Below are 57,671 nucleotides of genomic sequence, written 5' to 3'. Positions count from 1 at the left end.
CTGGTCGGTTCGACGGTATTCCTGTTTGCGTTGGGGGCGTTGTACGGCGCGTTGGGGACGTTGAATATTGCGGATATGGCGGCGAAAGTGGCGGCATTACCGGCGGAGCGTGAAGGGCTGGTGATGGCGGCGGGTTTGTTGCTATTGCTGGTGTTCGGGCTGAAGGCGGCAATGTTCCCGCTGTATTTGTGGTTGCCTGCGGCGTATGCACGGACTTCTGCGCCGGTGGCGGCTTTGTTTGCGGTTATGACCAAGGTGGGGGTGTACGCAATTATTCGGGTGCATGGCACGGTGTTTGGGGCGGATGCCGGAAATCTGGCGTATTTCTATGCGCCGTGGTTGCTGGGGCTGGGACTGATTACCTTGGTGTTGGCGGCGTTGGGCGTGTTGGCTGCGTTTCGCTTGCGCTTTCAGGTGGCGTATCTGGTGTTGGCTTCGGTGGCGATGTTGCTGATTGCGGTGGGTTTGCATTCTGAAACGGGGCTGGCGGCGGCTTTGTATTATCTGGTGCATTCCACCTTGCTGGCGGGCGGTTTGTTTCTGCTGGCGGATGTGATTGTGCGTGGGCGCGGGACGTATGCTGACCGTTTTGACCCCGGACTGCGTTTGCCGCACCATGCCTTGCTGGGTGGTTTGTTTATGTTGGCGGCGGTGGCAGCGTTGGGTTTGCCGCCGTTGTCGGGGTTTTTGGGCAAGTTGTGGATTTTGCAGGCGGCATTGGAACATCCGTGGCGTTGGGCGGTGTTGGCAACGGTCTTGATGAGCAGTGCTTTGTTGCTGATTGCCTTGGCGCGTAGTGGTTCGGTGTTGTTTTACAAAGTGAAAGATCATGCTGATGCGGCAGACCCGGAATTGCCGACACAGATTCCGGCATTTGGGATGAGTCTGGTGGCGGTGGTGTGGTTACTGGCTGCGGTGCCGTTGTTGGTCGTGTTGGCGCAGCCGGTTGCAGAGATAATGCAGCAAATCGCCGCGCAAACCTTGGATACGGCAGGGTATCGGGCGGCAGTGTTTGACCCTGCGGTGGGAGGTAAATGAGCATGTTGAAACGATTGTTGCCGCATCCGCTGTTGAGCGTGTTTTTGTTGCTGATTTGGTTGTTGTTGAACAATACCGTGGCAATGGGGCATGTGGTGCTGGGCGCGGGTTTGGCGTTGTTGATTCCGTTTTTGACGGTGGGATTTTGGCCGGAACGGGTGTGTGTGCAGCGTCCGTGGGTATTGCTGAAGTTTGTGGCGGTGGTGCTGTGGGATATTGTGGTGGCAAACTTGAATGTGGCGGCGTTGATTCTGGGTTCTACTCGCAAGCTCCAGCCTGCATTTATGGTGTTGGAATTGGATATTCGTTCGCCGTTAGGGGTGAGTTTGCTGGCGAATACGATTTCGCTGACACCGGGGACGGTTTCGTGTGAGGTGTCGGCTGACCGGCGGCAATTGCTGATCCACGCGCTGCATGTGACGGATGTGGAGGCGAGCATTCGGGAGATGAAGCAGCGTTACGAGCAACCATTGATAGAGGTGTTACGCGAATGTTGAATATGGTGTTGCCTTGGGCATTCGGTATGGTGTCGTTGGCCTTGTTATTGAGTTTGTACCGCTTGCTGGTGGGGCCAGATGTGCCTGACCGGATTCTGGCGTTGGATACCTTGTACCTGAACACGATTGCCTTGCTGGTGTTGTTTGGCTTGTTGCAAGGCAGTGCCTTGTATTTCGAGGCGGCTTTGCTGATTGCGGTCATGGGGTTTGTGGGCACGATTGCGCTGAGCAAGTATTTGCTGCGCGGCGATATTATGGAGTAGGGCGATGTTGGATGTAATCTTGGCAGTATTGGTGTTGGTGGGGGCGTTTTTTACGCTGGTGGGTTCGTGGGGTTTGGCAAAAATGCCGGATTTTTTCATGCGTCTGCACGGGCCGACCAAGGCGACGACCATTGGCGTGGGGTCAGTGTTGGTGGCTTCGGCCTTGTACTTTTCGTTCAATACCGATGGTGTAAGCTTGCATGAAGTGCTGGTGACGTTGTTTTTATTCATGACAGCACCGGTGAGTGCGCACATGATGGCGAAGGCAGCGCTGCATTTGCGGGTGAAGCAGGTGGAGCGCACACGCCAACCGTAGTTGAATCAGGGATGACAGACTCGTATGATGAAAATCCATTAAGGAGGAAATGATAATTATGCAATCAATCAGCACCGAACAGCCGTTCACTGAATACCCCGTGCGTCAGGTCGAATTTGCCAATATTCCCAAGTGGTTACGCCAAGGTGCGGAGGATATTAGAGCGAACCCTTGGTCTAGCTTGTTGTATGGCATTGTTTTCGCACTGGTGGGGATGGGTATGAGCCTGTTGTCTGCGAATAATCCCGGTTTTTTTATGGCAGAAGCGGCGGGATTTATGTTGTGGGGGCCGTTTCTTGCGCTGGGTTTGTATGATTTAAGCTTGCGGCGTGAACACGGTGATCCGGTCAATTTTTTGCGCTCTACGTTGGCCTTAAAGCGTAACCCGGTTAATTTGATCCTGTACTCGGTGATGTTGGGGGTACTGGTGTTGCTGTGGCTGCGGATGTCTTCCATTGTGCTGGATATTTTTCTGCAAGATACGGCGGTAGCGGAGCAGTACAGTTACATTGGCTTTATGGCGGCATTGCTGGGGTCAAAAATGGGTTGGCTGTTCACGTTGTCGTTTATGTCAGTGGGGCTGTTGTTTGCGGTAGTGTCCTTCGTGACGGGCGTGGCGACGGTGCCGATGTTGCTGGAACGCAAGGTGAGTTTGGTGACGGCATTGAATACCAGCATTCGCGCTATTCTCATCAACTGGAAAGTGATGTTGGCGTGGGCGGCGACCATTGCGGTGATTATTAGCGCGGGCTTATTGCCGTTTAGCCTTGGGTTGATCATTGCGATGCCGCTGATTTCGTATGCCAGTTGGCACGCTTACCGCGATATGGTTGAGGCGGTATGACGCTTGAGGAACTCAACACCCAGATTGCCCTCGGTGAAGACAGTCGCCGTCAGTTTAAGCAAGACATCAGCAATACCGATGCGTTAGCGGCTGAAATGGCAGCTTTCGCCAATACGGATGGGGGCGTGATTTTCTTAGGCGTCACGGATGACGGCACATTGCTGGGTTTGACCTTGGCGGATGTGGCGCGTTTAAACCAGATGATTAGCAATGCGGCTTCTCAGCATATCCGCAGCCCGCTGGCGGTGCAGACTGAAAATATTGCACTGGTTGACGGACGTTTGTTGATAGCGCTGACGATTCCCAAAGGTTTAGATAAGCCTTATTTTGATCGTAATGGCGTGATTTGGCTGAAAAGTGGCGCGGATAAACGCCGAGTCAATTCCAAAGAGGAATTGCGCCGCCTGTTCCAAAGCGTGGATTCGTTACACGCTGATGAAGTGCCGTGCAAAGTAGGCGTTGAGGCGATTGATGGTCGCAGTTTGGCGGATTTCTTACAGGCAACTTACGGCTTGGATATTCCTGAGAAAGGTGCTGATTTGTTACGTTTGTTGCAAAACATGAACCTTGCGACAGGTGAGGGTTTCTTAAACCTCGCGGGGGTATTGTTGTTTGGCAAACACCCTGAATGGGTGAAGCCCGCTTTTATCGTCAAAGCGGTGGCGTTTCCCGGCAATGTGATTGAATCCAGCAGCTACGTGGATAGCGAAGACATTGGTGGCAGGCTGCGCGACGTGTTCGATGATACCTTGCGTTTTATTATGCGTAACCTGCATAAGCGCCAAGGGCAGCAAAGTTTTAATTCGGTGGGTGAGCCTGAAGTACCGCGTTTGGTGTTTGAAGAGTTGCTGGTTAATGCACTGATTCATCGCGATTATTTTATCAGTGCGCCGATTCGGGTGTTGGTTTACGCCAACCGTATTGAAATTATCAGCCCCGGTCATTTGCCTAATAATCTTACGGTTGAAAAAGTGAAAGCGGGTAACTCGAATTTGCGCAATCCTATCTTGGCCTCGTTCATTGCCAAGAAACTATTGCCCTACCGTGGCTTAGGTTCAGGGATTCTACGTGCGTTGGAAGCGTGGTCGCAGATTGATTTTAAGGATGATCGTGAGGGGTGTTTGTTTACCGTTACGGTGTGGCGGCCTGCGGATTAAAGCTTGTCACTTCTATAGATTCATTTTGCTTATTGATTGATAATAATTCATCACTCGATAAGGGCTTATAGCTGATGGCATTCAACGAAGACACGCGGGTAAAAATCCCCACACTCCTGCACTTGACTCGGCTAGGTTACACCTACCTGTCTTTGAAAACGGCGCAATGGGATGAGGAAACCAATATTTTCCCGCGCTTATTTCGTGAAGCCATCAGCCGTATTAACCCGGAACTTGAGCCGGGAGAAGTTGAGCGTCTGCGCGAAGATGTCAGCCTACTGCTAAACAATGAGGATTTGGGAAAAGCGTTTTATGAGCAATTGACGCAGCGTTCCGGCACACGCTTGATTGATTTCGAGAATTTCGACAATAACAGCTTCCACGTCGTCACTGAGCTGACCTGCAAAAATGGCGATGATGAATTTCGCCCCGACATTACCTTGTTGATTAATGGGATGCCGTTGGTGTTCATTGAGGTCAAAAAGCCGCATAACCGCGATGGAGTGTTGGCGGAACGTAGCCGCATCAATGCGCGTTTTCAGAACAAGAAATTCCGACGCTTTATCAACATCACCCAGTTGATGCTGTTTTCCAATAATATGGAATACGACAATGATTCGCCTGAGCCGCTGGAGGGTGCGTTTTACGCTTCAACGTCTTATCAGCAGGCGATGTTCAACTATTTCCGTGAAGAAGAGCCGCTGAATATTGCCGCTTTGCTACGCCCCGAAAATGACGATGTGGAAACGGCAGTACTCAGGGACAATAACTGCCTGATCATTAAAAACAGCCCGGAATTCATTACCAACAAAGACGCGGATACGCCAACCAACCGTTTGTGTACGTCGCTACTGAACCGTGAACGCCTGCGCTTTGTCCTGCGTTACGCCATTGCCTATGTGAAAGAAAAAAACGGCTGGGAACAGCAGGTGATGCGCTACCCGCAATTGTTCGCCACCAAAGCGATTGAGCAAAAACTTAATGCAGGCAAACGCAAAGGTATCATCTGGCACACGCAAGGCAGTGGTAAAACCGCGTTGGCGTATTACAGCACCCGCTATCTGGTGGACTATTTTCAGCAGCAAAAGATCATTCCGAAGTTCTATTTCATCGTGGATCGGCTCGATTTGCTCAAGCAGGCTTCCCGCGAATTTATCAGCCGGGGTTTAACGGTTCATGCGATCAACTCCCGCGAAGCCTTCGCGCAGGACATCAAACAAACCACCGCGATTCACAATGACACGGGTAAGCTGGAAATCACCGTGGTCAATATCCAGAAATTCAAGGATGACCCGGAGGTGATGCGCGTGAAGGATTACGCGGTCAGTATCCAGCGGATTTACTTTCTGGATGAGGTTCACCGCAGCTACAATCCTGAGGGTAGCTTTCTGGCAAATCTTGAGCAATCGGACAAAAACGCCATCAAAATTGGGCTGACGGGTACGCCTTTACTGGGCAAGGACTCCAATTCCAAAGCCCTGTTTGGCGATTACATCCACAAGTATTATTACAACAAGTCCATTGCCGATGGTTACACCTTGCGCCTGATCCGAGAGGCGATTGAAACCAATTATCAGCTTGCTTTGAAAGAAGCACTGGCAAAAATTGAGGTGGAAAAGGGCAAGCTGCCGATGAAGGATATTGTTGCCCACCATGCCTTTGTCAAACCCATGCTCGCTTACATCGTGCGTGACTTTGAAAAAAGCCGCACCACGCTGAATGATCTGAGCATCGGCGGCATGGTGATTTGCGACAGCTCCGAACAAGCCAAGGAAATGTTTGCGCAGTTTCAAGCTAATTATGCATTTAAGTCCGTCGCGGAAATACCGGGTGGCTATGATGCAGGCATATTAATGGCAAACAAGGCGAAAAACGCCGCGCTGATTCTGCATGACATTGGCTCGAAGGAAGAACGCGATACGTGGGTAGAAGATTTCAAGGCGGGCAATATCGACCTGCTGTTTGTTTACAATATGTTGCTGACCGGCTTTGACGCCAAACGCCTGAAAAAACTCTATCTGGGGCGGGTGATCCGTGACCATAACCTGTTGCAAGCCCTGACCCGCGTGAACCGCACCTACAAACAGCACCGCTACGGTTATGTGGTAGATTTTGCTGATATTCGCAGCGAATTTGACAAGACCAATAAAGCCTATTTCGATGAGCTACAAAGCGAATTGGGCGATGAAATGGAACACTATTCCAAGCTCTTCAAATCCGCCGAGGAAATTGCAGCAGAGTTGGAGGCGGTCAAGGATGTGCTGTTTCAGTACGATACCTTGAACAAGGAACTGTTTTCGCGCCAAATCACCGAAATCCAAGATCGGGCGCAAGTGTTGGCACTCAAAAAAGCCTTGGCGGATGCCCGCAGCCTGTACAATTTGTGCCGCTTGTTTGGCTTCAACGAATTATTGCAACGCTTGCCGTTCGCGCAAATCAACGCGCTGTACAACGAAGTTGATAATCATCTGGCGATGCTCAACCTCAAAGACCGTCTTGAAAACCAGTCTGACAACAGCGGCTTGCTGAACATGGCACTGGAAGAAGTGCTGTTCAAATTCGTCAAAATCGGCGAGGAAGAACTCAAGCTGGCGGATGAGTTGAAAGATGCCTTGCGCCGCGCCCGCGAAACGATGACCAGCAATTTCGACCCCAAAGACCCCGCTTTCGTGGAACTCAAAGAGGAACTGGAACGCCTGTTCAAAGACCGCAACCTCAAGGAAGTCAGTCAGGAAGAGATGAAGCACAATATGCTCACTCTCAACAAAATTCAGGACAAGGTACGCGAAATCAACCGCAAAAACCGTTTGCTGCAAACCAAGTACGAGGGTGACATCAAATTTGTGCGCGTCCACAAACGGCTGGTAGAGAACGGCGCAATCTCTGATAATGAGCGGCGCATCTTCGAGGCACTGCGGCTGGTGAAGCAACAAGCCGATGACAGCGTGATGCAAAACAGGAACATCCTCGACAACGACAGCTATTTTGAGCGCATGATGCAACGCAGCGTGGTGCAACAATTCCACCAAGCACAAAACATCAAGCTAACCCCCGATAGCACCCGCTACATCAATCAGCTTGTCGTGAAAGAGTATCTGGATGAATTTAACGGAGTAACCCCTTGGTAGCCCTCGATTTCAAGAAAAGCACCACCGAACTGATCGACAACCTGAAAAACATCTGCGCCGCTTACGGGCTGGGTAATGACGGCAATGAATTCAAGATCATCACGCAGGTTTTCCTGTACAAATTCCTGTGCGATAAGCTGGCGTATGAGCTGAAAAAAGCCGATAAAGCCACCGCCAACGCGCCAAATTGGGAACAGCACATCGCCAGCCTCGACATTGACGATTATGAAATGTTGACCATGCTGCTGCCCGAAGGCACGGCGTATTTGCGCCCGGAACACCTGATTTCCAGTTTGTTTGCACGGCAAAATGAGGATAATTTCGCCAAGCTGTTTGATGATACCTTGCGTGAAATTGCCATCCTCAACAGTGATATATTCTCGGTGAAAACCGGCGGCGGGGCGCAAATTCGCCTGTTTGATGCACTCAGCCAGTTCATTTCAGACCCCGGTGAGCGCGACAATTTTTGCAAGGCGATTATCAATAAGCTGGTGAATTTCAGCTTTGAACATATTTTTACGCAGGGCTTTGATTTCTTTGCCGACATTTTTGAGTACCTGATTAAGGACTACAACAAGGACAGCGGCGGCAAATACGCGGAATATTACACCCCGCACGCGGTTGCTAAGATTATGGCGGCGATTCTGGTGCCCACCGAGGTGCGCGGTAAGGTGATGAACGTCAAGTGCTACGACCCGTCGGCGGGTTCGGGGACGTTGCTGATGAACCTTGCCCATGCGATTGGGGAAAGCCGTTGCAGCATTTATTCGCAGGATATTTCGCAGAAATCGTCTGGGCTGTTGCGGCTTAATTTGATCCTGAACAATCTGGTGCATTCCATCCCGAATATTATTCAGGGCAATACCATTTCGTTGCCGTATCACAAGGATGGGGCGGAACTGGCGCAGTTTAATTACATTGTTTCCAATCCGCCGTTCAAGATGGATTTCAGCGATTTCCGCGACGATTTGGATAGCAAGGAAAACAAAGCGCGTTTCTTTGCGGGGATTCCGAATGTGCCGAATAAAGCCAAGGATAAAATGGCGATTTATTTGCTGTTTATCCAGCACATTATGTATTCGCTGAAAGATAAGGGTAAGGCGGCGATTGTTGTCCCGACCGGGTTTATTACGGCGCAATCGGGCATTGATAAGAGCATCCGTGAGCGTTTGGTGGAACAGAACATGCTGGCGGGCGTGGTGTCGATGCCGAGCAATATTTTTGCGACCACGGGCACGAATGTTTCGATTTTGTTCATCGACAAGGGCAACCAAGACAAGGTGGTGCTGATTGATGCTTCCAACCTTGGCGAAACCGTCAAGGATGGCAAAAACCAGAAAACGGTTCTCACGCTGGCGGAAGAGCAGCGCATTATCGACACCTTCAACGCCAAAACAGCGGTGGATGATTTCTCAGTCGTGGTCAGTTACGAGCAAATTAAAGCCAAAAACTACTCTTTCAGCGCGGGGCAATACTTCGACGTAAAGATCGAATACACCGACATCACCGCCGCCGAATTCACCAGCAAAATGAAAGGCTTCACCGACAACCTCGATGCGCTGTTTGCCGAATCCCGCAAGCTCGAAACCGAGATCAAAACCCAGTTAGCGAGCCTGAAGTATGAGTGAATTAACGTCTGCTGATTATCAAGTGTGGTTAAAAAACCTTAAAACACAAATTCAATCCGCTCAACAGCGGGCTGTACTGGCGGTTAATCAAGAGTTGCTCAAGCTGTATTGGCAAATTGGCAATGACATCCTGCAACGCCAGCAACAACAAGGCTGGGGCAGTAAAATCATTGACCAGCTTGCACAGGATTTACGCCAAGCCTTCCCTGAGTTGAAGGGGTTTTCAGCACGAAATTTAAAGTATATGCGCCGTTTTGCTGAAACGTGGCAGGATTCTGAAATTGTGCAGCAGCCTGCTGCACAATTGCCGTGGTTCCATATTTGTACGGTCATGGATAAATTAAAAACTGGGAGTGAGCGTCAATGGTATATGCAGAAAGCTGTTGAATATGGCTGGTCGCGCAATGTGTTGGTTCACCAGATCGAGAGTCGCTTGCTGGAACGACAAGGCAACGCCGCCACCAATTTTGCTCAAACGTTGCCATCCCCACAGTCAGAGCTGGCACAACAAACGCTTAAAGATCCGTACATTTTTGACTTTCTTTCTATCGGTGCTGATGCGCATGAGCGTGATATTGAACAGGCATTGACGCAACATATCAGCCAGTTTTTACTAGAGTTGGGTGCTGGGTTTGCTTTTGTGGGTAAGCAGGTGCATCTGGAGGTGGGGGAGCAGGATTTCTACCTTGACCTGCTGTTTTATCATTTGAAACTACGCTGCTATCTGGTGATTGAACTCAAAGCGGGTGATTTCACTCCATCGCATGTTGGGCAGTTGAGCTTTTACTTGTCGGCAGTCGATGAGCATTTCAAAACCGAACATGATGCGCCCACCATTGGTTTGCTGTTGTGTAAAAACCGTAATAAGGTTATCGCCGAATATGCCTTGCGCGATAACAGCAAACCTATTGGCGTTGCCGAATACCAAATTGCCCAATCCTTACCCCCAAATTTTGAAGATAAACTCCCCAGCATCGAGCGCATCGAACAAGAACTTCAGGCTAACTGGAGTGATGAAGAATGAGTAAATGGACGGTCAAAAGGCTAGGCGACATATCAGATATGTGTCTAGGAAAAATGCTGGATAAAGAAAAGAATCAAGGAGATTATCAGCCATACCTTGCAAATATTAATGTCCGCTGGGGTGGTTTTGATTTAAAAAATCTCTCAAAAATGCGCTTTGAAGAAAAGGAAGATGAGCGTTACGGCTTAAAATACGGTGATTTGATAATTTGTGAAGGAGGAGAGCCGGGACGCTGTGCTATCTGGAAAGATGAAGTGCCAGAAATGAAAATCCAAAAGGCATTACATCGAGTTAGGATGCACGATAATTATAATCCATTTTTCGTATACTACCGTTTCCTATTGGCTGGTCGTTCAGGTGAATTAAGCAAACACTTTATCGGTTCTACAATAAAACACCTAACAGGAATTGGTCTAAAGCAAGTTGAATTTGAGTACCCGTCATTAGCTATACAAAACCAAATCGCCGCCGTTCTTTCCTCCATCGACCAAAAAATCGAAATCAACAACCGCATTAACGCCGAACTCGAAGCAATGGCGAAAACCCTCTACGACTACTGGTTTGTGCAATTCGACTTCCCTGATGAAAACGGCAAACCGTATAAGTCATCGGGCGGAAAGATGTTCTACAGCAAAGAGTTGAAGCGGGAGATCCCGGCAGGATGGGAAGCAACTGTTTTAGGTGATTTTTGTTCAGCTATCCGTGGTGTCACATATTCTAAGACAGATGTAAAAGCAACAGGTTCTAAAAACTCCGCTGGTATTCTGAGAGCAACAAATATTTCTGAGAATAAACTAGATATTAATAATCTTGTTTATGTGAATGACTCACTAATTGATAAGCAACAGTATATGAATCAAGGAGATATTCTGATTGTGATGTCCAGTGGTAGCAAAAATCATATTGGAAAAAATGGAGTCTATTACTTTAAAGAAAAGGTGGCATTTGGTGCGTTTTGCTCGAAATTATCACTAAAAGGTAATTTTTCATCTTATATTAATAATTTCCTTGGATCAGGTGGTTTTAAAACGCATATTGCAAATTCTTGCTTAGGAACAAATATAAATAATTTAACAAATCAACATATTGCAGGTTGTATGCTTATCAAGCCAGAACAGTCAATCTTGACTGAATTTGAAAAACACACATCTGAATTTTATAAGAAAATTGCAATATCTACCCAAGAAAATCAGCGGTTGGCGGCGTTGCGGGATTGGTTGTTGCCGATGTTGATGAATGGGCAGGTGCGGGTGGATAGCGCGGCGGATGACCTATACTCACCAGAGCAAGGCGCAGGAACGAGGCAACCATGAAACTGAAACTCCCCTACGGCATCAGCCACTACAAAACGGTCATCGAAGAAGGTTACACCTACGTCGACAAAACCGGCTGGATTCAAACCCTTGAAGATGCCAGCCGTTACAACCTGATCATGCGCCCACGCCGCTTCGGGAAAAGCCTGTTCGTCTCGATGCTCGCGTACTACTACGACATCAAAGCCAAGGACGATTTCAACCGCCTGTTCGGTCATCTCGCCGCCGGTCAGAACCCAACCGGCAATCAGAACCGCTACCAAATCCTGTTTCTGGAATTCAGCGGCATCAGTACGGATGACCCGCAAAGCATTTATTCGGCATTTAATAATAAAATCACACTGGCAATAGCCACGTTCCTGAAAAAATACCACTATCCAGCAGAAAGTTTAGATCGTTTGTATCAGCTTGATTCTCCGACTCCCGCTGATAAGCTGAATTATCTGCTTAGCCTACTGGATGATCAAAAGATTTACCTGATTATTGACGAATATGACCATTTCGCCAATGCGCTGTTAGCGGAAGACTTGCACTACTTCTGCAAAATCATGGGGAAGGGCGGCTTCGTGCGGGCGTTTTATGAAAGCATCAAAGCCGCAACACAGCAAGGAAGCATCGACCGCCTGATCATTACTGGCGTTACCCCCATCATGCTCGATAGCCTGACATCCGGTTTCAATATGGTTGAAAACCTCTCGCTCTTGCCCGCATTTAATGAAGCGATTGGTTTAACACAAGCAGAAACGACCTCGCTGATTTATCCGTTGACTGAGCAGTGTGCCATCAATGCCGATACCCTGATGGCAACCTTGAAAGATTGGTATAACGGCTACGTCTTCGCCAGTAAAGGGCAGCCGATGTACAACGCTAATATGGTGTTGTATTTCCTGAAACACGTTGATGCCAAAAATTGTGCCTTTCCTGAAGAAATGTTGGATGAAAACATTGCTTCCGATTACCGCAATATCATGCGTATGTTTTCCATCGGCGACCGTGATACCAATTATGCCGTGCTGGAAGAATTGATCAGTGAAGGGGAAGTCACCGCGCAACAGCGGCGCAAATTCGATTTTGACAAAGGTTTTGATCGCGAAGACTTTATCAGCCTGCTGTGCTACATGGGTTTCGTTTCACTGGCGGGTTCTGAGTTTGGCGTGCAGCGTTTTCGTATTCCTAACCATGTTATCAAGCGACTGTATTTTGCCTATTTTAAGGTCGAAATCGAGCGTAAAAACCAGTTCAGCATTCCGCCCCAAAAGCTGCAACAAGCGGTGACTGCACTGGCCTTACACAATGACATCGAACCCTTGCGGCATGAAATTCAGTCGATATTAATGGTGCTGTCCAATCGCGATTTCATGCAGATGGATGAAAAGCACCTCAAGGTATTGTTGGTGACGTTGTTGTATCAATCTTCCATCTATTTCATCAAAAGTGAGCCGGAGGTCAATCACAAATACCCGGATATTCTGTTGCTGGAGCGCAGCCCGTATCCGGTTAAACACCAGCATTTGATCGAGCTGAAATACTGCAAGAAATCCGAGCGGAAAAAACACCCGCACCTGTGGGATGACAAACGCACCGAAGGCATCCAGCAAGTACAGGGCTATCAACAATTACCGGATATTCAAATACTCGAAAAGCTTTCCTGCTGGGTCATCGTCACTGACGGTGAAGACGTTGCGGCAGAAAATGTCGCATTCGCTAGTCAGCGGTAGGGGATTCTGGCAGACCTTGTTTAGAAATGGCATAAATCATCCTGTCTCATCAAACGCAAAGGATGCCAGTATGTTGTTATCACTAGCTGCTATTGTTGTCGGCCTTGCTGTATTGGTATGGAGCGCCGATAAATTTGTCGAAGGCGCTGCTGCCACCGCAAAACATTTAGGAATGCCCTCACTGCTGATCGGGATGGTGGTTGTCGGTTTTGGTACATCCGCCCCGGAAATGACTGTATCCGCCTTTGCCGCATGGGAAGGCAATCCCGCTTTGGCATTAGGTAATGCTTATGGCTCCAATATACTGAATATCGCCTTGATATTAGGGATAACCGCCGTGATTGCGGTGATTGCGGTGCATTCGGATATTGTCCGCAAAGAAATGCCGATTTTGCTGGCGGTGACGCTGTTGTCGGGTTTGTTGTTATGGGACAAGGAAATCAGCCGTTGGGATGCGGTTATTTTGCTGGTGGTGTTTTTCGGAATCGTGGGTTGGTCTATTTACGCGGCGCTGCGTGGGCGGAATGATGCGCTGTCTGCGGAGGTAGAAGAAGAATTGGCAAGCCACCCGATGACGTTGAAAACCGCCTTGGTATGGTTGGCGGTCGGCTTGGTGTTGTTGATCATTAGTTCGCGGATTCTGGTGTGGGGTGCGGTGGATATTGCGAATGCCTTAGGGGTCAGCGATTTGATTATTGGGCTGACGATTGTCGCGCTGGGTACTTCATTGCCGGAATTGGCGTCTTCCATTGCGGCGGCTCGCAAAGGCGAATCCGATTTGGCACTGGGCAATATTGTCGGCTCGAATTTGTTTAATACCTTGGCAGTGGTCGGGATTGCCGGGGCAATTGCCCCGATTGCGGTTGCCGATGAAGTACTGACCCGTGATTTCCCGGTCATGTTGGCAGTCACCTTCGGCCTGTTTGTGATGGCGTATGGTTTCCGTAAACCGGGACACCTAACCCATTGGGAAGGCATTTTGATGTTAAGCGTCTACTTCGTGTATACCGGCTGGCTGATTTACACCGTGGTCGCATAAGTAACGGGTAGAGCAGGGCATGGTTAAACGGTTTCCATGAGATTAAATCGCGTCCAGTTCGGTCAATGGCCAACGCGGACGCGCATTAATCACTGCCGCTTCACTCGCGCCAGCCTGCAAGCGCAACGCACCCGCATACGCAATCATTGCGCCATTATCGGTGCAAAACGCCAAACGCGGGAAATACACCTCCGCCTTCAACTCCGCCAGCCGCGTCCGCAAGCGTCGATTCGCGCCCACGCCGCCCGCCACTACCAGCCGCTTACGCCCCGCCTGTTCCAATGCCCGCCGACATTTGATAAACAGCGTATCCACCACGGCTTCTTCAAACGCCCGCGCAATATCCGCCTTATCCTGCTCCGTCTGCCCAGACTTCTGCCAGGTCGTCAGTGAAAACGTCTTCAAGCCGCTGAAACTAAAATCACAGCCCGGTCGATCCACCATCGGGCGCGGAAATTTGTAAATCCCCTCACGTCCTTGTTCCGCGAGTTTCGCCAGCAACGGCCCCCCCGGATACTCCAACCCCATCAGTTTAGCCGTCTTATCAAACGCCTCACCCGCCGCATCATCCACGCTTTCGCCCAGAATGTGGTATTCGCCAATGCGCGGCACATCCACCAGCATGGTATGCCCACCCGACACCAGCAACGCCACAAACGGCAATTCCGGCGGGTTTTCTTCCAACATCGGCGCGAGCAAATGGCCTTCCATGTGATGCACGCCCACGGCAGGGACATTCAGCCCCCACGCCATCGACCGCGCAATCGAAGCCCCCGTCAGCAATGCCCCGATCAGCCCTGGCCCTGCGGTGTAGGCAATGCCGTCAATATCCTTCATCGTCATCCCCGCATCCACCAACGCCTCGCGCAACAACGGCAACACGCGGCGGATATGATCCCGCGATGCCAATTCCGGCACAACGCCACCGTATTCGGCGTGCATCGCAATCTGGCTGAACAAGCGATGCGCCAACAAGCCTTTGTCGGTGTCGTACAACGCCACGCCGGTTTCATCACAAGAGCTTTCAATTCCAAGTACGCGCATGAGGGTCTTCTAGGGTTAAACAAGAGGTGAAACAGTATATAGCTTAACGTCATGGCATGAAATAATGGTATTCACGCGCATTTTCGCCTACGATTGTGCGCCACAACAAAAACAGTCTCCGCCCGCAGTTGATCAACCACCAAGGGAATAGAGCCATGACCATTATTAAGCAAGACCACGTAATCGCCAGTGTCGCGGATGCGCTGCAATTCATCTCATACTACCACCCGCTCGACTTCATCGAAGCGATGCACCAAGCGTGGGAGCGTGAAGAATCCCCTGCCGCGAAGGATTCCATCGCGCAAATCCTCGTCAATTCGCGCATGTGTGCCGAAGGGCATCGCCCGATTTGCCAAGATACAGGCATCGTTACCGTGTTCGTCAAAGTCGGCATGAACGTGCAGTGGGAAGGCGACATGAGCCTCACTGACATGATCAACGAAGGCGTGCGCCGTGCGTACCTGAACCCCGATAACGTGTTGCGTGCGTCCATCCTCGCCGACCCAGCGGGGGCGCGGAAAAATACCAAGGACAATACGCCTGCGGTCATTCATTACGAAATCGTCCCTGGTGACACCGTGTCGTTTGACGTGGCGGCAAAAGGCGGCGGCTCTGAAAACAAATCCAAAATGGTCATGCTCAATCCTTCCGACAGCATTGTGGATTGGGTGTTAAAAACCGTGCCAACGATGGGGGCAGGTTGGTGTCCACCGGGAATGCTCGGCATTGGCATCGGCGGCACGGCGGAAAAAGCGGCCGTATTGGCGAAAGAGGTGCTGATGGAACACATCGACATTCAAGAACTGCAAGCCCGTGGCGCACAAAACCGCGTCGAAGAATTGCGTCTGGAACTCTACGAAAAGGTCAATAACCTCGGCGTAGGCGCACAAGGTTTGGGCGGTTTAACCACGGTGCTGGATGTCAAAATCAAAGACTTTCCCACCCATGCCGCCTCTTTGCCCGTGTGCATGATCCCCAACTGTGCAGCGACGCGCCATACGCATTTTGTGCTGGACGGTTCGGGTGCTGCGCTGCAAACCCCGCCAGATTTATCCAACTGGCCGCAAATCTCGCTGGACGGCGGTGCGTCAGCCACCCGTGTCAACCTAGACACCATCACCCCCGAACAAGTACGTAACTTGAAACCGGGCGAAACCGTTTTGCTGTCTGGCAAAATGCTCACCGGGCGTGACGCGGCACACAAGCGCATGATCGACATGCTCAATAAAGGCGAAACACTGCCCGTTGATTTGAAAGGACGTTTCATTTACTACGTCGGCCCGGTTGACCCGGTGCGTGATGAAGTGGTCGGCCCTGCTGGTCCTACCACGTCCACCCGTATGGATAAATTCACTCGTCAAATCCTGCAACAAACCGGCTTGCTGGGGATGATTGGTAAATCCGAACGCGGCCCGATTGCGATTGAAGCGATCAAGGAATTCGGCGCGGTGTACCTCATGGCAGTCGGTGGGGCGGCGTATTTGGTGTCCAAAGCGATTACCGGTGCGAAAGTGCTGGCGTTTCCCGAACTGGGCATGGAGGCGATTTACGAATTCGAGGTCAAGGATATGCCGGTCACGGTGGCGGTGGATAGCAATGGCGAATCGGTGCATAACACCGGCCCTGCGACGTGGAAGGCGATCATTGATGCGCGAATGTTAGCGGGAAAGTGACTTCCCAGCGGTTTTCTGCTACAACTAGCCCCATTTTCCCCACTATTATTCCTTGAGGCACAACCGTTGAGCAGCGACCGCAGCATCTACCGCATTTCTTTCGTCAACCAAGACAAGATTTACGAAATCTTTGCTAAACAAGTCTATGAATCAGACTTGTATGGCTTTGTTGTGGTTGAAGAAATCGTTTTCGGTACGCAAAGCACGGTGGTCATTGACCCCGGTGAAGAGCGCCTCAAAACGGAGTTTGAAGCTGTCAAGCGCAGTTTCATTCCCATCCACTCGGTGATTCGCATCGACGAGGTGGAGCACACGGGTGTCAGTAAAATCCATGCGCTCGAATCCGGCAGTGTGGCGGGCAATGTCAGCCCGTTTGCACGTCCTGCGGGCAAGAAAAAAGACTAAAGTTTGGTCTCTCGCAAGCGTTTTTACCGAACTCTGCTATTATACCCCGATGATTTGTCGAGTGTGCGGAACGGCTGAATGAACCAGAAGTGGTTACATGGGTTGCCGGTAGTGTTATTGCTGGTTGTGGTGTTGTTTGGATACAGCACCACCGTTGACAGTGCGTTTGATGCATGGAAGCAGCAATTTCGTCAGGTTGCCATTAAAGAAGGCATTCACGCCGAAACCGTGGATAGGGCTTTGCGCGGTCTAGTGCCTGACAAAAAAGTCCTACGTCTGGAAGCGCATCAGCCTGAATTCACCAAAACCGTTTGGGAATACCTCGAAACCGCCGCGTCAACCGAACGCATTGCCAATGGGCAAAAGCTCTTGCGTGATTATGCCCCACTGCTACAGCGTATCCACGCACAATACGGTGTACAGCCTGAATACCTCTTGGCAATCTGGGGGTTGGAAAGCAATTTTGGTAGCCATACCGGGCGTTACAGCATTGTACGTTCCTTAGCGACGCTGGCGTATGCGGGGGAAACAGAACGGCGAGAATTCTGGCAGAAACAGCTCATTGCAGCCTTAAGAATTGTGCAAAATGGCGATATGCCGCCGATTTCGATGCAAGGTTCGTGGGCAGGTGCTATTGGGCACACCCAGTTTATTCCCACAACGTTTGAAAGCTACGCGGTTGATTTTGATGGCGACGGGCATCGCGATCTGGTGAATAGCATCCCCGACGCGCTGGCTTCCACCGCCAATTATCTCGCCAGTTCCGGCTGGGAACGCGATCAGCCTTGGGGTTTTGAAGTGCGCTTGCCTGCTAAATTTGATTGGTCACAAGCGGATGTGGATTTCTGGTTGCCATTGAATATCTGGGGAACCATTGCGGGTGTGAACACGGTCAATGGGCAGGCGTTGGAAAGCAGCACTAGCAATGCGTTTGTGTTGCTGCCTGCGGGTTATCGGGGGCCTGCATTTTTAGCATTGCGTAATTTCGACGCGATTCTCAAGTACAACAATGCGCAGAACTATGCACTCGCTGTTGGTTATTTAGGTGATCGCATTCAGGGAAAGCCCCCGATGTTAGCAATGTGGCCTAAAGAAGATGTGCCCCTAAGTCATGCCGAGAAAGTTGAGTTGCAAACCTTGTTGACGGCAGCGGGTTACAGTACGGATGGCTTGGATGGTAAGTTAGGACCAAACACCCGTGCTGCGGTACGCCGCTGGCAAATGGATAACAATTTACCAGCGGATGGTTACGCGACGTTACAGCATTTGAATGCATTGCGCCAACGTGTTGCTGAAAAGACAGCCAACTAATGTGTGTTTAATGTGCTTCAGGGACGCCCTGCCACAACATTTCATAGCCGACTTCATAGGTATCATCACAAAATGCCGCTAATTGTGAGAATTTCTCTTTAAACAATTTGTCAGCATGAGATTTTTCGTGTTGTTTAAAAGACTTCCAATAAGTCACGATGACAATATCGCCCATGTTTTGTTTAACGCGCTTATTTTTGTGACTGTCATCGCTACCGACGCTGCCCTCTTCGGAAATGAAACCGGCATTGCGGTAGACTTGTCCACCGATAAATCCGCCGTTGTCATCGCCGTAGTTATTTTTGACGACATTACACATTTCGCCCAATAAGAGTTCTACGTCTTCAACGGTTACACCTTCTTTCAAGTCAACCACATTAAACAACATCGTGGCACCGAAGGGAATTTCAATAGGATTAAACATAACAATTTCCTCTTATTACCAATATTACTATGACTGAATTGTAGAAGTTATTGGTTGCGATTACCCATAAACCTTAGCATTTTACTAGGAATTAGCGGTGCGTGTTTCTAAGCGTACAGCCAACATGTGTTCACATGGCCCTTGATTCAGCTTATTCTGAATGTAGAAGTGGCAAGAACATTTGGCTTCTACCAGTCGCATATCCGCATCCAGCGTGATTTCTGGCTGGTAAGTGTGTGCATTGTCGATGACCTCACCGCACACTAGTTGCCGTCCATTCTGCTGCGCTTCTCGCACCACCACCGTCACCAAACCCGCTTTACGGAAATTATCTGCCTTGGCTTCGCGCTCATTGCTGAAACGCAGTTTATCCATTGGCAACGGGTCTTTGCTGAGTTCGCGGATGCGGTACACATCCTTATCCATGTCGTACAGCACGCGCCCGTATTGCGAATAAATCCCCAATGCGGATTTAACCGTCAGCACATCCAACCCTAAGCGCAATGCCAGCGAAGTCACACTTTCTTGCCAAGTGGTCTGCAATGCCGCAAACACGCGCTCGGCGGTGACGCTATCGACTTCGCCACGCGGAGCCATCAGGTCGAAATTGCCCATGCGCGAAAAATCATTGGCACTCCAACCGGACAAACCCAAGGTAAAGGTCATGTGTTCCATTTCCGCGACCCAGAAACTCGGCAAACCCGAACCCAACAGACTCACGCGGAAATGCTTCACGATAGGCAGCAAGCGTTCCAGGATGAACAAACGCCGCCGTCCCCAAATCCGTACTTCCTGCGCCGTATTGCCCGTGTAAACACTGCGCGGACACGTCAAGGTTTCGCCCCACGGATCAAACTTCACCTGAATCGGCTGATCCGGTGTCAGGCAAAACCGTAACGAACGCGGGCCTGTCTTTTCTTTATGCCGCTTCAAAAACAGCAAGATATTGTACATATCCATCGGGTGCAGCGTGAATTCGGTAAACGGCAAGCTCATCGCCGAACTGACTTGCAGGAAACCACGTACCCAACTGTCGGGCAGGTCGATTTTCTCCTCCTTGAAGTCGTCGCTCAGGTCGGTTTTGACCTCAAAGCCCGACGGATCAATCACAAATTCGGTGCGTTTGTAATCGCGGATTTTCTGAAACTCCTGATACAACTCATGCGAATAGTCGATATTGGTCGTGCCGTAAGCGTGTTCGCGTACATTCTTAAACACTTCGTAACGGCAACTCAGTTTGCCGTAACTCGATTCGTCCTGCGAAAAGCATTCAAAGAAAAGGCTGTCAGGGTGAACGGTAATCACCGGGTCGAGTACAAACCACGCATCCATATCGTTTTTGTACAAATACTGGAAATACTTGGAACGTGCCGTGTAGAACGGCGACAAAACGGCACTTTCAGCGTGCTGCACTTCGCGCATTTGCTGGCGTAATTCATCCAGTTGCGCTTTGATTTGCCCCTGTTTTGCCATTGCTTCCGCTAAAAACACATCTTCTTGCGCTTTCAGCCACGCTTTGTAATCGGATTTGTCTTTGGGCTGGAAACTCATATCCGACACTACCACCTGATGCAGCGCGGACATGGCTTCGCGGAAGGGGATGTGTTGCCCTAAATCCGCTGCAAAAAACGTCGGGTTACGCAATACATCCGGCACGAATGCCATGCTGGTTTCACGGCTAGTGTTCGAGACTTGCGAGTTGCCGTGGTATTTGCGGGAAAATTCCATCAGTAAGCCCTCACTGCGGGTGCGATGACGTGAACCGGGGTTTGTTGGATGCCGTAGCGGTTTTGCAATTCAAACAAGGTCTTGATGTAACGTGCTTTATCGGCAATCACGCGGCTCAGGGATTGGTCGGCAAACAATGCCGCCACCATGCGAGCCACTTGCTCATCCTTGCCGGATTCGCTGAACAGGAAGGCAATTACCCGATCTTTCACCAAACGCCCACGATTCACCTGCGACAAAACCGTATTGAAATAGCCTTGCAATTTGAGGATGGTGTCGGGCTTGCCACTGGCGTATTGCTGCAAGAAATTCGACACGAACAACTGCACGTTATTGGCAGGGTGTTGGCTCAATTGCAGCAAATAGGTTTCACCTTCGCCGTGTTCAAAGCCGCGCAACACCAGTTCGCGTCCAAATTGCTGTACATCATGGTAGACCTGATCACAAACTGCCACCACGCGTTCGCTTGTCCAAAAGTCCGCCTCAAACGCCGCAAACAGCGCAATCGCTTGGGTGCGGGTATCATCCCAACGGTTATCCAGAATCCGCACGGCTTCGGCGAATTGCTCCGTCACCCGTGCGGAATCGGCTTGCAACGCTGCCATTGCCCACGTTCGCACTTGCAAGGTGGGGATTTTGGTAAACATCGCCAACTGCTTGACTGAAAACGCGCCAGCAGGGTGGGCTGGCAAGATCAATGCCCCGGCACGTTCCGCTAATTTGCTTTTCGCCGTCAGCAGCCGCCACAGCAAGTTCTGGTCAATCTCGGCGTGAATCGGCGCAACTGCTTGCACAATCGCCAGCATATCGTCGCTGTAACCTTCGACAGGTTCGGATTTGAATAGCACGGGCAAAATGTGGGCGAAAATGTCTTTCTGGAACTCGGTATCCTTGATTGATAACACCGCCAGCCGCGCACCACGGCGCAATTCAGCATTTTCATCGGTCAGCGCATTGAACAGCAGCACGCGGTATTCGCGTTTTTCGGCATCACTCAATTTGCCAATCAGCGCAATACCCAAGGCTTGTAGCGCAGGTTCGGGACGAGCCAATAACAGCGGCAACAGCGTATGGTTGTTGGGCATCGCGTAAACGTAATTCTTGGCGAACAACTGCACATCATCATGCGGTGAAAGCAGTAAGTTCAGCAATAAATCTGGTTGTTGCGCAAAATGCTCCGGTGTCAAGTTCGCCAAGCCATGATGACGAATGGCGGCAAACTGCGCGTTCAATAGCGCGAATACCACCTCGGTTTGTTGCAAGCTGCCTTGCAAATGTTCCAACGCCAGCAGCGCGGTATTTTCGTAAGGGCGCACCACCAGCTCCAACCACGTTGCTTGCGTTTGCTCCTGCAAGAAGGCAGTTTGCGGTTGCAGGCGACGGTAGGCAAAGTCGTTCACCATTGCGGCTTTACAGTGGCGCAGGATGTAGAGCAAATCCTGACCCGCATACGCCCACAGTGTGGCAAACGCTTCTGGCTGGTTGGCTTCGGTGGAACGGTTTTCCTGCAAAAACCATGCACCCTTGTAGTCTTGTTCGTATAAGTGGCTGTGACGGTGCAGGATGAAATTCATTGCCACCAAGTCGGGGAAATGAATCAGTTGTTTTTTCGGGGTACGTTGTGCCACGGGGGATGCATCGTCCGCTAATATCAGAATTTCCCGAGCCAGTCGCAAATAATCACTGGGGGAAAACTTACCTAAGTTGCGCAAATGGCGCACGGTACGGCGGCGTAAATAGCGTTTACTTTGTTGGGTGAAACTGGGATTTTCTTCGCGCCAGCTTTGCCGTCTGCCATCGTCTGGCGTGGTTTCCAGCCGATGATTCAGCACGGCTAAGGCTTCGTGATCATCCAAAAACTCTGCCATTTTGTAGAGCTTGCGGAACGATGCCGTAAACGATTGGTTGACTGGCGCATGTTGGATGGCGGTGAACGCCACCGCACGTTTGTCCGGCTCAATGCTGGCCAGCGCGTACAAACTCACCACCTGCTGGCTGTAATGTTCCAGCAATTGTTCTTTGGGTTGGAGGGCTTCCTGACGTAAATCAGCAAAGCGATCCATGAACAGGCGGCGCACATGATAGGCCAACGAGGTGTCGTATTTGCTGCGGATGGCGGCATCAATGTCGTGTTGGTAGCCATAGAACCAGCGGTCTACGTTGATTTTACGCACAACGCGGTTGACCACATCGTGATACGCATGGTGGGTGTGTAGGATGGCATAGCATTGCTGCAAACGTTCTGCGGATACCTCTTGCTGGCGTTTGCTTTGCAGCTCGTAGTAGTTGATCACTCGCTGCCACAAGCTATTGAGATTTTTTACTTTGCCGGTGGCTTTCAAGGCATTTTGCAGATTGCGTTTGGAGTCGCCCCACAGGTATTGCACATTGCCTTCGTTGGCGCGGGCAATATTCCACGTATCGTTTGCTAACACGGTTTCCAGATTCATGCCTGCCAACAGTTGAATATACAGGTCGAAATCGGCTTGGTATTCGTGCTTTTTCTGATCCAGCAGCGCGTTATAGTGGTAACGCAATACATCCATAATCGCGGGTTCGAGTTCCGGCACGGCGGCTTTGTTCGCTTGAATCGTAGCGTAACTGGCAGCATCGACACGCAGTTGCATGAAATCCTGATCGGCATCTGCCAATACGGTTTGGCTTAACGCCTGTTCGATGGCGGCATTCAACCCGTGCCAATGCAGCACTTGCTGGATGTATGCACGATCTTCCTTGTTCACACGGTCGAAAGACATCGCGGCGTAATGGTCGAAGGCTTGGATGGCTTCGATGGCTTGTACGGCATCCAGCGTTTGGTCGAGTTGAGGTAAGCAACTTTCCGCTGGTTGCCCCACTTGCAAACACGCAAATTGATAGAGATGCGCGGGGATTTTGTCTTGGAGCTGCTGCAATACGGCGAACGCGGCAGGGTCACGGGTGCGCCCCGCTGCCCATGCGATGCTGTAATACGTCATCGCGTCGTCTTTGGCTTTGGCAGGCAGATTGGCGAGCAGCGCTTGCAGTGCGGCGGTTAGGTCGGGAATGCGCAATTCGCCCGCTTTCCACACGCTGCGGCTCAGGCTGTAGCCGTCAATCGTCATCGTGTCGCTCTCGGCGAATTTTTGCAGGCGTTCGAGGATTTGCTGGTCGCGGCTTTGGGCTTTTTTGCCTTTGCGCGTCGCGGCGGCAGGTTGTGCGGCGGCACTTGCGCCGATGGTTTCGCCCGTCACGGGGTTGTAGCCCATCAGCACTTGGTAGCCTTTGTTCATCTTGCTGACCAGCAGGCTGTCGGCGACTTTTTTGGCTTTGGCGGAATCGACGGGCGCGGCGGTTTTGCTGCCTTCGGTCAAGGGCTTGCCGGAACGTCCGTAGCGGAAATTGACCAAATAGCTGTCATCGGCGGCTTCCACAATGTCAACTTCGTACACTTTGTCGGACGAGCCATCCTGAAAGCGTAGGGTAGTACGGCGAATCAGTTTCATGATTTACCTCTCAGTAATGACATTAGTGTGGATACCAAGCCTTGCGGTTGGCTAGGGTGCGGCGTAACAGGCAAGAGAACATCTGCCGGAAACGGTATCCCCAAGGCTTGTTGGACTTCGATAATCACGTCGCGGTGTTGAAGCGTATCATCCAGCGTCGGGGCTGGTTTCATGGGGGCAACGTGCATCGCGTCCAGCGGTAACTTGCCTTGTGCGGCACGTTCGCGGAATTGCGTATTGCTGAACTTCATTGCCACGTTGGGTTTGCCGTGTTTTTGCTGGATGGCGGCAATCTGCTCCAGAAACCGGCTACCTTTTTCGGGGTTCACCATGCGCACGTAATGCGCGTAACTTTTGATGCTGGCCAGAATGTTGTAGCCGTTGCCCCAGCTTTTGTCGCCGTAGCCGTCTTTGTCGATTTGGAACAGCAAAGCGCGAAATTGCTTGAGCTTTTTGTTATCGACCGACAGGTGTTGGTTGACCACAATGCCGGTGACTTCCTGCTTGCTGCCCTGTTTCATGATGCGGGTTTTGTCGGGGTGGACGTTGAAACCTTCCGCTGTCACCGTGGCTTTTGCACCGTATAACAGGGCGGGAACGGCGGCAGTATCCGTGCCGGAAAACGTCAAATCGTCGGCGTAACGGGTGTAGGCAAAACCGTGTTTGGTCGCCAAGCCTTGCAAGCGTTTATCCAAAGTGCGGCAAATCACGTTGCTCAAGGCGGGGCTGGTGGGTGCGCCTTGTGGCAAGCGGCGGCTGGTGCTGTTGAGGTAATAGCGTTGCCCGTCCATTTCCACGGTTTGCGTATCGGCTTCGGAACACAGCAGTGCGAGTAAAGACGCAACTTCGTTGTTGTAGCCAAGTTGCGCAAACGTGCCTTTGATGCGGGGATAGGTGACGGTGGGGAAAAAGTCTTTCAGATCCATATTGATCACGACTTTTTGCGCTAAATGCGGCTGGGCATTGCTGACAATGCTGCGCCCTGTGACGAAACCGTGCGCTTGATCGGTAAGTTCCAGCGGTTGCAGGATGTTGCCCAACACCCAGTATTGCAGGCGTTTCAAGCGCGGCATCGGCGCGGAAATCAGGCGTGTGCCGCCGGACTTTTTCTGCATCGCAAAATGTTGGTAGTGGCACACCCGTGAGACTTGATTGCTGTAGGTCAGAAAACGCAATTCGTTGAGGGTAATGCCCATGCCTGCGGCGAGTTCGGCGGCATTGGAATAGACGGGTAAACCTAGGCGGTTGAGGCGTTCTGCGTCGGACACGTCGTCGGCGGCGGCGGGTCTGAATCCGGCAGCATCACCGAGGTAATGGATGTGGTTTTGCTGCTTTTCGTGCCAAGCCTGTGCGCGTTGGTAACGGTCGACTTCACGTTTGACCTTGGTATCAATGCGCTGCTGACGCGCTGCTGCCATGCGTTCTTGGTGGATGGCTTTGAGTGCGGCTTTGGGGTCGGTAATTTGCGACGATAAGGCATTGATTTGACGTTGTAAATCCCCACGGCGTTTGATCAGGGATTCTGCCAGCGTCGGCTGTGCGTCTTCCTTCCAGTAGCCCAAGCGTTGCATCTCGCTGAGGATGTATTCATCCTTGGAGGTTTCTTTAATCTTGTCGTAGAGTTGCTGGCGGGTGAGTTGGCTCATGCAAATCCCTGATTTTCTATTATTTTTAATAAAATAGCCGACACGAAGTCGGCTATTGGGCAGTAAATACCTTCGTTCATCCAGAAGATCAGCTTGCTACACTCGATGCGGGGACGACTAGTAGTGCGATATTGGTTTCCTAGAAACGCAATGCAATTCGCACTACTAGTCAGTCCCCGCCCTAGTAAAGAGCAAGCTGATGTCGCTTTGACAGGCTTTTTGCGCGAACAGCGATCCACTGTTCAAGTTGCAAGGGTTCATTTACTGTGGGATTAATATAATAAAATTAATTTATTTGGTCAAATCTGGGCGGATGAACGGGCATTGCGCATAATCACAATGGCGTGAATAGGCAATACGCGCCATAATCGTGCCACTATCGTTACTGATTCGCGCCACGGACAACACGCATGATTTCAAAGCAAACCTTAATACACGAGAGTTTTCCCGCGCATATCCCGCTCTCTGCCGATAGCCGCGATATTCTGGTGTACATCAATCAAGCGCTTTCGGCACGTAAACCGATTGGTTATCAGCGGGATTTCCTCGACAGTTATCAGCCCAACCGTAGTGCTTACTTGCCCGAATCGTTGCGGCGGCAATTGCACAAAATGGGCAATACGGGCGTAAGTACGCGCCCAGCGGGTACGTATGGACGGGCGATTCTCAACCGCTTGCTGATTGATTTGTCGTGGGCATCCAGCCATTTGGAAGGCAACACTTATTCGCGTTTGGATACCCGCGCTTTGATTGAACAAGGCACGGTCGCGGCTGGCAAAGCGGTAACTGAAACGCAGATGATCCTGAACCACAAGGCGGCGATTGAATTGCTGATCGACAATATCAGTACCGCCGGTTTTAACCGCTATACCGTCATGAATTTACACAGTGCGCTCGCGGAAAACTTGTTAGCCAATCCGGCGGATGAGGGGCGTTTGCGCCAACATTTGGTGGAAATCAGCCACAGTACGTTTCGCCCCTTGGATGTCCCGCCACAGATTGCTATCCAGTTTGATCAGGTGTTGGATAAAGCGAATCAGATCCGTGACCCGTTTGAACAGGCATTTTTCGTGATGGTGCATCTGCCTTATTTGCAACCCTTTGCGGATGTGAATAAGCGCACCTCGCGATTGGCTGCCAATCTGCCACTGTTGCAGCATAACCTTTGCCCGTTGACCTTTTTAGATGTGCCAGAAGCGGCTTACAGCCAAGCTGTTTTGGGTGTTTACGAGATGACCCGCGTGGAATTGCTGCGGGATGTATTCGTGTGGGCGTATGAGCGTTCAACCCAAGAATACATTGCGCTTAAACAAAATCTGGCTGAACCCGACCCGCTACGGCTGCGCTATCGGGAGCTGATTAAACGTGTGATTCGGGAAGTGGTGCTTGCGCCCAACACTGACCCGCTAGACATGATCCGCCAAGCCGTGCAAACGGTTGAGGTGGCGGAACGTGAGGAAGTGCAAGCCTTGCTGATTGAAGAATTGCGGCGGCTGCATGAGGGCGTGTTAGCGCGTTATGGACTGCGACCTTCGGAGTGGGAACGGTGGTCTAGTGCGCGGTAGAGACGCAAGATTTTGCGTCTCTACGTCTGTGGTCAGTTACTACGATTACTGCGCGAAAGCCTGTTTCGCCGCCCGCACCGCAACACCGCTATTAATCTGCGCATCCATCCCCGACAGCACCGCATCCAACGCGCCCAAACAATTCAGCACGTTCTTCTCATTGCTGGCAAAGCCCATCAAGCCAATGCGCCAGATTTTGCCTGCCAATGCGCCCAAGCCCGCCCCGATTTCCAGACTGTAATCGTTGAGCAGGGCAGTACGCACCGCCGCTTCATCCACACCTTCAGGCAGCGTGACGGAGTTCAGTTGTGGCAAGCGGTAAGCTTCATCGACGACGAAACGTAAGCCCATCGCTTCGATCCCCGCTTTCAAGGCTTGATGGTTACGCGCATGACGCGCCCATGAATTTTCCAAGCCTTCCTCTTGCAACATCACCAGCGATTCGTGCAGCGCGTACAACGTGTTGACCGCAGCGGTGTGATGGTAAGCGCGTTTGCCCGTGCCGCCCCAGTAAGCCATGACCAGATTCATATCCATGAACCAGCTTTGCACGGGGGTTTTGCGGTTTTTGATGCGTTCAATCGCCCGATCACCGAAGCTTACCGGGGAAATGCCGGGGACGCATGATAGGCATTTTTGCGTACCGGAATAAATCGCGTCGATTTCCCACTCATCCACTTTCAGCGGCGTGCCTGCCAGTGAAGTGACCGCATCCACGATGGTCAAACAGCCGTAATCGTGTGCCAGTTTCACCAGCGTTTGTGCGTCAGATTGAGCACCTGTGGAAGTTTCCGCATGAACAAACGCCACGACTTTAGCATCAGGATTCGCTTTCAAAGCCGCTTCAACTTTGTTCGGGTCAACCGGCTTGCCCCAGTCATCCATCACCATGATCGCGGTTGCGCCGCAACGCTCGACGTTTTCTTTCATACGCCCGCCGAACACACCGTTTTGGCAAACGATGACCTTATCACCCGGCTCGACCAGATTCACAAAGCAGGTTTCCATACCCGCTGAACCGGGCGCAGACACCGCCATCGTCAGCGCGTTTTTGGTTTGGAAAGCGTATTGCAGCATTGCTTTCACTTCGTCCATCATGCCCACGAACATCGGGTCAAGATGCCCCAACGTCGGGCGAGCCATTGCCCCCAGAACACGCGGGCTAACGTCGGAAGGGCCAGGTCCCATGAGGGTACGAACGGGTGGGTGGAAAGATTTCACGGTCATGCGTCTAAGTTCTCTACTGAATGAGGTAAAACCTCAATCATACTATGGAAAAATAACAGGGCAAATGTAGGGTAATCGCGTTACGCAGCACTGAGCAAGCCATACACCTCCGCCAACGCCTCATCCCCGCCCACATTGCCGGGGAAAATCACCACCGGCAGTGTAGGAAAGCGCGGATGATCATCGGGGCAGATCACCACCGAACACCCCGCCCGAATTTGCCCCAGTACCCGTGCGGTACGCAATGCCAAGCCTTTGCTCAAGGTATCGTTCGAGGTAATCCCGCCCTTGCTGATTAAAAAGCCAATGTCCGCAGGCAAGTGTTGCACCAAGCGCACCAAAAACGCAGCCACCTGATCCCCAAACGCCAGCCGTTCCGCTTTGCTGGCAAACTGCTTTTCGGCGCGACTGGTGTATAACACCACGCCACGATTCTGCTGATTCGCCGCCTGCAACTGCGCTTGCAAATCCGCAAATAAAGCGGCCTCATCCGCCACCAATTGCTCAAGGTCGATATGCAGCGGCAATACATCGGTATGCGCCAGCAAATACTGCAATTGCAGGGTGGATTTGCCGACGTGCGACCCCATCAGCACCACACCCGCCTTGCCATTGCGTACAAATTGCGCCATTGCTGCCGGAGCAACAGGTTGTGGGGGCAGGGCGGCAAACGCGGTCAGCAAACTTGCGGCACTGCGAAACAGAAACCGCTTGCCGGTCTGTGCCGCCGCCAACACTTGCTGCGCAAACTGATCCAAGTCGCTTTGCTGTTCCGCATCCACCACGCAACACACATTGTCGTGTAACGCCTGCAAACGCCCGCCAATATCACCGCGCACGTCGTGCAAACTGAAACGTTGCACCGCGCTGGCGGGAATGCGTCCGCCGGTTTTTTCCGCGACATAATCCGGCAAAAAGGCGGTGCTGAACCCAAACACCGAATCCTTGGCAAACTCGGTGTCATGCACGGGAACAGGCTCGCCATCCACCAGCAAATAATGTGTACCGTCGCGGGTAATGCGTCCGCCTTCAAAAAACGCAGGGACAAGGAAATGCGCATCAAACGGCCCCAGTTCAGCCGCGATCACATCGGTTTCCACCGGATAATGCCCGCGCAAGGTCGAATCCGAACGGCTAACCACCACGGGTTGAATCATCACACCCGCGTCCGCTGCTTGCGCCAAGGCTTCCCGCAAGTTGACGCAAATTTCCCGAGTCACGCTTGCCGCACTCGCCGCATCCATCCCGCGTGTATTGCTCAGCACGAAAAACAGCGGTGCATCATCGTGCAAGGCTTCCAGCAAAGTGGCGACATCCCAGCGGGTGAGCAGCAGGCAACTGTGTACCGTTTGCGAACCCGTCGGATCGTCGTCGATGGCAATGATTTTGGTGAGCGGCGCGTTATTCATGTGCCTCACCTACCATGCCGAGCGCACACGCGGTGAGCTTATCCGCCGTAATGCCGTTGTAAGCCATGAGTTCGTTGGCGCTGGCGGTGGTTTCGCCGCGTTGCCAGCCGAACAGGTCACGCTTGGGCGCACGGCTGCGCAACAACACGGATTCGAGCGCAATCGTGCCGCCGCCGCTAACCCCGATCAGCGCATCGCCATCAAACAGCCCGTGGAAATCGGTATCGCTCATGAATGCGCCATCCGCCTCGGAACTGTGTTGCCAAGCGACATCGGCAGCCCGGTACAAGCGGCGTGGATTGGCAACGCACACAATGCGTACCCGATAGCCCGCCGCTTCCAGCTTGTCTTTTGCTTCAAATACCGGCTGGTAAATCATGTCGCCCGTGACCGCAAACACGATGGTTTCCCAACTGCTATCCCGCGATTCATACAGCGTGACCGCGCCTTGTTCAATTGCAGCGTTGGCTTGCGAAGGCGTGGTGTACACCGTCAGCGGCGATTTGGAGGCAATAATGCTGATGTTTTTATTGACCTGTTCCACCGCCCAGCCGTAAGCCGCTTGGATCATATTGGCATCCGCCGGATACAGCAGGTACACGTTGCCGTTGCGCATTTGTCCGCCGATATAGTTTTCGATTTCGGGGCGTTGGTGCGTCCAGCCGTTGCGCCCTTGCTCCAACGCACCAGCGGTAAACATGGTCACGACGGCTGGAGTTTTGCGGCGCAATTCTGCCATTGCCTGACCGACGGTTTGCACGATCGGCCAGCCGTTGATGGCGAAACTTTCATACGATAACCACAGCGAACGTCCACCAAACAGTGCCAAGGCAGCGGCGAATCCGGCGCAAGCGTCTTCGTTGAGCGGTTCGTACACTTGCCCCGTCGGGCTTTGGTTGTAGAGCGGGTCAACGGTCGGGTGGCGGATTTTCAAGACATCGTTGATGATTTTCATGTTCGAGGCTTCGTTGCCATCGGCATTGGTGACGACGAACAGCGGGTCACGCTTGCCGAGTTCCGCGACCATCTGCCCCATCGCGGTCGCGGGTACGGCTTTATCACCGACCGCGAAATCTTGCCGTGGCAAGTGGCTGGCATCAGGCAGAGCGCGTTCAAATTCGGTCACGACCGTGCGGCTGGCAGAACCGCCACCGGCACGTTGCATCGTGGTGCGTACCAATTCCCACGCGGCGGGGGTGAGTGCGCCTTTTTCCAGTGCCGCCGCAATCGCGGGTTTTTGCACTGTGTCGCCGGGGTAAAGGTTGTGCGATTTTGCGCCGTGGATGTGAATGCCTGAACCTTTGATTTGCTTGATAATCAGCACCGACATCGTGCCGTTCATCGCGCTATCGGCGGCGGCTTTTGCCCCTTCCAAGACGGCACGGGTGAAGGCAGTTCGCGCCGCATCGCTGAACAGGGTGCTATCCACATACGCGCCTTCCTGCCCTGCGTCGTCGAAATCTTTCGCGTCGATCAGCACCACATTGCCGAAATCGTGCGCTTTCCAGTAGTCCCGCATTTGCGCATTGCTCATCAGCGACACCATCGAATGGTGTTCCTGACTGAAGCCGTTCCATACCAAGACCGGCAAGAAATTGGTCACATCGGGGTAGCTGGTGTGGAAGTGTTTGAATGCCGACAAAATGTACGGTTCGCCCAAACCGCCGTCGCCGATGGTGCAGGGGAACAGCTTGTCGCGATTCAAGTACGCGCCCGCCATCGCAAAATGTTGCCCTTGACCCAAGGGGCCAGCGGGAGCGAGCAAGCCCGGAATCGCGCCGGATAAATGCCCCAACAAGCCGTCACGTTCGCGGAAACGGGCTTGCAAATCGTTCATGGTATGAATGCCCATGTCTTCCAGCGAGCCGTCGAGGAACATCGCGCTGTAGAAACCGGGCGCATGATGCCCCACTTCCGTGACGATATTGGTATGCCCCAACAGCACCAACGCCGCGTAAGCATCGGCAGAACTGGCAAAGCCGCCGGGATGCCCGGATTCTTTCGAGGCGCACAATTGCAGCGTGGTATAGCGCAAGGCATCAACGATTAAGCGGCATTGGTAAACGGCTTGGTCGTTGATTGCGGTGATCGCGGTTTGATTAGGGGCAATCGCGGAACTCGCGCCGTATTGCGTGAACGCGCTGGATGGTGCGCCGAAATGCAAGATGCCTTCGCAGAAAGTGGGTGCAGTCATGGTCGTGTCTCCTGAATGTGTTGCTATGGGCTAACAATAAGCGTCCTGGTGATTTATCGCAATACGGTATAGTTTCCACATTGTGGGAAATTGTTCTATACTACTGCCATGAAAGCAGAAACCGACACCACCCGTATCCAAGTCATCGACCGCGCCGCCGCGTTGCTCGATGCCATCGCCCGTTACCCTGAGCCGATCAGCCTGAAAGTGTTGAGCGCGGAAACGGGGTTACACACTTCCACCGCGCACCGCATCCTCAGTTCCTTGATCGACAATCGGTTTGTGGAACGTGACCCGGCGGGGCGTTACCGGCTGGGGATTCACTTGTTGCAATTAGGGGTGCGTTTGCACAATAAGATCGACTTGCGTTCGGTGGCGTTGCCCTACATGGAAGCCTTGCGTGATCAATTGAACGAGTCGGTCAACCTCACTTTGCGCGAAGGCGATGTGGTGGTGTACATCGAAAAAGCCACGCCGAACCGCATGATGCATGTGCAACAAGTGGTCGGCAGCCGTGCGCCGCTGCACGTTACCGCCGTCGGCAAGCTGATGTTGGGGGTGGGCAGTGATGACGATATTCGCAGCTACGCGCAGCGCACCAATTTACCCGCGTATACCCGCAACACGCTTTCGACCTTACCGCAATTGCTGAGCGTTTGCCAGCAAGCGGCGCAACAGGGCTACGCGCTGGATAATGAAGAGGCGGAAATCGGCGTAGGGTGCATCGGTGTGTTGATTTATGACAGCACGGGCAGGGCAGTGGCGGGTCTGTCGGTATCTGCCCCGATGGAGCGGCGGCAGATGGCGTGGGTGGAGGCGGTGCAGGCGGCGGGGAAGGCGATTTCGGCGCAGTTGGGGGGCGTGTAAACCCCTAGTGCTGTGATCGCAGCGCTATTACTTGCTCCAAGCTTAAGCTGGTAATACGTGCAACGTCTTCTTCTGGAATCACACCCAGCGTTAACAATTGACGAGCAATCTCTTGTGCTTTTTTTAACTCGCCTTTTTCGATGCCTTGTTCGATCCCTTGTTCAAGACCCGCTCGTACTCCCCAGCGGTAGGAGGCAAATTTTGTTACATCGACTTCAGTTAACATTTTTTCAGCCTCTTCTAAATAAGGTTGTAGATCACGGTTTTCAGCCAAGGTTTCGAGCATTTCAAAGTAGTTGCGGAAACCGCTTTCGTCTTCGCCCATCAGCTCGCGTAAGCGCAGCACGATGTAATTGACCATTTCTTGTTCGGGGCGACCTTTGAAGTCGCATAAAATGGCGAGAACCAGCGCGTCCGGTGTGTCTTGCGTGAGCAATAAACTGCAATCCACGGTGTGCATATCCAGCAGTTCATAGCGGTAGGTGAAAGCGCGTGCCTGAAAATGATCGGGCATGGTGAGGCGCTCTTTGCCTATGTAAATTAAGTGCTGGTGTACACTTTCCTGTGGGTGAGCGAGCTGAATATCAGTGAAATAACGCAACATGCGTAAAGGCATCGCCGTGTCATTCTGGTTTTGAATTTCGATATGCAAGATAAACGGTGTATCGTCGGCTTTGCTGCGCATCCGCGCCACTAGGTCGGCACGGCGCTGTTCGACGCGCTGCTGTTCGGTATCCAGTAGCTCCACATCTTGCGCATCTACATTCAAATTGAGTAATAGATTGGCAATATCGGCGGCTAAATGACCCAGTACGGATTTGCTGATGATGTCTTTATTTCCCATACGGGGGATTATAGCAATGAAGTGAGGGGAGAGGTTGCCTTAATACAACGCCGCACACTCTTTCTCCATGCCCTCATCCACCGCCACCGCGTGCAAATGACACCCAAAATGCTTGGCACGTTCCATCACCTGCACTGCCCAATGGTGATGCGTCGCGGGTTCGCACATCGCGCCTTCAAACTGGAATACCGCAGGCATGGCATCATCCAAAATCCGCAACGCCGCTTCGTAATCACGGCTATCCACTTTCAACGCCTGATGGATCACCGCAATCTGGCTAGGGTGAATCACCGTTTTACCCACCAAACCATGCAGCAAATCGCGCTGGAATTCGGCTTGCAAGACGGTGTGATCCTGAAAATATTCAAACACGGGCGCGGTCAAGTGAAAACCTGCTGGAGCAAAATGCGTCACCAGCATTGCCACGACATACCCCAACGGGCCATCGTATAAGGTATGGGCATGGTGAGTACGCAAGCGTAAGCACGACAACAAATCGTTACCGCCAATCCGTAATGCTAATATCCGCGACTTAATCCCGTCATCTTGCAAGCGTTCGCACAATTCGCGCACTGCCAATGCATCCAACACTTGTGCGGTTTCCAGCGTCGGCATAAACAGCAAATGCGCGGGCGCAGCTTGCACCACCGCATACCACGCTGCAAACGACTGGTTATCAAACTTGGGCAGCACAAAGCCGTCAATGCACTCAATGCCTTGCATCGCCAATAGCTTGTGCGCCATCTGGGGATGACGCGGGCGAATAAATACCAGCGGTACGCCGCGCTCTTGCCCGCGCAGTTCGTGCAAACAGTGTTGCAGGTTAGTCAAGCTGGCAGCGACTTCATCTTCGCGCACCGCGTCTTCGAGGCAAATCACCATCGAGCGCAGATCGGGGATTTTCTGCCGTAAAATCACCTCCAGCAAATCGGGGCGTGTTGCTGGCATGTATAAGGTTGCGCCTAACTGGTAAGGAGAAATTCGTGTGGTCATGTGGTCTTCTTGATTATGGTTATCGCACGGTATGGCGCAAGCCCATCCCCAACCGCTTGCAGGGTAATACCCCGCGATTCGGCAAGATGGCGTAATAAGCGGATATTCGGGTCATCGAGGCGCTGCACCAAAATGTGTTCTGGCACGCGCCGCATGACCGCACGGGTGGCTTCCGCAATCCCCGGTTTCAAGCGGTTAAGGTTGGTAATGTCATAGGTTTCAACTAGTTGTGCAATGGTAGCTTGTGATTGCGCCAGCAGGGTGTGGCGCAACGCATCCGCCCAATCTGCCGCCGCGACACCCTGTTGACGACGACGGCAAGCATCCACGGTATCGACAAACCATTGGCTAACATCGTATTCCGCCAAATGCGCGTAATTGACGCAAGCGTGCCAGCCGCCATCCTCGCGTAAAATCGAGCGCGACACCAAGCCGGAAACGGTAGAGCCTAAAACGCCAAATGGAATCAGCCAATCTTCCCCGGATGCTGCCAGCCACGCCTTGCCGGTCGGGTCAGCCAACACCACCAAGGGAATCTCACTGTCAGGGTAACGTTTACCTAGCGAACGTTGTAATTCGCCATGAATTGCGCCTTTGCCGACCCAGCCATCGACCCACACAATGTCAGCGAAGGCATGGCGTTGCTCGATCCAATCCACCGCTGCTTGGTCGATGCCTTTGTCCCGCACAATGCTGATGCCGTAATGCTCACTTTCCACACCCAACTCGCGCAAGGCACGTACCAGCAATACGCCCAACGGCACACCCGCCCGCACGAAACTGACCAGCACAATCGGGCGATTTGGGCGACGTTGTTGCAAGGCCAGTGCCAAGGCTTGCACTTCGCGGGCAAGGCGTTCCAGCCCATCATCCAGTGCTTGCTCGAACAAGGCTTGATGCGCAGCCGATGGCGGCGATTCCAACGTCAGCATTTCGGAATAATGGCGTTGCCCGCTTTGAATCAGGCGTTCCTTTTCCTCCACGGGCGTGGTTTCCATCACGATTTGCCGCAACAGAAACGTGACATCGCTGGCAGCATACGAGCCGTGAAAGCCTTGGGTTTCGCTCATGGTAACTGCCTGCAAATTTGCGTGTTGGGCGGGAAGGCGGCGAAATCACACAGGCGCATAAATCCCAAATCGGACACGCTATCGCCCATGCCGAATACCGGAGTACGCCCGTGTTCAGCCGTATGCCGCCGCAGAATTTCCGCTGCTGCTGCGCGTTTATTGACGAAATCGGGCAGCAGTGCGAGGTTGTTGCCATTCATGTGGGTGTAGAAGCCTTGCAAGTTAAGGGTTTCACGTAAGGCGTGCAGCAGTTGTTGGAGGTCTGTTGCGCTGGCGGTATTGCTTTTGACCACCAGATACGCCGCGCTGTCTTCTACCGATTCCAGCCAGCCGCGTAAAGATAACCCCAGCGTTTCACCTGTTTGCAGCGCGATTGCCAACATATCTGGTAGGCGGTCTTGGTAAGCGGCAAGTTGCGGTTGGATGTGTGAATGCCATGCTGCATCCACCTGACCATCGGGGGTCAGGATAGCCGCACCGTGGACGCACACCGCCCCATGTTGGAAGGGCAAGTGGACACGTTTGAAAGAGGTAATTCCCCGCGCCGTCACCGGAATCACGGTCATGCAGTCCAGTGCCCAGTGGATGAAATCGTGTTGCCAAGGGTGCATAAAGCTCCCGCTGTCGCTGGTTTTGCCTTGCGCGGCGGGGATTTTATCCGCATCCGCTGGCATTTTGCGGGCAGTCTGAAATAGCGTGTCATCCAAATCGGTGAGTAATAAGGGCTTCACGGGTAGAACTCCACACAGGTGGGGTTCAAGACGTTGATTAGCTCTTTATCCAGCAAATGCGCGGGCGGCTCGCTGCACAATAGGATGCGGTCGTAATTTTCAGGCACGACGTTGTAGAGGAAGTTGGCAATGCCTTGCCCGTAATTGTCGTGCAAGCAATAGCGGTGTTGGATGCTGTGACCCAAGGCAATGGGGGAGCGGGTGGTGGCGCTGAAATGCACGGTTGCGCCTTGTTGTTCTAGGTGTTCTGCGAGTAAGAAGGGTGGCCAGACGAATTCGCCTGTACCGAGGACTAGGATGCGTTCGCAGGGCGTGACGTTTATGTTGAAGTTAGAAACCCGATGTTTGCGAACACCCAAACGTCCCCAATCATTGGCAGGATTGGCGTGCCATTCGCCCGTACCCAAAACATCGACTTGCGGCATTTCTGGCGGCGGCGCGTCGTTGGCTTGCCAATCCCAACGCCCTGACAGCAGTGAAACGGCAATGGCGCGTTCGCCCAGCCGTTCGGCGGCAGCACCGCCCGACCAGTCGGTGAGGGTGGCGGCGACGATGTGTTCAAACTGATCCAGTCCGGCGCGTTGCAAGGCTTCCAGCAAGTTGGCAAAGGTTTTGCCTGTGGAGGCTTCGTCATCGACCAACACTAAAGTACGTGCCGTGCGTAGCAATTCGACATCGGCGGCGTGTTGCGGCAGATGCAGTACTTGCTGGGTGGCGTGGCTGTGTTCTTCGCGGAATTCGACCAAAATCGGCAAGTTCAGCGGGTGGCGCGTGGTGCAAAGGTACAGCGTGTCGTCGCGGCTGCGGCTGAGGGCTTGTTGCACACCCGCACCCATAGCAATCGCGGTTTCTGCCATGCCGATGACGACGACTGGCCCCGGCAAGTCAGCGGGGATTTGCGCGGCAAGGGTATCCGTGGCGTTGCGCATGACCGCTGGCGATACCGGAATGTGTCTGCCCAACACTTTGGAGACAAACAGAAAAGCGCGTTTCGGGTTGCGGCGTTGCGCAAAGCCGAAGAGTTCATCCGGCGAATGTGTGCCAGATTCGATGGTCAGGTTGAGCGTGCCCTGTTCGAGGGCGACATTGATTTGCATGAAAAATCCGTTGGTAGTTATTTAGCTGGCGCATTCTACACGCCAGATGGCATTTTGGGTTTGCGTCACCATTTGCGCGGCTGATAGCGTTTGCGCACTGCTTTGTAGCTGGTATTGGATATTAGCCGCTTCCATTAATGCAATCGCCAAACTGTGACGGATGGCAAAATTCATGTTCTGCGCGTGCGTAAACGTGGACGACACCACGCCTAATACTGCGCCCGTTTCATCCAGTAAGGGACTGCCGCTAGAACCGGGCTGGATCGGTGCGGTGAATTGCAGCAGGCGAATGTCATTGTGCGCCCCAAACAGGCCGGAAATAACGCCTTGCGTGACTTGAATGCCGCTGCCCATCAAGCCTGCCAGTGGATAGCCCAGCGTGGTAATGCTTTGTGCCAAACCTACGCCGCTGCTGCGGAACGGGAGTGGTTGCAGATGACTGGGGCTTGCTACCCGCAACAAGGCCAGATCGTTGGTACTGTCGCTGATAATGGGTTCGGCATCGAGATTGCCTTGCAGGGAGCTGAGGCGGATACGGCTTGCGCCGTCTGCCACATGTGCGTTGGTCATGAACACATTGGGGGCAACCAGAAACGCTGTGCCTGTCCAATTACCGGGCTGACATTCGGGGTTGTTTGGGGTGTTGAAGGGTGAGCTTTCATCCATCTCCATGCCCATTCTGCGCCCCAAAGCAGCAAGCCCGTAGGCGGAGGTTTCTGCCAGAGCACGTACTTTCCATTGCCCCGCTCGCTGGTAAAATTCGGCGGCAATCAGCGCGGAGGCTTGCATGTCCTCTAATGCAATGCTGTGGCTGAAAACGGCATCCATTTGCACACTGACATTGCTGCCGACATTTACCGGCCCGCGTGCGCCATAGCGGTACAGCACCACGCACAAGCGGGTAATGTTGGGGTTGGATAACACACTGGTATCCAATGTCAGGGAGTAGCTCGTGCCTGCGTCATTCAGCTTGGCGCTTGCCCATTCGGTGGCATTGGCATGGGCTAATTGCGGGGGAATGACTAACTGTTTGGCTTCATTCACCGGCAACACAGCCAGCCCTAAATCGTGGCGGATGTCGTGCGGAAAGGTGAGGGCGACTGTCCAGCGGTTGCCGGTCAGTGGCAGGTTTGCTCCTAGGGGTAAATTCATCATAATTATTGTTACCGAGCTGGATGATTATGCGCAGCATGATAGCAAGAATTGAGGTGAAAATGCCTGAAATTATTGCGGCGAATCGGGCATACTAACGCGGGTCATCATTACTACAATTCTAAACAGGGCATACCATGCGTATTTGGTTCAACAAAACATTTTCCAGCATTACCTCGGTGTTCAATAACCTTCGCCAAGCGGGTGTCACCATCGTTTCAACGCATACCAATCCGGCTGCTTCCGTCTTTTTGGCAGCCGATGAAGCGATGCATGAACCGCCCGGTTTGGTCGGGGCCGCTTATCTGGATTGGTGTTTGAGCTTTTGCCAACAGCATCAGATTGATTATTTCTGGCCTGCCAAAGAGGCGGTGTTGCTGGTGCGTCATCAAGCCGATTTTGCGCAAATCGGAACGCAGTTGATTGCAGTGGCATCCCCGGAAACACTGAAGTTATTGCACAATAAAGGCGAGTTTTACCGCACCTTGCCACCCAGTGTGGCACTGACAATGGCGTGTATCGCGGTGACGGATAGCAACGGTTTTGATCAGGCAGTGGCAGAGCTTTCACGCCAGCACGCAGCTTTGTGCGTGAAACCCGCCGAGTCGGTATTTGGCTTAGGATTTCGCATTCTGGACACGCAGCGCGACAGCATTACGCATTTGCTGGAAGGGGTGGAATACGAAATCCCGCTGGCAGAATTACGCGCAGGCATGGCACACACGCCGACATTCCCCGAATTGCTGGTGATGGAACATTTACCCGGTGAAGAATGGAGCGTGGACTGTGCGGGGCGTAACGGGCAGTTGTTATGCGCGATTCAACGCAAAAAATATCCACAAGCAGGATACGGGCAGGAAATCGACAATAACGCCGCTATTCAAGGCATGGTCGAACGTTTGACCGTGTATTACGGCTTGAACGGCTTATTCAATATTCAGTTCAAAGCGAACGCAGCGGGCGAGCCGCGTTTGCTGGAAATCAACCCGCGTCCTTCCGGTGGCTTTGGTATGGCGTGTCTGGCTGGCGTGAATCTGGCTGAGGTTTTCCTGCAAAGCTTGCAAGGGGAAACCCTGAGCATCGCACCGCTGCGTTACGGTTTGCGAGTCAGCGAAGTCAGTACCCCCGTGGTATTGCAACCGTTAGGCTGAAATAACCTGACAATTCTGGGTGAGTGTTGCTTGCATTTGGGCGACTCTCTAAGATGTTGTCATTCAACAATACAAAAGGATGAAGATTCTCATGGCTGTAAGTTTAAGCAAAGGTCAACGTATTTCGCTGGAAAAAACCGGCGGCGGTGGCTTGAGTAAAGTACGCATGGGCTTGGGCTGGGATCCGGCAGAAGCACCGAAAAAAAGCGGTTTCTTTGGTAGCATGTTTGGCGGTGGCGCTGCGGCAGACATTGACTTGGATGCTTCCTGCCTGTTGCTGGATGCGCAAAAGAACCTGCTTGACGTAGTATGGTTCCGTCAATTGGAAAGCCGTGACGGTTCAATTCGCCACTCCGGTGACAATCTGACCGGCGAAGGTTCGGGCGATGATGAAGTGATTTTCGTCGATTTGACCCGTTTACCGGGCAATGTGGCGTATCTGGCGTTCACCGTCTGCTCGTTCCGTGGGCAAACCTTCAATGAAGTCGGCGGCGCATTCTGCCGTTTGGTGGATGACAGCAACAATACCGAAATGGCGAAATTCAACCTGTCCGACAAAGGCGCACACACGGGTGTGGTTATGGCGATTGTGAGCCGTAACGGTGCAGGCTGGGAGATGAAAGCGGTTGGCACACCGACGGCAGGTGCAGTCGCCAACGACATGATGCCTGCGGTATTGGCAGCACTCTAGGAGTAACGCGATGTCAGTGACCCAACTGGTGGCTGGGGCGAATTGCCCTGTACCTCGTGAAAAACTGCACGTTGAAGTCCTGCTATCGCCTGTCCAAGTCAATGGGGCAGAGGTGGATATTTCCGCCTTTGTCCTGACCGCTACCGGCAAAGTACGCGGCGATGATGACATGGTGTTTTACGGGCAACCGCGCCCCGGCAATGGCAGTGTGGCGTTTGTCGGCAACAGTGCTGGTCGTGCTGAATTCGCCGTCGATTTGCCGAATGTTTTGGCAGGCACGGAAAAAATAGCGTTCACCGCCACCATTCACGAAAACCGCACCAATTTCGGCGCATTCACCAGTTTGCAAGTCACCGTGAAAAATGTGGCGGGGCAAGCGGTATTGCAAGCTACCTTGCCTGCTAAGGGCATGGTCGAATCGGCACTGATTCTGGGCGAATTGTACCTGCGCCAAGGGCAGTGGAAATTCCGCGCAGTTGGGCAAGGTTTCGCGGGCGGCTTAAAACCGTTGGCGGAACATTTCGGGGTGGAAATCAGTGATCCCACACCAGCGGCGGCTCCACCAGTACCGCCTCCGCCTGCACCCGCGAAAAAGCCGATTTCCCTGAGCAAAGTGACGCTGGATAAAGCCAAGCCGCGTGTCAGTCTGGAAAAAAAGACCGAAGGCTTCGGAGAAATTCGTATCAACCTGAACTGGAATCGTGGTCAAGCACCGGCTGCGAAAAGTGGCGGTTTGCTTGGCGGCTTATTCGGCGGCGGTAGCAATAAAGGCATGGATCTGGATGTCGGTTGTTTGTACGAACAGCGCGACGGCACGATTAGCGCGATTCAAGCCCTCGGCAACCGCTTTGGTTCGTTCCGCAGTGACCCGTATATCGAACTCAAAGGCGATGACCGCACGGGCGCGATTTCGGAAGGCGAATGGTTGCACATCAACGGGCAACAGTGGCAAACCTTCAAGCGGATTCTGGTGTATGCCTTTATCTACGAAGGTGCGCCCAATTGGGCACAAACCGATGGTGTTGTCACCATCTATGTGCCGAATGAACCCCCGTTAGAAATTCGCTTGACCGAAGGCAGCAATTCGCTAGGCATGTGTGCAGTCGTCTTGCTGGAAAATGTTAATGGTGAATTGCAAGTTAACCGTGAGGTGCGTTATTTCCGTGGGCATCAGGAAATGGATCAAGCCTACCATTGGGGTTTAAACTGGCGGGCAGGTTCAAAATAAGTGTTAGAATAAAAGGAGTGTGAGATGGCTTTAAGTTTACAAAAAGGCGGCAACCTTTCTTTAAGCAAAACCGATCCCAGTTTAACCAAAATTCTTATTGGTTTGGGGTGGGATGAGCGCAGCACTGATGGTGCAGGTTTCGACCTTGATGCCAGCGCATTTTTGTTGACCGCGAGTGGAAAAGTGCGCGGTGATGCGGATTTTATTTTTTACAATCAACTGAAATCCACCGACGGTTCCGTTGAACACACGGGCGATAATCGTACAGGGCAAGGCGATGGCGATGATGAATCCATGAAAGTGGATTTGAGCAAAGTGCCTGCCGACATTACCAAGGTGGCGTTTACTGTGACGATTCACGATGCCGAAGCACGTCGGCAGAATTTCGGTCAAGTTGCCAATGCATTTATTCGTGTGGTCAATGACGTTACCGGCACGGAAATTGTGCGCTACGATTTGGCAGAAGATTATTCCACTGAAACCGCGATGGTGTTCGGTGAGTTATACCGCAATAACGCCGAATGGAAATTCCGTGCTGTTGGGCAAGGTTATGCGGGCGGTTTAAAAGCGATGTGTGACCAATATGGCATTCAAATTGGTTAATGTTTTTTATTAAATACTGAAGATAATGGAGTTTTACAATGGCTGTTAGTTTACAAAAAGGCGGTAACGTTTCTTTAACCAAAGAAGCCCCCGGTTTAACTGGCGTATTGGTAGGTTTGGGTTGGGATACCCGTGCAACTGATGGCGCTGGTTTTGACTTGGATGCTTCCGCATTCATGTTAGGCGAAGACGGTAAAGTATTGTCGGATGACTCGTTTATTTTCTACAACAATAAAAAATCCGCGTGCGGCAATGTCGAACATCTGGGTGATAACAAAACCGGCGAAGGCGCTGGCGATGATGAGCAGGTGAAATTGAACCTTGCAGGCATGGGCGAAAATGTTAAGAAATTGGTATTCGCGGTGACTATTCATGATGCCGAAGCACGCGGTCAAAACTTTGGGCAAGTCAGCAATGCGTACATCCGTTTGGTGAACGCGGCGGATAATACTGAAATTGCCCGTTATGACCTGTCAGAAGATGCCAGCATTGAAACGGCTATGCTGTTTGGTGAAGTGTATCGTCATAATGCTGACTGGAAATTCAAAGCAGTCGGTCAAGGTTTTGCCGGTGGTTTAGGCCCGATGGCTGCCTCAATGGGCGTTAATCTTGGCTAAATACGGTAAGGCATTGTTCGCAATGCTCTTATAGTTTGACAGGCATCTCGTTGCAGATGCCTGTTTTGTTTATTCTTAACTAAAGTATTAACCCCATGTTTCAGGATTTTAAATATTCGTTTTTAGTCACCTTCTTGTGTGTAGGGTTGGCTATTTGGTGGGGAGCGACCACCTCGATGGGCATAGCCACCGCCATTTTCTTGGTGGTAGTGTTAGGCGTCATGGAAGTGAGCCTGTCATTTGATAATGCGGTCGTGAATGCCTCTGTCCTCAAGGAAATGGACGAAAAATGGCAACAGCTATTTTTAACCGTCGGTATTCTGATTGCGGTATTCGGGATGCGTTTAGTCTTCCCAATTGTGATTGTGGCGGTGGCGACGGGGCTGGGTACGATTGATGTCATGAGCATGGCCTTGAATAATCCAGAGGAATATTCCCGCCATTTGATGGAAAGCCATGCGGGTATTGCGGCGTTTGGTGGCATGTTCTTGTTGTTGGTGTTCCTGAGCTTTATGTTCGACAACGAAAAGGATGTTCACTGGATTCATGCCATCGAAGAACGCATGAGTGCCATGGGCAAGCTCGACGTGATTAGCGTGCTGTTAGCCTTAATTATGTTGTTTTTATTGCAAGAATTCCTGCCGATTAGTGATGAAACCCGTTTAACCGTATTGGTGGCTGGTTTGGCTGGCGTGGTGTTATACATTGCGGTCAGCAGCTTAGACGTGTTTTTTGAAGACGAAGCGGAAGGCGAAGCGGTTGTTAAAAGCGTTAAACGTAACGGTTTAGCAGGCTTTTTATATCTGGAAGTATTGGATGCATCATTCTCATTTGACGGCGTAATTGGTGCGTTTGCGATTACCAAAGATGTTGTCATTATTATGTTGGGTCTGGCAATTGGCGCGATGTTTGTGCGTTCCCTGACCGTGCATTTGGTACATAAAGGCACGTTGGATGAATACATTTATCTGGAACACGGTGCGCATTATGGTATTGGTGCGTTGGCGTTTATCATGCTATTTAGCATTCATTACCATATTCCCGAAGTCATTACTGGTTTGATCGGTGTGACGTTTATTGTGTTGTCGATTGTGTCATCACTGCGTCACAAAAAGAAATTATTGGCGGAAGCCTAACTTGTAAGGAGATTATTTATGTCATTTTTTGATAGTTTGAAAGAAAAAGTCGGGGAAGCCCGCGCTAAATTAGCAACCGAAGTCGGTAAATTCAAAAATCGTGAATTCATGGAAGCGTGCGTTGCCGGTTGCGGTTTAGTCGCGGCTGCGGATGGCAGTATTGATGCGTCCGAAAAGCAAAAGATGATGAAATTCATCCAGCAATCGGATGAATTGAAAGTCTTTGAAACCAAAGACGTGATTGCAGTGTTTAACAAAGTGACCGAAAACTTTGAGTTTGACAACGAAATCGGTAAAGCCGAAGCCCTGAAAATGATCGGTAAGCTGCGTAGCAAACCCGATGCAGCACGCTTGATGGTGCGCGTTTGCATGGCAATCGGCAGTGCCGACGGCTCGTTTGATGATAAGGAAAAGCAAGTCGTGCGTGAAATTTGCCGCGATTTGGGCGTTCCTGCGGACGATTTCGGTTTGTAATTAAGCCTTGGCTTTAGGCTGTAGCCAGTCCTGCGCACTCTTGGTAATCGCCAAGACCGCAGGATGGCTAATCCGCCGTTCCACCGAAATCGCAAAAAATTGTTCCATCACCCCGTCTGCTTGCCCAATGCAATGAATATCCGGCTCTTGGGTAAACGTATCTTCCTGCACCGAAGGTGCAACAAAAATACCCGCCCCGCCAAAGCCAAATGCTCGCATCAGAGCGCTATCATCGAATTCTCCAATAATATTCGGCTGCACTTTCTGCTGATGAAACCAATTCATGAGTTCATTGCGTACTGACGTGCCTTCGCTCGGAATCAGCAGGGGCGCATTGTTTAAGCATTCTGGGAATTTACCCTGTAAGCCTGCTTTCACCGTGGTGTGCGCAAAAAAGCTAATGCTGCTGAACCCCAAGCGGTGTGAAAAACCTTTGATTGGCAGCGTGTTGGGAAGCGGTTTGTCCGCAATTACCAGCTCAATACGGTGCATGGCAAGTTCCCCCAGTAAGTCAGGTAAGGGCCCTTCGTGGCACACAATGTGAATTTGCGGGCTGAGCAGCATTGCCGGTTCCAGCAATTTGTAGGCAATGGTTTTAGGGACAACATCGACGATACCGACCCGAAACAGCCGTGCCTGCCCGGAAGGGTGGGTTTGCAAAGCTTGTTCCAAGGCACTGCCTAATTGAAAAATTTCATCGGCATAACGTAGCGCGGTATGCCCCGCGTCGGTGAGTTCCAGATTGCGCCCTTGTTTGCGGAAGAGCTTGACACCGAGGGATTCTTCCAGCAATTGCAATTGCCCGCTAATGGTTTGTGGCGTCAGGTTCAGGCTTTCGCAGGCACGCACAATGCTGCCCAAGGTGGCTACTTCACGAAAGTAATACAAATGTTTGTAATTGATCACGATTAACTGTCCTGAATCTTACGTAACTCTTGTTCGCACAGGGATTTTAACATGGAGAGTGCATCATTCAGCATGGCAGTACGCACTTGCTGAAGCTGGTGTTTAATGTGGTCGCGTCCCGCATCCAGCCAAGCGTCCCAGCGGGCTTGATCGTGTTCGCTCCACCAATCCGGGGTATCGGCGGGGTGGTAAGCCAATTTATCGAGATCCAGCACATCGTAAATATTGACCCACTCGCCTTCCACTTTCAGCATCAGGCTAGGGTTAAACAGGTAATGCCCTTGGCGCACCCGATAGAACAGTTTGCGGTTGTAACGGTCGTCGCGGTACATCTCGTTTTTCGAGAAAATACTGGAAATATAAGCGCGTTGTTTGCGTTGTGGGCTTAACACATCCGGTGGGAAATGTGCCACTGCGTCAATAATGTCTTGTGTACCAAAACCACCGTTTCCACCAATTTTAAGAGGCAGGGCGCGGTAAAACAGCGCAATCATTAGATTGAGCAGGAAAAATTCCATGCTGTGCTGGTCGAGTTTTAATAATTTGCCGTCAATTTGAATGCTTAAACTGTCGGGGGAAAGTTGCCGGTAAATGCTGGCAAGGTGATGTTTGGCGTATTTCTCGTCTTTGCTGGCTTGTTGCAAGGCAATCTGAAACGCGGTGAATTGGTTATTATCCACGTATTCGGGGTTGACACCGAGCGCCGCCAGTTCATGAATTAAGCTTGAATTGCCCAGCCAAGCCGCCACCATGAGCGGGGTTTGGTTGAATGGGTTGCGAAAATCCACGCCAAATTTATTAAGCTGGTTGCGCAATGCCACTGGATTTTTAAGCTGATAAGGCAGGTAATATTTCTGCTGTAATTGCTTGATCCCATTGGCGGGATGTCTGGCGGGTTTGAAATCAACCTTGAGCAAATCACGTAGGCATTGCCGATCTTCGTATACCAGAGCGACTTCAAACAGTGACAGCCGAGCTTTTTTATCGCCTTGCTGAATGGCTTGGGTGTGCAAATGCTGCAAGGTTTCGCCGGTATAAACTGCCCAATCCGGGGTTTGTTGCTGGAGAATTTCTTGGCGGATACGATCAGCTTGTTCTTGCTTGCCTTGCAATTCGAGTTTGTGGGCTTCGCGTTGCCATTCTTCGCGGCTGGAATTTTGGTTAGCGAGATTGAGTGTCTCTTGCGCATTGTGCAAGCCGAGTAAATCGAGTACGTGTTGTTTGGATTCGGCTTCGATCCAATACAAATTACGCACCGCACGGGTGAGGGCAACGTATAGTGCGTTAATGTAAAACTTGTAGGTTTCTAGTGACTTATCGGTTTTATTTTTAGCGCGAGCATACGTCAGGTCTTGCTGCAGGTCGGCGTGGGTGACACCTGCGCTAATCTCGCGGAAGCGCTTGTTTTCGGCACTCAGAAAGTTGTAGAGAATAATATTGTCGTATTCAAGCCCTTTGGCTTCTTGGATCGAGAAGACCAGCGGCGTGTTGAAATGTTGTTGCGCTTCGGCTTTTTGTTCGGGGTGCATGACTACCACGGCGAAACGGGTGGAACTGCGGGTTTTGGCATCCAGTTCACGGCGAATATTATCGCGGTCTTGCAGAAATACCACATCGCCTTGCACATGCCCGTTACTGTGCACCAGATAATTGCTTTCGCGGTCAATCGAGCCGAAGCGGGCATTTTTGAGCAGCAAAATCCGATTTGCCAGCGCGGTGACTTGCGGGGAATTGCGGTAATTGGTGCTCAGGATGCGGATTAAATCGACATCCGCCTGCAATTCGCCGTGGGTGTAAAACAGGCTTTTGAGCTTGCTCCATGAAAAAAAATTGGGGTGGACGATTTGGTTGGAATCACCACACAGCAAAAATCCGGTGGGGTCACGCAAGGTTTTGAGAATGAGGAAAAGCTGGATATTGGTTAAATCCTGCACTTCGTCAACCACCACGAAATCGTAGCGTGGTGCAACCCGTTCTAGGTATTGGTGGCTGAGAATATTGCTATCGTAATGCTGGTTTTCCTGCAAAAAAGTCAGGTAGCGGCTGAAAATATCGTAAACAACTGGGCGTTCGTCTTCCAAGAAAATGGACTGCTTGATGCCGAGATTGAGGTATTCGTCGCGGCTGAGGTAAGCGCTGTCAACGGAAGGGCCGGTTATGACTCCTTTGAATTCCTCGAACAGTTTGTGTGCATCTTTAATGGGTGTGCGCGGTAAACGGCTGAACCACTGCGCAAATTCGCGGAAATGAATCGGTTTGCCGCCTGGGATTTGGATGCTTTCGAGAAATTCTTGGAAGGAGAGGAAATCGACGTGTTGTTGCGCGTTTTCGTAGCCGTGGGCGTAATACAGGTCGCGGGAATTTTTCACCAGATACGGCGATAGCGTGACGTACAGGACATCGCCGGGGCAGGCTTTGAGCTTTTCCAAGGTCAAGGCGGTTTTGCCGCTGCCTGCCGAACCGATGATCACCAGCGGTGGCGGCAGCTCGAAAACGGCTTGCTGGGTGTCGTCAAACGAGATGATTTTATCCAGCAGATTGAAACGCCCGTGTTGGGTATTGACGTAAGCAAGGGTGGGAGTGTCATCGGGGGCGTGTTCGAGTGCGGGGATTTTGTCTTCGTCGATAACCGCGCCGTGACTGAGGAAGCGTGATCCGGCGTAATCGTGGCTTTTTAGGTATTCCAGCACCAATGCGTAGCGTTGATCTTGGTAGTGGTAAAAAGCCAGCAGCAAACGGTCGCTGCGGTTGAGCCGCGCTCGGTATAAGTTGTCACCGATTTTTTTGACGTCAGCGGACTTGAGGTCATCGGCTTCGATGAAAGAGCGCCATTTGCGGAAGCCGGTGATTTTGTCAGGATTCAGTTCGTTGTAAAGTAGTATCTGCATTATTCCCAGTTATAACCGTTATCGTTGGATAGTTTTTCGCAAAGTGTTTCCAGTGCGGCTAAAAATGCTTCTTCATCATCTGGCGTGATTTCAAAGGTTGAAAATCCAAGGTAAGCACCGTTTTCATCCTCGCTCTCTTCCCATTCAAGCGTATAATCATCGTCAGTCGTGTGTTTGGCGCATAACTTTTCAATTTTTGCGGCGACGGTTTCAGCGTGGTCGGTGTAGATATAGAAATCACTTAACGTCAGTGCGGCAGCGGCTTCGCTATCATCATCGTCGTAACCTTCTATGCTGAAAGCGTAATTTTCAGCGTCTGCCCATTCGTTGCACAACGCATCCAGTTCTTCCAAGAACGTCTCAGGGTCATCCAGCGAGATGTCAAAGTTGCTGATAATGGCGTAAGTGATGCCATCTTCTTCGCTTTCTTCGTAGTCAAAATAGAAGGCTTCCGCATTGGCATATTGTTCACACAATGCTTCCAATGCCGTAGAAAAATCCTCAACCGCGTCCGTGGCAACATAGAAATCGAACAGTTGGATTGCGCCATCTTCCGCAAAGTAAGAGCTGTCATCTTCGGATTCAATGTCAGCATTAAAATCCAAGTCCTCAACCGCTTTGACGACCCAAGTATCATGTCCGTTGAGTTCAGCGTGAATCACGTATTTGTAGGGAATGTAGCAATAGCCATTGTCGCCCCATTCATTGCCCCAAGAATTACGCACGATGAACATCTTATCTTTGTCTAAATAGCCAACACAAAGCATGGCGTGCCAGCCGTGTTCTTCGCGTACTTGCTCGGTCTTTTTTGGTAAAGGGACGCGCCCACGGTTGTCGGTTGCTTCATCAAACGAAGAGAAGGTGTTCAAGCAAAACGCAATGGGGTAGCCTTCTGCCAAGGTGTGGCGATACAAATCCAAATCTGTTTCGACGTATTCGGCTTCGGCAATTTTGAAATTGGCGGCGTGTTCATAAGCTTCCGCCGCCGGTTCTTCGGTAATGCAGTCTGTGTCGTTAGGCCACAAATTTTCGTGGCACGCCCCGTATTTCTTTAATCCCTCGATCGCCGATTGCATGGATGTGCCGTCGTCATTCTCGCTGTCATCGTCTTCATAACGGGCGTTGTAATAAATAAACAAGCGGCTGACATCAGCGGATTCCCCCAAATGACGTTTAGCCAAGTATTCATACGCACCTGCGCACGCATTCGCCACGCAACTGTTGCCCACTTGTTCCTCAACCTCAGTCAAATACGGCCGTAGGTCAACTTTAGCGGGCAACGGTTTCGCGGCAGAACGGCCAATTTTACGGCGTTTGGCATCCGTGGGGACAGCCCCAACCCGGCAGCCGCCAACTTGATGGCTACGGGGTTTCATGCGTGCAATACCTCATGGCACGATGTGTTCATCACGCCGCTTACCAATAAGTGCCTTTGCCACCCTGACTTGGCGTTGCCGCTTGCGCCAGTGTGCTCACCACACCCGCTTTACGCATCAAATCCGCCAATTCACGTTGCTGGCTGGCATCCTGACACGCGGCAGTGGCTTTAGCGTATAAGCTCTCGGCTTTGCTGCTATTGCCCCATTTTTGCGCCAGTTCTGCCATGTAAGCAAAGTGGAAATGGTTTTCGGCTTTGGCTTCACCTTTGTCCAAAATCGTTTGCGCTTGCGCGTCGTCATCCAAATGCTCTTTCACCGCTTTAGCAAGTTTATTGTACTCGAAAGTACTGGCGTTGCTGGCATCCAGTTTTTCCAGTTGTGCGGCGTAGAATTGCTGCGTCCAAGTTTTGCCAAACTCAGTGTCGCTGAGTTGCTTGCTGACGGTTTCGCCAAGGTTGCGCACTTGGGCAAAGGTATTGCTGTTGTTCGCGGCTAAGTCGAGCAAACGCGCTAACCATGCTTTGTCTTTGACCAGATTGCCGACGGAAACGATCAGTGGCTGGTAAGCGGCAAAGCTGAATGTACCTGCATCCTGCATCTTTTCTTCCGCCGTGGTCAGCAATTGGCTGGCGTAGGAGGTGTCTTCCAGTTCTTCGACCACCGCACCTGCCAGTGCAATGAACTGGTTGGGGCGCGTCAGGGTTTTTTCCTGATTTTGGAATTCGGTGTAACGCGCTTGGCTGGCTTCGCGCTTAGCCAGTTTCCCGCTGATGCGGTCGTTGCGCTCGGCATCATCCGCCAGCAATTGCTTGGATGCATTTGCCAGTTTGCGCATTTCATCGAGGGAACTGACGTTAGCTTCGGCTTTGTCGAGAGCCTGGATAACCACGGTATTGTCGCCCGGTGTCAGTTTTTGGGCGCGTTGCGCTACGTCTAATACTTGTGCGTTGGTGTCGGTCAGCTCCAGTGCTTTTTGCAGGGCAGTGCCTGCCAATGCTGTATCCGCCGGATTTTTGGCGAGGGCTTCGAGGATGCTGGTTGCGTCAGTGTAAACTTTGCAAGCGTCAACCGCTTTGGCGTACAGCGCGTTGGTTTTGGCAGGGTCTTGCAAGTTGGCATTGACTTCGCCTGCGAGTGATACCAAGGCGGCAGCGTTAGTGGCTTTGCTTTCCGCAGCAGCGTAAATGCTGGCAACGCGGTCTTTGTCACCGAGGTTGTCGTTGACGGCTTTTGCCAACATTGCCAAATCGGTAGGGGTGCTGAGTTTGCTGGCGAGTTTGTCGTAAGCTTTGCCTGCGATGGTTTTGTCATCCATATTGGCGGCAACGGCACTGGCGAGTTTCAACAGGTCTTCTTTGCCGCTGAATTCGTTCAGGGCAACACCGTACATATCTTTAGCAGTGGCTTGGTCGCCCAGTAAGCTGGCGTAACCGGTGGCAAGGTCGAGGTTTTCTTCACCGCTCATGGCGAAGTTTTTGCCTTGTTCCAGCAAATCTTCGGCTTTGGCTTTGTCGCCGAGCAGGTTCATGAAACCGCCTGCGAGTACCACAAATTGCGCGGGGAACATGCAATTGCTTTCCGCATCGCCCAGTGTCGCTGCGACTTCTTTATCATCGCCGAACAGGTCTTTTAAACCTTTCGCAAAGCTCACCACGTCGGCAGTTTCGCTGCTGGAAGGTGCGGCCTTTTTGAAGACCATCAGCGCGGTAGTAGGGTTGCCGCTGTTTTTAATGTCGCTCGCCAGTTTTTGGTAATCGGCAATGCTTTTGCAGTTGGCAGTGACTTTGCTGAACAGCTTGTTGGCAAGCGCATTGTCTTGCAGTGCGTCTTGCACGTAACCGGCGTAAGACAGCAATTCGGTGGTATTGGTGGTTTCGCTGATGGCTTCTTCCAACAACGCACGGCCTTTGTCGCGGTCGCCGAGGAATTTGGCAATGCTGTAGCCAGTTTCAGCTTTTTCTTTGGCATCAAAGCACGCATTGGCGGCTTCGTCGTACAGGGCAGCGGCTTTGTCGTTATCACCAGCCGCCACATAGCCTTCCGCAACCGCGACGTAATGCGCGGGGAAAGAGCAGTTGGATTCGCCTTTTGCCAGCAATTCTTTGGCGTAGTCCAGATCGGCGGGTTCGGCTGCGGCTTGTTTAGCAAGGGCGGCGTAGGATTCTGCATCATTGCAGGCGGATGCTTGTGCGCTGAGTTCTTCGCGGGTTGCCATGTGTCCTCCAAAAGCGATTAAGGCGAAATTGACGAGTAGTACGAGTAAGTGGTGTTGTAAAGCATATTGGCGATGGGTTCAAGTGTAGCGCTTTCCCTTGCCGCTCATAAGATAAAAATGTCTGCCCATCTGAAGGTAATCGGTACTGGCGTTACAAATGTGAAGAATCAGATATGCCAAATTGGGCATATACCCTAACACTGGAGGATTCACGATGACAGGGATAACACAGAGCAGTGGAAGCAAGCCAACGCAGGTTGCTAATCAAAATAGCAGCAGTTCAGCCCAGACGCTGGCGACTGCTACTAGCGTGCTTGGCGATGCGGTGAAGGCGATTCAAAGCAATTCAGGTAACAACACCTTTGGCAAAGGCGATAATGAAGCCCTAATCAAGCTCATTATGCAGTTGATTCAAGTGATTGGTGACAAACTGCCCCCGACTGAGCCATCCAAGCCGCAACCTAAACCGCTGCAATTGACGCGGCAGCAAGATAAAGCTGTGCGCGAACGTTTCGATATTAAGGGCGCGTTGAGTTACGAGGTGCTGGATAGTAAAAAGGACGGCAAGCTCAGTGCGGGTGATACCTTGGTCATTTCCGGCGGCATTACCGGTGGTGAAATTTCGCGGCAGAAATTGACTGCACGCGATGTGAAAGCCATTAATGCAGGCGGTTCCACAAGCTCAGACGCGCAGCAACAGTTGGACGCGAACCGCAAAAAGTGGGATTCGCTGGATATTGACGATTACTCGTTTACTTTACAGCGTAATTGCTTTTGTCGGGGTGATGCGATTCGTCCGATTAATATTGAAGTGCGTGACGGGAGCGTTAAGTCGGCTACCTATGCGGATACCGGTGAGTTGCTCCCTGATGATCGCCAAACAAATAGGCAGTCTATTTACAATTTGAATGCTGACGGTTTGTTTAATTTAGTAGAACAGGGTATCAAAAGCGGTGCGGCTAAGGTTGATGTCAGCTACGACAAGCAATATGGCCTGCCAGCGTCGATTTATATTGATCAAAGCGTCCAGATAGCGGATGAGGAAATGGGCTATACCATTAGCAATTTCCGACCAGAGCCAAGCTTTACGACCTTGATGGTAGGTGAGGAAGACGGTGGTTTGCCGCCAGTGGATGACCCCATTGCGACCACGTTGGCAATTGGCGAAGAAGACGGCGGGCATCACGATTACAAATAAGGTGATTCAACCATGACAATAAAGCCCCGATTGCTATTGGCAGGCGGTGACACTGACCCTCAATTGGTACGTCTGCTGAAACGGGCGGCATTGCATGATATTCCCGTGCATTGTTTGCTCACAGGGCAATCGGGTTCGCCGCGTTTGCATTGGGATATTCACCGCAACCGTTTGCTGGATGACGACAAGGAAGTCGCGGTATCGGCAGCATTTATCCGACAGGATGTGTTTGCTTACCTGAAGAGCAACAATGCTCAAGATAATTCAGCAGCGCGTGAATGGTTTGTTAGCGTGTCCGGCTGGCTGTTAAGTTCGCCGGATATTGCGTTATGTAATCGGCGGTTCCTGCCGTGTGGCGGGGTTAATAAGCCTTACATGTTACGCTTGGCGTTGAGCATGGGGTTTAACGTTGCTGACACGTATGTCAGCAACGACCTTCTCGCGATGGCGCAGTTGCATGAGCATGGGGAGTGGGTGGCTAAGCCTGTGACGGGCGGCGCTTACTGTACCCCGTTGGCAGCGCATGAAATCACGGGCAATAACATACTGTCTTACCCGCAGATTGTGCAACGGCGTTTAGCTTCGCCGGAGTTGCGGGTATTTCGTATTGGTAACGCTTGGTTTGGCTTTTTGATTCAGGCGGAGGCATTGGATTACCGCTCAGCCTCCTCTACTCGGATGCAAGTGGTGGATGTGCCGGATGATTTGGTGGAAAAACTGGCGTACTTGTCGGATCATTTAGGGCTGGATTTCGCAGCGGCTGATTTCAAAACTGACTCGCATACGGGGGAGTGGCAGTTTTTGGAGATCAATACTAACCCAATGTTTGCAGGATTTGATCAGGTCGCCGCCGGTGCATTGAGCGATGCTTTGCTAACGTATCTTGGGCTATTGCAAGAATGATACAATCAGGCAAGATTTTTTATGCCGATTGTTAATGATAATGCCGGAAGTCGAGTCCATTGCTTGCCAAGAATGCGGTCAATTACACCGTTATCACGCGATTGCGCCCGGTAAAACCGCCAATTGCAGCCGTTGTGGTGCTGTGTTATATCGCAATCGCCCCGGTATGTTGGATTCAGTGCTGGCATTGACCTTGGCTGGTTTGACGTTGTTTGTATTGACCAATGTGTTTCCGCTATTGGGCTTGCGTGCGCAAGGGGCGGAGCAGGAATTGCATTTGCTGGGGGCGAGTCTGGCATTTTGGGATCAAGGCTACCCTGTCGTGGCAGGGTTGATTGTCCTCAATATTATCGTATTTCCCGTTTTTGAATTGCTGACGTTATTGATGGTGGTCTTAACGATTCGCTACCGTTGGAAGCCAAGTATGGCGATTTTTTTATTCCGCTGGATGCGTGAATTCAAACCGTGGGGAATGTTGGAAGTCTTTATGTTGGGGGTGCTGGTCGCGGTGGTAAAATTAGGCGATTTAGCGACTTTAATTGTGGGGGCTGCTTTCTGGTCATTTGCAGGGCTGATTCTGACGATGACTGCCGCCACCGCATTATTGGATCCTTTCAGCGTATGGCGAGCGTTGGAGAAAAACAATGATTAAGCACAAGGCGTTGTTGCAATGCCGCGTCTGTGGTTGTTTGAGTCATGCGCCCACGCAATTAAAGCGTTTTGAGGTCATGCATTGCCCGCGTTGTGGGGCGCGGGTGAAATTAGCACAGCAGTCTACGAGCGTGGAAGTGACTTGGGCATTGTTGATTGCTGCCGCGATTCTGTATATTCCAGCCAATTTGTTGCCGATTATGAGCGTGTATATGTTGGGAGCAGGGCAGCCTGACACCATTATTACCGGGGTGTATCATTTGCTGGAAGCGGGGCAGTGGCCGCTGGCATTGATTGTGTTTGTGGCGAGTATTGTCGTGCCTTTATTGAAATTGTTTACCTTGAGTTTTTTGTTGATCAGCATTCAACGGCGTTCACGTTGGCGGCAATATGATCGGATGCGTTTGTATCGCATCACCGAATACGTGGGGCGTTGGTCTATGGTGGATGTGTTTGTGATTGCGATTTTGACCGGGTTGGTACAATTTGGAAATTTGGCACGGGTTGATGCAAATCTGGGCAGTTTGTCGTTTGCGGCGGTGGTGGTGTTAACCATGTTTGCTGCTCGCACATTAGATGAGCACTTGATCTGGGATATTGCCCAGCAAGAGGAAGCGCAGGCATGAATGAAAATAAGGGGTTTGCTGACAACCTGCCGGATGTGGAGTTGCGTGAGCAGCGTTGGCCTTCGCCAGTATGGTTAATTCCGTTGGCGGCGTTATTGATTGGTTTCTGGTTATTGTTTCAAGCGTGGTATGAGCGCGGGCCGACAATAACGGTACAGTTTTCCAGTGCAGAAGGCATTGAGCCGGGTAAAACCGAAGTACGTTATAAAGCCGTAACCGTCGGTAAAGTTAAAAAACTTAAATTGGATAATGAGCTGAAATACATTGAAGCCATTATTGAACTGAATAAAGAAATCGGACGCCATTTAGGGACGAATGCCAGTTTTTGGGTAGTACGCCCGCGTGTTAACCGTTCGGGTGTATCGGGCTTGGGAACCTTATTTTCGGGTTCTTATATTGGAATGGACCCCGGAACCGATAACGATGATCAGAGCTTTTATAAAGGAGCAGAACGCCCGCCGGTGATTGCACCCGCCGAAGACGGTAAACGCTTTTTCTTAATATCAGATTCATTGGGTTCAATGGATGTGGGAGCGCCGGTATTTTACAAGCAGTTGCAAGTCGGTGAAGTGATCGACTACGAATTATTGGATAATCAAGACCGAGTGCAACTGGAATTGTTTATTCGCGCCCCTTACTTTCAATATGTGCATGATAATACCCGCTTCTGGAATGCCAGTGGGGTGGAACTTAATATGAATTCGACCGGGGCCGAGTTTCGCATGGAATCGCTGATTTCCGTTTTGATCGGGGGAATTGCGTTTGAAACGCCAGCCGGGGTTGCAGGGGGGGAAGTCAGCAAACAGGGCGATACTTTTGTATTGCACCGCAATTATGCGGATTCCCAGGAAAAGCAATACGCGACCCGATTGTATTACGTGATGTATTTTGATGGTTCTGTGCGTGGCATGGATGTGGGTTCAGACGTGGAATTTCAGGGGCTGCCGATCGGTAAAGTCGAAAACATTGAGATGAAAATGGATAAAGATTCATTAGATGTGCGAGTTCCTGTATTGGTATATATTCAACCGCAATACTTTGATGAGTCTCTCACCAAAGAAACGGGTGAAATCGCGATGCGGAAACTGGTAGAAAAAGGGATGCGTGCCAAACTGGATACAGTGAGTTTTCTAACCGGGCAAAAAGTAATTACGCTGAGCATGGAAACCGATCCGCCACCGGCCTCCATTAAAGCGACACAGTTTTACAGTGAGTTTCCAACCACCGGAACGGCGTTTGAAGAGTTACCGTTTATAGCTGCGGACATTATGATAAGCCTTGATGAAACTTTGGCAGGCATTAATAAGCTGGTGAATAGCGGTAAATTGGATAAAACCGTGGATAACCTCAATAAGGTATTAGCAGAAGCAGAACAGGCGGTTAAAGCAGCTAAAGAAACGCTTAAAACGGTGGATAAAAATACCCTGCCAAGCGTGACCAATGATGTTAATAAAATCAGTCAGGATTTGAGCAATACCATGCAAAAAATCCAAGGTTCGATGGGGCAGCTTGACCGTTTGACTGCACAAAATTCCCCGACACAACACCAGTTGCAAGAAATGCTGGAAGAGGTGACCGCTGCTTCCCGTGCTTTGCGCAGTTTAACCGAAACATTGCAACGCCAACCCAGTGCATTGCTGCGCGGCAAGTAAGGAAAATCATGATGAAACGATGGTTTGTTTGCGGGATATTGTTGACGTTGAGCGCTTGTTCCAGCACCCCGACGCAATATCACACGCTGTCAACGGATATGGGTAGTGCAGCCGCGCCGGTGGTGACGGCATCCATTAAGAGCGTGGGTGTAGGCCCGATTACCTTGCCCACCTTGCTGGATCGCGAGGGCATGGTGATTCGCAACGATGCGACGACTTTGGAAGTTTCCGATACGCACTTATGGGGCGGGCAGTTGGAAGATGAATTCCAGCGTACCTTAGCCCAACACTTGCAAAGCCGTCTGCCTGCTACACGGGTGCAAACCGTGCCGTGGGAACTCAGCCAAACACCGCAATATCAAGTGGTGGTGAAACTGGATCAGTTTGACGGCACACCGGGGGGCAAAGCGTGGTTACGTGGGGTATGGCAACTTCAGGCGGGTAATGACGGAAAAATTCTTGCTACAGAGTCGGTGATGTTGACCCGCCAAACCCCGGAAGCGGGGGTGACGGGGTTGGTCAAAGC

The 57,671-nt window shown here is 51.6% G+C and carries 48 protein-coding genes (2 of these 48 running past the window's edge); 30 read left to right on the top strand and 18 right to left on the bottom strand.

All coding sequences use genetic code 11. From position 1 onward, the window contains the following. The 12 genes from HMY34_RS01050 to HMY34_RS00995 form a co-directional block, all read left to right on the top strand. A protein-coding gene (locus HMY34_RS01050; RefSeq protein ID WP_202717323.1) for a monovalent cation/H+ antiporter subunit D crosses the window boundary here: on the top strand, positions 1–1,038 show its 3' portion. It extends 498 nt beyond the left edge of the window; 1,038 of the gene's 1,536 nt are visible here — the last part of the coding sequence; its start codon lies beyond the left edge, outside the window; its stop codon occupies positions 1,036–1,038. 2 nt (positions 1,039–1,040) lie between these two features. Beyond that, positions 1,041–1,535, top strand: coding sequence for a Na+/H+ antiporter subunit E (locus HMY34_RS01045; protein ID WP_202717322.1), 495 nt, complete (start codon positions 1,041–1,043; stop codon positions 1,533–1,535). Beyond that, positions 1,529–1,798 carry a K+/H+ antiporter subunit F gene (locus tag HMY34_RS01040; RefSeq protein ID WP_093068724.1) on the top strand — a complete coding sequence of 90 codons (270 nt, stop codon included), beginning with the start codon at positions 1,529–1,531 and terminating at the stop codon, positions 1,796–1,798. Before HMY34_RS01045 ends, HMY34_RS01040 begins: the two co-directional genes overlap by 7 nt. Before the next feature lie 4 nt (positions 1,799–1,802). Further along, a complete protein-coding gene (locus HMY34_RS01035) occupies positions 1,803–2,114 on the top strand; it encodes a Na+/H+ antiporter subunit G (RefSeq protein ID WP_202717321.1) in 312 nt (103 codons plus the stop codon). Positions 2,115–2,172: 58 nt separating this feature from the next. Continuing rightward, positions 2,173–2,958, top strand: a complete 786-nt coding sequence (locus HMY34_RS01030; protein ID WP_202717320.1) for a DUF2189 domain-containing protein — start codon at positions 2,173–2,175, stop codon at positions 2,956–2,958. After that, positions 2,955–4,115 (top strand): RNA/DNA-binding domain-containing protein, encoded by a 1,161-nt coding sequence (locus tag HMY34_RS01025; RefSeq protein WP_202717319.1) that lies wholly within the window; start codon positions 2,955–2,957, stop codon positions 4,113–4,115. The genes HMY34_RS01030 and HMY34_RS01025 overlap by 4 nt, the downstream gene beginning before the upstream one ends. A gap of 74 nt (positions 4,116–4,189) precedes the next feature. Then, positions 4,190–7,243, top strand: coding sequence for a type I restriction endonuclease subunit R (locus HMY34_RS01020; RefSeq protein ID WP_202717318.1), 3,054 nt, complete (start codon positions 4,190–4,192; stop codon positions 7,241–7,243). Further along, the gene (locus tag HMY34_RS01015; protein WP_202717317.1) at positions 7,237–8,871 is read left to right on the top strand and encodes an HsdM family class I SAM-dependent methyltransferase; all 1,635 of its coding nucleotides are present in this window, start codon (positions 7,237–7,239) and stop codon (positions 8,869–8,871) included. Before HMY34_RS01020 ends, HMY34_RS01015 begins: the two co-directional genes overlap by 7 nt. Next, entirely contained in the window at positions 8,864–9,895 is a 1,032-nt protein-coding gene (locus HMY34_RS01010) for a PDDEXK nuclease domain-containing protein (RefSeq protein WP_202717316.1), read from the top strand. Before HMY34_RS01015 ends, HMY34_RS01010 begins: the two co-directional genes overlap by 8 nt. Beyond that, positions 9,892–11,208: a restriction endonuclease subunit S gene (locus HMY34_RS01005; RefSeq protein WP_202717315.1), complete on the top strand. Its 1,317-nt coding sequence runs from the start codon at positions 9,892–9,894 to the stop codon at positions 11,206–11,208. Before HMY34_RS01010 ends, HMY34_RS01005 begins: the two co-directional genes overlap by 4 nt. Continuing rightward, positions 11,205–12,926 carry an AAA family ATPase gene (locus HMY34_RS01000; RefSeq protein ID WP_202717314.1) on the top strand — a complete coding sequence of 574 codons (1,722 nt, stop codon included), beginning with the start codon at positions 11,205–11,207 and terminating at the stop codon, positions 12,924–12,926. Before HMY34_RS01005 ends, HMY34_RS01000 begins: the two co-directional genes overlap by 4 nt. 70 nt (positions 12,927–12,996) lie before the next feature. Then, positions 12,997–13,965, top strand: coding sequence for a calcium/sodium antiporter (locus HMY34_RS00995; RefSeq protein ID WP_202717313.1), 969 nt, complete (start codon positions 12,997–12,999; stop codon positions 13,963–13,965). Positions 13,966–14,007: 42 nt separating this feature from the next. Here the strand turns inward: HMY34_RS00995 and tsaD are convergent, their stop codons facing one another. Next, positions 14,008–15,009 carry a tRNA (adenosine(37)-N6)-threonylcarbamoyltransferase complex transferase subunit TsaD gene (gene tsaD, locus HMY34_RS00990; protein ID WP_202717312.1) on the bottom strand — a complete coding sequence of 334 codons (1,002 nt, stop codon included), beginning with the start codon at positions 15,007–15,009 and terminating at the stop codon, positions 14,008–14,010. A gap of 155 nt (positions 15,010–15,164) precedes the next feature. Between tsaD and HMY34_RS00985 the strand changes: the two genes are divergently transcribed. From HMY34_RS00985 to HMY34_RS00975, 3 genes are all read left to right on the top strand, one after another. Further along, entirely contained in the window at positions 15,165–16,682 is a 1,518-nt protein-coding gene (locus HMY34_RS00985) for a fumarate hydratase (RefSeq protein ID WP_202717311.1), read from the top strand. Positions 16,683–16,748: 66 nt separating this feature from the next. Then, a complete protein-coding gene (locus HMY34_RS00980; protein WP_202717310.1) occupies positions 16,749–17,087 on the top strand; it encodes a DUF1820 family protein in 339 nt (112 codons plus the stop codon). 78 nt (positions 17,088–17,165) lie between these two features. Further along, entirely contained in the window at positions 17,166–18,398 is a 1,233-nt protein-coding gene (locus HMY34_RS00975; RefSeq protein WP_202717309.1) for a lytic murein transglycosylase, read from the top strand. A gap of 7 nt (positions 18,399–18,405) precedes the next feature. On the opposite strand, the gene HMY34_RS00970 is transcribed toward HMY34_RS00975, so the two are convergent. From HMY34_RS00970 to HMY34_RS00955, 4 genes are all read right to left on the bottom strand, one after another. Beyond that, complete coding sequence (locus HMY34_RS00970; protein ID WP_202717308.1) at positions 18,406–18,822, bottom strand: hypothetical protein; 417 nt, start codon at positions 18,820–18,822, stop codon at positions 18,406–18,408. Positions 18,823–18,906: 84 nt separating this feature from the next. Beyond that, positions 18,907–20,550 carry an SWIM zinc finger family protein gene (locus HMY34_RS00965; protein ID WP_202717307.1) on the bottom strand — a complete coding sequence of 548 codons (1,644 nt, stop codon included), beginning with the start codon at positions 20,548–20,550 and terminating at the stop codon, positions 18,907–18,909. Further along, on the bottom strand, positions 20,550–24,032 hold the full coding sequence (locus tag HMY34_RS00960) for a hypothetical protein (RefSeq protein WP_202717306.1): 3,483 nt from the start codon (positions 24,030–24,032) through the stop codon (positions 20,550–20,552). The genes HMY34_RS00965 and HMY34_RS00960 overlap by 1 nt, the downstream gene beginning before the upstream one ends. After that, positions 24,029–25,678 carry a reverse transcriptase family protein gene (locus HMY34_RS00955; RefSeq protein ID WP_202717305.1) on the bottom strand — a complete coding sequence of 550 codons (1,650 nt, stop codon included), beginning with the start codon at positions 25,676–25,678 and terminating at the stop codon, positions 24,029–24,031. Before HMY34_RS00955 ends, HMY34_RS00960 begins: the two co-directional genes overlap by 4 nt. A 410-nt stretch (positions 25,679–26,088) precedes the next feature. Here HMY34_RS00955 and HMY34_RS00950 point away from each other — a divergent pair, with 410 nt between their 5' ends. Beyond that, positions 26,089–27,243, top strand: coding sequence for a Fic family protein (locus tag HMY34_RS00950; protein ID WP_202717304.1), 1,155 nt, complete (start codon positions 26,089–26,091; stop codon positions 27,241–27,243). Between the two features lie 45 nt (positions 27,244–27,288). Here HMY34_RS00950 and HMY34_RS00945 read toward each other — a convergent pair whose 3' ends face one another. The 3 genes from HMY34_RS00945 to HMY34_RS00935 form a co-directional block, all read right to left on the bottom strand. After that, positions 27,289–28,470, bottom strand: a complete 1,182-nt coding sequence (locus HMY34_RS00945) for a pyridoxal-phosphate-dependent aminotransferase family protein (protein ID WP_202717303.1) — start codon at positions 28,468–28,470, stop codon at positions 27,289–27,291. Between the two features lie 80 nt (positions 28,471–28,550). Next, the gene (locus HMY34_RS00940; protein ID WP_202717302.1) at positions 28,551–29,879 is read right to left on the bottom strand and encodes a four-carbon acid sugar kinase family protein; all 1,329 of its coding nucleotides are present in this window, start codon (positions 29,877–29,879) and stop codon (positions 28,551–28,553) included. Further along, a complete protein-coding gene (locus tag HMY34_RS00935) occupies positions 29,872–32,073 on the bottom strand; it encodes a phosphoketolase family protein (RefSeq protein WP_202717301.1) in 2,202 nt (733 codons plus the stop codon). The genes HMY34_RS00940 and HMY34_RS00935 overlap by 8 nt, the downstream gene beginning before the upstream one ends. 108 nt (positions 32,074–32,181) lie before the next feature. Here HMY34_RS00935 and HMY34_RS00930 point away from each other — a divergent pair, with 108 nt between their 5' ends. Then, on the top strand, positions 32,182–32,940 hold the full coding sequence (locus tag HMY34_RS00930; RefSeq protein ID WP_202717300.1) for an IclR family transcriptional regulator: 759 nt from the start codon (positions 32,182–32,184) through the stop codon (positions 32,938–32,940). Positions 32,941–32,944: 4 nt separating this feature from the next. Here the strand turns inward: HMY34_RS00930 and HMY34_RS00925 are convergent, their stop codons facing one another. Genes HMY34_RS00925 through HMY34_RS00900 form a run of 6 tightly spaced genes read right to left on the bottom strand, consistent with a single transcriptional unit; the run spans position 32,945 to position 38,830 of the window. Further along, the gene (locus tag HMY34_RS00925; protein WP_202717299.1) at positions 32,945–33,784 is read right to left on the bottom strand and encodes an RpnC/YadD family protein; all 840 of its coding nucleotides are present in this window, start codon (positions 33,782–33,784) and stop codon (positions 32,945–32,947) included. Between the two features lie 39 nt (positions 33,785–33,823). Next, positions 33,824–34,777 (bottom strand): HpcH/HpaI aldolase/citrate lyase family protein, encoded by a 954-nt coding sequence (locus tag HMY34_RS00920; RefSeq protein ID WP_202717298.1) that lies wholly within the window; start codon positions 34,775–34,777, stop codon positions 33,824–33,826. Continuing rightward, entirely contained in the window at positions 34,774–35,847 is a 1,074-nt protein-coding gene (locus HMY34_RS00915; protein WP_202717297.1) for a cysteine protease StiP domain-containing protein, read from the bottom strand. The genes HMY34_RS00920 and HMY34_RS00915 overlap by 4 nt, the downstream gene beginning before the upstream one ends. After that, positions 35,844–36,578, bottom strand: a complete 735-nt coding sequence (locus HMY34_RS00910) for an HAD family hydrolase (RefSeq protein ID WP_202717296.1) — start codon at positions 36,576–36,578, stop codon at positions 35,844–35,846. Before HMY34_RS00910 ends, HMY34_RS00915 begins: the two co-directional genes overlap by 4 nt. Next, positions 36,575–37,675, bottom strand: coding sequence for a phosphoribosyltransferase domain-containing protein (locus HMY34_RS00905; RefSeq protein WP_202717295.1), 1,101 nt, complete (start codon positions 37,673–37,675; stop codon positions 36,575–36,577). The genes HMY34_RS00910 and HMY34_RS00905 overlap by 4 nt, the downstream gene beginning before the upstream one ends. 21 nt (positions 37,676–37,696) lie before the next feature. Continuing rightward, complete coding sequence (locus HMY34_RS00900; protein ID WP_228287944.1) at positions 37,697–38,830, bottom strand: trypsin-like peptidase domain-containing protein; 1,134 nt, start codon at positions 38,828–38,830, stop codon at positions 37,697–37,699. 134 nt (positions 38,831–38,964) lie between these two features. Between HMY34_RS00900 and HMY34_RS00895 the strand changes: the two genes are divergently transcribed. The 7 genes from HMY34_RS00895 (at position 38,965) to HMY34_RS00865 (ending at position 44,727) form a co-directional block, all read left to right on the top strand. Next, on the top strand, positions 38,965–39,978 hold the full coding sequence (locus tag HMY34_RS00895; protein WP_202717294.1) for an ATP-grasp domain-containing protein: 1,014 nt from the start codon (positions 38,965–38,967) through the stop codon (positions 39,976–39,978). A gap of 91 nt (positions 39,979–40,069) precedes the next feature. Then, a complete protein-coding gene (locus tag HMY34_RS00890) occupies positions 40,070–40,669 on the top strand; it encodes a TerD family protein (protein WP_202717293.1) in 600 nt (199 codons plus the stop codon). A 10-nt stretch (positions 40,670–40,679) separates the two neighbouring features. Continuing rightward, positions 40,680–41,897, top strand: coding sequence for a TerD family protein (locus HMY34_RS00885; RefSeq protein WP_202717292.1), 1,218 nt, complete (start codon positions 40,680–40,682; stop codon positions 41,895–41,897). A gap of 24 nt (positions 41,898–41,921) precedes the next feature. Then, entirely contained in the window at positions 41,922–42,500 is a 579-nt protein-coding gene (locus HMY34_RS00880) for a TerD family protein (protein WP_202717291.1), read from the top strand. A gap of 38 nt (positions 42,501–42,538) precedes the next feature. Further along, on the top strand, positions 42,539–43,117 hold the full coding sequence (locus tag HMY34_RS00875; RefSeq protein WP_202717290.1) for a TerD family protein: 579 nt from the start codon (positions 42,539–42,541) through the stop codon (positions 43,115–43,117). A 95-nt stretch (positions 43,118–43,212) separates the two neighbouring features. Beyond that, positions 43,213–44,253, top strand: a complete 1,041-nt coding sequence (locus tag HMY34_RS00870) for a DUF475 domain-containing protein (RefSeq protein ID WP_202717289.1) — start codon at positions 43,213–43,215, stop codon at positions 44,251–44,253. Between the two features lie 18 nt (positions 44,254–44,271). Next, on the top strand, positions 44,272–44,727 hold the full coding sequence (locus tag HMY34_RS00865) for a tellurite resistance TerB family protein (RefSeq protein ID WP_202717288.1): 456 nt from the start codon (positions 44,272–44,274) through the stop codon (positions 44,725–44,727). Here HMY34_RS00865 and nhaR read toward each other — a convergent pair whose 3' ends face one another. From nhaR to HMY34_RS00845, 4 genes are read right to left on the bottom strand one after another with little or no spacing between them, the layout of a single operon-like run. Beyond that, positions 44,728–45,633 carry a transcriptional activator NhaR gene (gene nhaR, locus HMY34_RS00860; RefSeq protein ID WP_202717287.1) on the bottom strand — a complete coding sequence of 302 codons (906 nt, stop codon included), beginning with the start codon at positions 45,631–45,633 and terminating at the stop codon, positions 44,728–44,730. 2 nt (positions 45,634–45,635) lie between these two features. After that, positions 45,636–48,521 carry a UvrD-helicase domain-containing protein gene (locus HMY34_RS00855; protein ID WP_202717286.1) on the bottom strand — a complete coding sequence of 962 codons (2,886 nt, stop codon included), beginning with the start codon at positions 48,519–48,521 and terminating at the stop codon, positions 45,636–45,638. Further along, positions 48,521–49,897 (bottom strand): C1 family peptidase, encoded by a 1,377-nt coding sequence (locus HMY34_RS00850; protein WP_202717285.1) that lies wholly within the window; start codon positions 49,895–49,897, stop codon positions 48,521–48,523. Before HMY34_RS00850 ends, HMY34_RS00855 begins: the two co-directional genes overlap by 1 nt. A gap of 40 nt (positions 49,898–49,937) precedes the next feature. Then, complete coding sequence (locus HMY34_RS00845; RefSeq protein ID WP_202717284.1) at positions 49,938–52,115, bottom strand: hypothetical protein; 2,178 nt, start codon at positions 52,113–52,115, stop codon at positions 49,938–49,940. Positions 52,116–52,329: 214 nt separating this feature from the next. Here HMY34_RS00845 and HMY34_RS00840 point away from each other — a divergent pair, with 214 nt between their 5' ends. The 6 genes in view from HMY34_RS00840 to HMY34_RS00815 are tightly spaced (at most 40 nt apart) and all read left to right on the top strand, a layout consistent with a single transcriptional unit that may run on beyond the window. Next, positions 52,330–53,313, top strand: coding sequence for a DUF6174 domain-containing protein (locus HMY34_RS00840; RefSeq protein WP_202717283.1), 984 nt, complete (start codon positions 52,330–52,332; stop codon positions 53,311–53,313). A gap of 12 nt (positions 53,314–53,325) precedes the next feature. Continuing rightward, positions 53,326–54,216, top strand: a complete 891-nt coding sequence (locus tag HMY34_RS00835) for an MvdC/MvdD family ATP grasp protein (RefSeq protein ID WP_202717282.1) — start codon at positions 53,326–53,328, stop codon at positions 54,214–54,216. Positions 54,217–54,256: 40 nt separating this feature from the next. Beyond that, on the top strand, positions 54,257–54,868 hold the full coding sequence (locus HMY34_RS00830) for a paraquat-inducible protein A (RefSeq protein WP_202717281.1): 612 nt from the start codon (positions 54,257–54,259) through the stop codon (positions 54,866–54,868). Further along, positions 54,861–55,493 (top strand): paraquat-inducible protein A, encoded by a 633-nt coding sequence (locus tag HMY34_RS00825; RefSeq protein WP_202717280.1) that lies wholly within the window; start codon positions 54,861–54,863, stop codon positions 55,491–55,493. The genes HMY34_RS00830 and HMY34_RS00825 overlap by 8 nt, the downstream gene beginning before the upstream one ends. Further along, a complete protein-coding gene (locus tag HMY34_RS00820; RefSeq protein WP_202717279.1) occupies positions 55,490–57,145 on the top strand; it encodes a PqiB family protein in 1,656 nt (551 codons plus the stop codon). The genes HMY34_RS00825 and HMY34_RS00820 overlap by 4 nt, the downstream gene beginning before the upstream one ends. Positions 57,146–57,156: 11 nt before the next feature. After that, positions 57,157–57,671 carry the 5' portion of a PqiC family protein gene (locus HMY34_RS00815; protein WP_202717278.1) on the top strand. The gene runs 61 nt beyond the window's last position, so only the first 515 of its 576 coding nucleotides appear in the window; the start codon lies at positions 57,157–57,159; its stop codon lies beyond the right edge, outside the window.

The sequence above is a fragment of the Thiothrix subterranea genome (assembly GCF_016772315.1).
Lineage (GTDB): Bacteria > Pseudomonadota > Gammaproteobacteria > Thiotrichales > Thiotrichaceae > Thiothrix > Thiothrix subterranea.
The sequence above is the reverse complement of the archived record's forward strand: the minus strand, read 5'-3'. Positions and strand labels throughout refer to the sequence as shown.

What these genes read in the sequence shown, in the direction of transcription:
- HMY34_RS00825 (WP_202717280.1), top strand. Translation starts at nt 54,861, where the DNA reads ATGATTAAGCACAAGGCGTTGTTGCAATGCCGCGTCTGTGGTTGTTTG.
- HMY34_RS00820 (WP_202717279.1), top strand. Translation starts at nt 55,490, where the DNA reads ATGAATGAAAATAAGGGGTTTGCTGACAACCTGCCGGATGTGGAGTTG.
- HMY34_RS00865 (WP_202717288.1), top strand. Translation starts at nt 44,272, where the DNA reads ATGTCATTTTTTGATAGTTTGAAAGAAAAAGTCGGGGAAGCCCGCGCT.
- HMY34_RS00960 (WP_202717306.1), bottom strand. Translation starts at nt 24,032, where the DNA reads ATGAAACTGATTCGCCGTACTACCCTACGCTTTCAGGATGGCTCGTCC.
- HMY34_RS00875 (WP_202717290.1), top strand. Translation starts at nt 42,539, where the DNA reads ATGGCTGTTAGTTTACAAAAAGGCGGTAACGTTTCTTTAACCAAAGAA.
- HMY34_RS00835 (WP_202717282.1), top strand. Translation starts at nt 53,326, where the DNA reads ATGACAATAAAGCCCCGATTGCTATTGGCAGGCGGTGACACTGACCCT.
- HMY34_RS00845 (WP_202717284.1), bottom strand. Translation starts at nt 52,115, where the DNA reads ATGGCAACCCGCGAAGAACTCAGCGCACAAGCATCCGCCTGCAATGAT.
- HMY34_RS00855 (WP_202717286.1), bottom strand. Translation starts at nt 48,521, where the DNA reads ATGCAGATACTACTTTACAACGAACTGAATCCTGACAAAATCACCGGC.
- HMY34_RS01000 (WP_202717314.1), top strand. Translation starts at nt 11,205, where the DNA reads ATGAAACTGAAACTCCCCTACGGCATCAGCCACTACAAAACGGTCATC.
- HMY34_RS00945 (WP_202717303.1), bottom strand. Translation starts at nt 28,470, where the DNA reads ATGACCGTGAAATCTTTCCACCCACCCGTTCGTACCCTCATGGGACCT.
- HMY34_RS01005 (WP_202717315.1), top strand. Translation starts at nt 9,892, where the DNA reads ATGAGTAAATGGACGGTCAAAAGGCTAGGCGACATATCAGATATGTGT.
- HMY34_RS00915 (WP_202717297.1), bottom strand. Translation starts at nt 35,847, where the DNA reads ATGAGCGAAACCCAAGGCTTTCACGGCTCGTATGCTGCCAGCGATGTC.
- HMY34_RS01035 (WP_202717321.1), top strand. Translation starts at nt 1,803, where the DNA reads ATGTTGGATGTAATCTTGGCAGTATTGGTGTTGGTGGGGGCGTTTTTT.
- HMY34_RS00885 (WP_202717292.1), top strand. Translation starts at nt 40,680, where the DNA reads ATGTCAGTGACCCAACTGGTGGCTGGGGCGAATTGCCCTGTACCTCGT.
- HMY34_RS00995 (WP_202717313.1), top strand. Translation starts at nt 12,997, where the DNA reads ATGTTGTTATCACTAGCTGCTATTGTTGTCGGCCTTGCTGTATTGGTA.
- HMY34_RS01030 (WP_202717320.1), top strand. Translation starts at nt 2,173, where the DNA reads ATGCAATCAATCAGCACCGAACAGCCGTTCACTGAATACCCCGTGCGT.
- HMY34_RS00955 (WP_202717305.1), bottom strand. Translation starts at nt 25,678, where the DNA reads ATGAGCCAACTCACCCGCCAGCAACTCTACGACAAGATTAAAGAAACC.
- HMY34_RS01040 (WP_093068724.1), top strand. Translation starts at nt 1,529, where the DNA reads ATGTTGAATATGGTGTTGCCTTGGGCATTCGGTATGGTGTCGTTGGCC.
- HMY34_RS00940 (WP_202717302.1), bottom strand. Translation starts at nt 29,879, where the DNA reads ATGAATAACGCGCCGCTCACCAAAATCATTGCCATCGACGACGATCCG.
- HMY34_RS00965 (WP_202717307.1), bottom strand. Translation starts at nt 20,550, where the DNA reads ATGGAATTTTCCCGCAAATACCACGGCAACTCGCAAGTCTCGAACACT.
- HMY34_RS00925 (WP_202717299.1), bottom strand. Translation starts at nt 33,784, where the DNA reads ATGGGAAATAAAGACATCATCAGCAAATCCGTACTGGGTCATTTAGCC.
- HMY34_RS00930 (WP_202717300.1), top strand. Translation starts at nt 32,182, where the DNA reads ATGAAAGCAGAAACCGACACCACCCGTATCCAAGTCATCGACCGCGCC.
- HMY34_RS01020 (WP_202717318.1), top strand. Translation starts at nt 4,190, where the DNA reads ATGGCATTCAACGAAGACACGCGGGTAAAAATCCCCACACTCCTGCAC.
- HMY34_RS01010 (WP_202717316.1), top strand. Translation starts at nt 8,864, where the DNA reads ATGAGTGAATTAACGTCTGCTGATTATCAAGTGTGGTTAAAAAACCTT.
- HMY34_RS00870 (WP_202717289.1), top strand. Translation starts at nt 43,213, where the DNA reads ATGTTTCAGGATTTTAAATATTCGTTTTTAGTCACCTTCTTGTGTGTA.
- HMY34_RS00850 (WP_202717285.1), bottom strand. Translation starts at nt 49,897, where the DNA reads ATGAAACCCCGTAGCCATCAAGTTGGCGGCTGCCGGGTTGGGGCTGTC.
- HMY34_RS00970 (WP_202717308.1), bottom strand. Translation starts at nt 18,822, where the DNA reads ATGTTTAATCCTATTGAAATTCCCTTCGGTGCCACGATGTTGTTTAAT.
- HMY34_RS00975 (WP_202717309.1), top strand. Translation starts at nt 17,166, where the DNA reads ATGAACCAGAAGTGGTTACATGGGTTGCCGGTAGTGTTATTGCTGGTT.
- HMY34_RS00920 (WP_202717298.1), bottom strand. Translation starts at nt 34,777, where the DNA reads ATGACCACACGAATTTCTCCTTACCAGTTAGGCGCAACCTTATACATG.
- HMY34_RS00950 (WP_202717304.1), top strand. Translation starts at nt 26,089, where the DNA reads ATGATTTCAAAGCAAACCTTAATACACGAGAGTTTTCCCGCGCATATC.
- HMY34_RS00905 (WP_202717295.1), bottom strand. Translation starts at nt 37,675, where the DNA reads ATGCAAATCAATGTCGCCCTCGAACAGGGCACGCTCAACCTGACCATC.
- HMY34_RS00935 (WP_202717301.1), bottom strand. Translation starts at nt 32,073, where the DNA reads ATGACTGCACCCACTTTCTGCGAAGGCATCTTGCATTTCGGCGCACCA.
- HMY34_RS00900 (WP_228287944.1), bottom strand. Translation starts at nt 38,830, where the DNA reads ATGATGAATTTACCCCTAGGAGCAAACCTGCCACTGACCGGCAACCGC.
- HMY34_RS00895 (WP_202717294.1), top strand. Translation starts at nt 38,965, where the DNA reads ATGCGTATTTGGTTCAACAAAACATTTTCCAGCATTACCTCGGTGTTC.
- HMY34_RS00985 (WP_202717311.1), top strand. Translation starts at nt 15,165, where the DNA reads ATGACCATTATTAAGCAAGACCACGTAATCGCCAGTGTCGCGGATGCG.
- HMY34_RS01045 (WP_202717322.1), top strand. Translation starts at nt 1,041, where the DNA reads ATGTTGAAACGATTGTTGCCGCATCCGCTGTTGAGCGTGTTTTTGTTG.
- HMY34_RS01025 (WP_202717319.1), top strand. Translation starts at nt 2,955, where the DNA reads ATGACGCTTGAGGAACTCAACACCCAGATTGCCCTCGGTGAAGACAGT.
- tsaD (WP_202717312.1), bottom strand. Translation starts at nt 15,009, where the DNA reads ATGCGCGTACTTGGAATTGAAAGCTCTTGTGATGAAACCGGCGTGGCG.
- HMY34_RS00890 (WP_202717293.1), top strand. Translation starts at nt 40,070, where the DNA reads ATGGCTGTAAGTTTAAGCAAAGGTCAACGTATTTCGCTGGAAAAAACC.
- HMY34_RS00830 (WP_202717281.1), top strand. Translation starts at nt 54,257, where the DNA reads ATGCCGGAAGTCGAGTCCATTGCTTGCCAAGAATGCGGTCAATTACAC.
- HMY34_RS00880 (WP_202717291.1), top strand. Translation starts at nt 41,922, where the DNA reads ATGGCTTTAAGTTTACAAAAAGGCGGCAACCTTTCTTTAAGCAAAACC.
- HMY34_RS00840 (WP_202717283.1), top strand. Translation starts at nt 52,330, where the DNA reads ATGACAGGGATAACACAGAGCAGTGGAAGCAAGCCAACGCAGGTTGCT.